59 protein-coding genes, 4 tRNA genes, 1 other RNA gene, 1 pseudogene and 1 other annotated feature (2 of these 66 only partly in view) are annotated in these 57,671 nt (G+C 38.7%); of the genes and pseudogenes, 59 read left to right on the plus strand and 6 right to left on the minus strand.

Annotation, left to right across the window (positions count from 1 at the left end; genetic code table 11):
• Together LKI_RS07210 and nrdF are read left to right on the plus strand one after the other, a co-directional pair.
• Positions 1 to 417 carry the 3' portion of a class Ib ribonucleoside-diphosphate reductase assembly flavoprotein NrdI gene (locus LKI_RS07210; RefSeq protein ID WP_013103479.1) on the plus strand. It extends 24 nt beyond the left edge of the window, so only the last 417 of its 441 coding nucleotides appear in the window; the start codon falls outside the window, past its left edge; its stop codon occupies positions 415 to 417.
• 2 nt (positions 418 to 419) lie between these two features.
• Complete coding sequence (nrdF, locus tag LKI_RS07215) at positions 420 to 1,397, plus strand: class 1b ribonucleoside-diphosphate reductase subunit beta (protein ID WP_013103480.1); 978 nt, start codon at positions 420 to 422, stop codon at positions 1,395 to 1,397.
• A 55-nt stretch (positions 1,398 to 1,452) separates the two neighbouring features.
• On the opposite strand, the gene LKI_RS07220 is transcribed toward nrdF, so the two are convergent.
• On the minus strand, positions 1,453 to 2,121 hold the full coding sequence (locus LKI_RS07220; RefSeq protein ID WP_013103481.1) for a phosphatase PAP2 family protein: 669 nt from the start codon (positions 2,119 to 2,121) through the stop codon (positions 1,453 to 1,455).
• Between the two features lie 169 nt (positions 2,122 to 2,290).
• On the opposite strand from LKI_RS07220, the gene LKI_RS07225 reads away from it, so the two are divergent.
• Together LKI_RS07225 and LKI_RS07230 are read left to right on the plus strand one after the other, a co-directional pair.
• Positions 2,291 to 2,373: transfer RNA gene (locus LKI_RS07225), tRNA-Tyr, on the plus strand.
• 39 nt (positions 2,374 to 2,412) lie between these two features.
• Positions 2,413 to 2,484, plus strand: a tRNA-Gln gene (locus LKI_RS07230).
• Between the two features lie 84 nt (positions 2,485 to 2,568).
• Here the strand turns inward: LKI_RS07230 and gpmA are convergent.
• Positions 2,569 to 3,282 carry a 2,3-diphosphoglycerate-dependent phosphoglycerate mutase gene (gene gpmA / locus LKI_RS07235; RefSeq protein ID WP_013103482.1) on the minus strand — a complete coding sequence of 238 codons (714 nt, stop codon included), beginning with the start codon at positions 3,280 to 3,282 and terminating at the stop codon, positions 2,569 to 2,571.
• Between the two features lie 109 nt (positions 3,283 to 3,391).
• Positions 3,392 to 3,592, minus strand: coding sequence for a cold-shock protein (locus LKI_RS07240; RefSeq protein ID WP_013103483.1), 201 nt, complete (start codon positions 3,590 to 3,592; stop codon positions 3,392 to 3,394).
• A 256-nt stretch (positions 3,593 to 3,848) separates the two neighbouring features.
• Here LKI_RS07240 and LKI_RS07245 point away from each other — a divergent pair.
• Positions 3,849 to 3,933, plus strand: a tRNA-Leu gene (locus LKI_RS07245).
• Positions 3,934 to 3,986: 53 nt separating this feature from the next.
• On the opposite strand, the gene LKI_RS07250 is transcribed toward LKI_RS07245, so the two are convergent.
• Positions 3,987 to 4,289: a bacteriocin immunity protein gene (locus LKI_RS07250; RefSeq protein ID WP_013103484.1), complete on the minus strand. Its 303-nt coding sequence runs from the start codon at positions 4,287 to 4,289 to the stop codon at positions 3,987 to 3,989.
• A 319-nt stretch (positions 4,290 to 4,608) separates the two neighbouring features.
• On the opposite strand from LKI_RS07250, the gene LKI_RS07255 reads away from it, so the two are divergent.
• The 12 genes from LKI_RS07255 to LKI_RS07310 all read left to right on the plus strand — a co-directional run bounded on the left by LKI_RS07255 (position 4,609) and on the right by LKI_RS07310 (position 22,369).
• Positions 4,609 to 4,956 carry a hypothetical protein gene (locus tag LKI_RS07255; protein WP_013103485.1) on the plus strand — a complete coding sequence of 116 codons (348 nt, stop codon included), beginning with the start codon at positions 4,609 to 4,611 and terminating at the stop codon, positions 4,954 to 4,956.
• Positions 4,956 to 5,768 (plus strand): triose-phosphate isomerase, encoded by an 813-nt coding sequence (gene tpiA, locus LKI_RS07260; RefSeq protein WP_013103486.1) that lies wholly within the window; start codon positions 4,956 to 4,958, stop codon positions 5,766 to 5,768. The genes LKI_RS07255 and tpiA overlap by 1 nt, the downstream gene beginning before the upstream one ends.
• Positions 5,769 to 6,027: 259 nt before the next feature.
• Positions 6,028 to 9,630: a DNA-directed RNA polymerase subunit beta gene (gene rpoB / locus LKI_RS07265; RefSeq protein WP_013103487.1), complete on the plus strand. Its 3,603-nt coding sequence runs from the start codon at positions 6,028 to 6,030 to the stop codon at positions 9,628 to 9,630.
• Between the two features lie 152 nt (positions 9,631 to 9,782).
• The gene (gene rpoC, locus LKI_RS07270; protein ID WP_013103488.1) at positions 9,783 to 13,445 is read left to right on the plus strand and encodes a DNA-directed RNA polymerase subunit beta'; all 3,663 of its coding nucleotides are present in this window, start codon (positions 9,783 to 9,785) and stop codon (positions 13,443 to 13,445) included.
• Positions 13,446 to 13,755: 310 nt separating this feature from the next.
• Entirely contained in the window at positions 13,756 to 14,163 is a 408-nt protein-coding gene (locus tag LKI_RS07275; RefSeq protein WP_013103489.1) for a Mini-ribonuclease 3, read from the plus strand.
• Positions 14,160 to 14,921, plus strand: a complete 762-nt coding sequence (gene rlmB, locus LKI_RS07280; RefSeq protein WP_013103490.1) for a 23S rRNA (guanosine(2251)-2'-O)-methyltransferase RlmB — start codon at positions 14,160 to 14,162, stop codon at positions 14,919 to 14,921. The genes LKI_RS07275 and rlmB overlap by 4 nt, the downstream gene beginning before the upstream one ends.
• A 63-nt stretch (positions 14,922 to 14,984) precedes the next feature.
• Positions 14,985 to 15,545 carry a sigma-70 RNA polymerase sigma factor region 4 domain-containing protein gene (locus tag LKI_RS07285; RefSeq protein ID WP_041762789.1) on the plus strand — a complete coding sequence of 187 codons (561 nt, stop codon included), beginning with the start codon at positions 14,985 to 14,987 and terminating at the stop codon, positions 15,543 to 15,545.
• 89 nt (positions 15,546 to 15,634) lie between these two features.
• Positions 15,635 to 16,960, plus strand: coding sequence for a phosphopyruvate hydratase (gene eno, locus LKI_RS07290; protein ID WP_013103492.1), 1,326 nt, complete (start codon positions 15,635 to 15,637; stop codon positions 16,958 to 16,960).
• A gap of 103 nt (positions 16,961 to 17,063) precedes the next feature.
• Positions 17,064 to 17,648: a DNA-3-methyladenine glycosylase I gene (locus LKI_RS07295; protein ID WP_013103493.1), complete on the plus strand. Its 585-nt coding sequence runs from the start codon at positions 17,064 to 17,066 to the stop codon at positions 17,646 to 17,648.
• 103 nt (positions 17,649 to 17,751) lie between these two features.
• A complete protein-coding gene (locus tag LKI_RS07300) occupies positions 17,752 to 19,242 on the plus strand; it encodes a Ppx/GppA phosphatase family protein (RefSeq protein ID WP_013103494.1) in 1,491 nt (496 codons plus the stop codon).
• Positions 19,242 to 21,386, plus strand: coding sequence for an RNA degradosome polyphosphate kinase (locus LKI_RS07305; RefSeq protein ID WP_013103495.1), 2,145 nt, complete (start codon positions 19,242 to 19,244; stop codon positions 21,384 to 21,386). The genes LKI_RS07300 and LKI_RS07305 overlap by 1 nt, the downstream gene beginning before the upstream one ends.
• Positions 21,383 to 22,369, plus strand: a complete 987-nt coding sequence (locus LKI_RS07310) for a Ppx/GppA family phosphatase (protein ID WP_013103496.1) — start codon at positions 21,383 to 21,385, stop codon at positions 22,367 to 22,369. The genes LKI_RS07305 and LKI_RS07310 overlap by 4 nt, the downstream gene beginning before the upstream one ends.
• Positions 22,370 to 22,541: 172 nt before the next feature.
• Here the strand turns inward: LKI_RS07310 and LKI_RS07315 are convergent, their stop codons facing one another.
• Positions 22,542 to 23,177, minus strand: coding sequence for a YigZ family protein (locus LKI_RS07315; protein ID WP_013103497.1), 636 nt, complete (start codon positions 23,175 to 23,177; stop codon positions 22,542 to 22,544).
• A 17-nt stretch (positions 23,178 to 23,194) separates the two neighbouring features.
• Here LKI_RS07315 and LKI_RS07320 point away from each other — a divergent pair, with 17 nt between their 5' ends.
• From LKI_RS07320 to proC, 30 genes are all read left to right on the plus strand, one after another.
• Positions 23,195 to 24,472, plus strand: coding sequence for an ATP-dependent helicase ComFA (locus LKI_RS07320; protein WP_013103498.1), 1,278 nt, complete (start codon positions 23,195 to 23,197; stop codon positions 24,470 to 24,472).
• Positions 24,469 to 25,140, plus strand: coding sequence for a ComF family protein (locus tag LKI_RS07325; protein ID WP_013103499.1), 672 nt, complete (start codon positions 24,469 to 24,471; stop codon positions 25,138 to 25,140). Before LKI_RS07320 ends, LKI_RS07325 begins: the two co-directional genes overlap by 4 nt.
• Positions 25,141 to 25,221: 81 nt before the next feature.
• Positions 25,222 to 25,770 carry a ribosome hibernation-promoting factor, HPF/YfiA family gene (gene hpf, locus LKI_RS07330; RefSeq protein WP_013103500.1) on the plus strand — a complete coding sequence of 183 codons (549 nt, stop codon included), beginning with the start codon at positions 25,222 to 25,224 and terminating at the stop codon, positions 25,768 to 25,770.
• A gap of 148 nt (positions 25,771 to 25,918) precedes the next feature.
• Complete coding sequence (locus tag LKI_RS07335; protein WP_013103501.1) at positions 25,919 to 27,466, plus strand: ABC transporter permease; 1,548 nt, start codon at positions 25,919 to 25,921, stop codon at positions 27,464 to 27,466.
• 84 nt (positions 27,467 to 27,550) lie between these two features.
• Positions 27,551 to 28,138 (plus strand): TetR/AcrR family transcriptional regulator, encoded by a 588-nt coding sequence (locus LKI_RS07340; RefSeq protein WP_013103502.1) that lies wholly within the window; start codon positions 27,551 to 27,553, stop codon positions 28,136 to 28,138.
• 53 nt (positions 28,139 to 28,191) lie between these two features.
• On the plus strand, positions 28,192 to 28,341 hold the full coding sequence (gene rpmG / locus LKI_RS10770; protein ID WP_013103503.1) for a 50S ribosomal protein L33: 150 nt from the start codon (positions 28,192 to 28,194) through the stop codon (positions 28,339 to 28,341).
• Positions 28,342 to 28,354: 13 nt separating this feature from the next.
• Positions 28,355 to 28,528 carry a preprotein translocase subunit SecE gene (secE, locus tag LKI_RS07345; protein WP_013103504.1) on the plus strand — a complete coding sequence of 58 codons (174 nt, stop codon included), beginning with the start codon at positions 28,355 to 28,357 and terminating at the stop codon, positions 28,526 to 28,528.
• 110 nt (positions 28,529 to 28,638) lie between these two features.
• Positions 28,639 to 29,265 carry a transcription termination/antitermination protein NusG gene (nusG, locus tag LKI_RS07350; RefSeq protein WP_049762271.1) on the plus strand — a complete coding sequence of 209 codons (627 nt, stop codon included), beginning with the start codon at positions 28,639 to 28,641 and terminating at the stop codon, positions 29,263 to 29,265.
• A 113-nt stretch (positions 29,266 to 29,378) separates the two neighbouring features.
• The gene (gene rplK, locus LKI_RS07355; RefSeq protein ID WP_013103506.1) at positions 29,379 to 29,843 is read left to right on the plus strand and encodes a 50S ribosomal protein L11; all 465 of its coding nucleotides are present in this window, start codon (positions 29,379 to 29,381) and stop codon (positions 29,841 to 29,843) included.
• Entirely contained in the window at positions 29,843 to 30,535 is a 693-nt protein-coding gene (gene rplA / locus LKI_RS07360) for a 50S ribosomal protein L1 (RefSeq protein ID WP_013103507.1), read from the plus strand. The genes rplK and rplA overlap by 1 nt, the downstream gene beginning before the upstream one ends.
• A gap of 38 nt (positions 30,536 to 30,573) precedes the next feature.
• Positions 30,574 to 30,689 (plus strand) — a sequence feature (ribosomal protein L10 leader region).
• Positions 30,690 to 30,716: 27 nt separating this feature from the next.
• Positions 30,717 to 31,253: a 50S ribosomal protein L10 gene (gene rplJ, locus LKI_RS07365; protein WP_013103508.1), complete on the plus strand. Its 537-nt coding sequence runs from the start codon at positions 30,717 to 30,719 to the stop codon at positions 31,251 to 31,253.
• A gap of 56 nt (positions 31,254 to 31,309) precedes the next feature.
• The gene (gene rplL / locus LKI_RS07370; protein WP_013103509.1) at positions 31,310 to 31,675 is read left to right on the plus strand and encodes a 50S ribosomal protein L7/L12; all 366 of its coding nucleotides are present in this window, start codon (positions 31,310 to 31,312) and stop codon (positions 31,673 to 31,675) included.
• A gap of 131 nt (positions 31,676 to 31,806) precedes the next feature.
• The gene (locus LKI_RS07375) at positions 31,807 to 32,448 is read left to right on the plus strand and encodes a class I SAM-dependent methyltransferase (protein WP_013103510.1); all 642 of its coding nucleotides are present in this window, start codon (positions 31,807 to 31,809) and stop codon (positions 32,446 to 32,448) included.
• Positions 32,426 to 32,920, plus strand: coding sequence for a nucleoside deaminase (locus LKI_RS07380; RefSeq protein ID WP_013103511.1), 495 nt, complete (start codon positions 32,426 to 32,428; stop codon positions 32,918 to 32,920). The genes LKI_RS07375 and LKI_RS07380 overlap by 23 nt, the downstream gene beginning before the upstream one ends.
• Positions 32,921 to 32,991: 71 nt before the next feature.
• Entirely contained in the window at positions 32,992 to 33,510 is a 519-nt protein-coding gene (locus tag LKI_RS07385; protein WP_013103512.1) for an HD domain-containing protein, read from the plus strand.
• A 19-nt stretch (positions 33,511 to 33,529) separates the two neighbouring features.
• An RNA gene (ffs, locus tag LKI_RS10775) (signal recognition particle sRNA small type) lies at positions 33,530 to 33,623 on the plus strand.
• Between the two features lie 102 nt (positions 33,624 to 33,725).
• Positions 33,726 to 35,510 carry a DNA polymerase III subunit gamma/tau gene (gene dnaX, locus LKI_RS07390; protein WP_013103513.1) on the plus strand — a complete coding sequence of 595 codons (1,785 nt, stop codon included), beginning with the start codon at positions 33,726 to 33,728 and terminating at the stop codon, positions 35,508 to 35,510.
• A gap of 35 nt (positions 35,511 to 35,545) precedes the next feature.
• Positions 35,546 to 36,151, plus strand: coding sequence for a recombination mediator RecR (recR, locus tag LKI_RS07395; RefSeq protein WP_013103514.1), 606 nt, complete (start codon positions 35,546 to 35,548; stop codon positions 36,149 to 36,151).
• Complete coding sequence (locus LKI_RS07400) at positions 36,148 to 36,414, plus strand: YaaL family protein (RefSeq protein ID WP_013103515.1); 267 nt, start codon at positions 36,148 to 36,150, stop codon at positions 36,412 to 36,414. Before recR ends, LKI_RS07400 begins: the two co-directional genes overlap by 4 nt.
• Before the next feature lie 66 nt (positions 36,415 to 36,480).
• Positions 36,481 to 37,125 (plus strand): dTMP kinase, encoded by a 645-nt coding sequence (gene tmk, locus LKI_RS07405; protein ID WP_013103516.1) that lies wholly within the window; start codon positions 36,481 to 36,483, stop codon positions 37,123 to 37,125.
• Positions 37,126 to 37,130: 5 nt separating this feature from the next.
• Complete coding sequence (locus LKI_RS07410) at positions 37,131 to 37,460, plus strand: cyclic-di-AMP receptor (protein WP_013103517.1); 330 nt, start codon at positions 37,131 to 37,133, stop codon at positions 37,458 to 37,460.
• Entirely contained in the window at positions 37,460 to 38,386 is a 927-nt protein-coding gene (locus LKI_RS07415; RefSeq protein ID WP_013103518.1) for a DNA polymerase III subunit delta, read from the plus strand. The genes LKI_RS07410 and LKI_RS07415 overlap by 1 nt, the downstream gene beginning before the upstream one ends.
• Positions 38,387 to 38,388: 2 nt before the next feature.
• A complete protein-coding gene (gene rsmI, locus LKI_RS07420) occupies positions 38,389 to 39,270 on the plus strand; it encodes a 16S rRNA (cytidine(1402)-2'-O)-methyltransferase (RefSeq protein ID WP_013103519.1) in 882 nt (293 codons plus the stop codon).
• 51 nt (positions 39,271 to 39,321) lie between these two features.
• Positions 39,322 to 40,059 (plus strand): acyl-[acyl-carrier-protein] thioesterase, encoded by a 738-nt coding sequence (locus LKI_RS07425; RefSeq protein ID WP_013103520.1) that lies wholly within the window; start codon positions 39,322 to 39,324, stop codon positions 40,057 to 40,059.
• A 40-nt stretch (positions 40,060 to 40,099) separates the two neighbouring features.
• The gene (gene galE, locus LKI_RS07430) at positions 40,100 to 41,092 is read left to right on the plus strand and encodes a UDP-glucose 4-epimerase GalE (RefSeq protein ID WP_013103521.1); all 993 of its coding nucleotides are present in this window, start codon (positions 40,100 to 40,102) and stop codon (positions 41,090 to 41,092) included.
• A 199-nt stretch (positions 41,093 to 41,291) separates the two neighbouring features.
• Positions 41,292 to 41,364, plus strand: a tRNA-Lys gene (locus tag LKI_RS07435).
• 118 nt (positions 41,365 to 41,482) lie between these two features.
• Positions 41,483 to 42,106 carry an NAD(P)H-binding protein gene (locus LKI_RS07440; protein ID WP_013103522.1) on the plus strand — a complete coding sequence of 208 codons (624 nt, stop codon included), beginning with the start codon at positions 41,483 to 41,485 and terminating at the stop codon, positions 42,104 to 42,106.
• Positions 42,107 to 42,187: 81 nt separating this feature from the next.
• Complete coding sequence (locus LKI_RS07445; protein ID WP_013103523.1) at positions 42,188 to 42,949, plus strand: M15 family metallopeptidase; 762 nt, start codon at positions 42,188 to 42,190, stop codon at positions 42,947 to 42,949.
• Between the two features lie 70 nt (positions 42,950 to 43,019).
• A complete protein-coding gene (locus tag LKI_RS07450; RefSeq protein ID WP_013103524.1) occupies positions 43,020 to 43,661 on the plus strand; it encodes a deoxynucleoside kinase in 642 nt (213 codons plus the stop codon).
• 59 nt (positions 43,662 to 43,720) lie between these two features.
• Complete coding sequence (proC, locus tag LKI_RS07455; protein WP_013103525.1) at positions 43,721 to 44,488, plus strand: pyrroline-5-carboxylate reductase; 768 nt, start codon at positions 43,721 to 43,723, stop codon at positions 44,486 to 44,488.
• 55 nt (positions 44,489 to 44,543) lie between these two features.
• Here the strand turns inward: proC and LKI_RS07460 are convergent, their stop codons facing one another.
• Positions 44,544 to 45,773, minus strand: a complete 1,230-nt coding sequence (locus tag LKI_RS07460; RefSeq protein WP_013103526.1) for an aminopeptidase — start codon at positions 45,771 to 45,773, stop codon at positions 44,544 to 44,546.
• Positions 45,774 to 45,958: 185 nt separating this feature from the next.
• Between LKI_RS07460 and LKI_RS07465 the strand changes: the two genes are divergently transcribed.
• From LKI_RS07465 to leuB, 12 genes and pseudogenes are all read left to right on the plus strand, one after another.
• Positions 45,959 to 46,696 carry a GH25 family lysozyme gene (locus tag LKI_RS07465; RefSeq protein WP_041762787.1) on the plus strand — a complete coding sequence of 246 codons (738 nt, stop codon included), beginning with the start codon at positions 45,959 to 45,961 and terminating at the stop codon, positions 46,694 to 46,696.
• Positions 46,693 to 47,694 carry a Gfo/Idh/MocA family protein gene (locus LKI_RS07470; RefSeq protein WP_013103528.1) on the plus strand — a complete coding sequence of 334 codons (1,002 nt, stop codon included), beginning with the start codon at positions 46,693 to 46,695 and terminating at the stop codon, positions 47,692 to 47,694. The genes LKI_RS07465 and LKI_RS07470 overlap by 4 nt, the downstream gene beginning before the upstream one ends.
• Positions 47,695 to 47,697: 3 nt before the next feature.
• Positions 47,698 to 49,026 (plus strand): DEAD/DEAH box helicase, encoded by a 1,329-nt coding sequence (locus LKI_RS07475; protein ID WP_013103529.1) that lies wholly within the window; start codon positions 47,698 to 47,700, stop codon positions 49,024 to 49,026.
• A gap of 297 nt (positions 49,027 to 49,323) precedes the next feature.
• Positions 49,324 to 50,184 (plus strand): helix-turn-helix domain-containing protein, encoded by an 861-nt coding sequence (locus LKI_RS07480; RefSeq protein ID WP_013103530.1) that lies wholly within the window; start codon positions 49,324 to 49,326, stop codon positions 50,182 to 50,184.
• Positions 50,162 to 50,962 carry a Fe-S cluster assembly ATPase SufC gene (sufC, locus tag LKI_RS07485; RefSeq protein ID WP_013103531.1) on the plus strand — a complete coding sequence of 267 codons (801 nt, stop codon included), beginning with the start codon at positions 50,162 to 50,164 and terminating at the stop codon, positions 50,960 to 50,962. The genes LKI_RS07480 and sufC overlap by 23 nt, the downstream gene beginning before the upstream one ends.
• 1 nt (position 50,963) lies before the next feature.
• Entirely contained in the window at positions 50,964 to 52,145 is a 1,182-nt protein-coding gene (gene sufD / locus LKI_RS07490) for a Fe-S cluster assembly protein SufD (protein ID WP_013103532.1), read from the plus strand.
• Positions 52,132 to 53,358, plus strand: coding sequence for an aminotransferase class V-fold PLP-dependent enzyme (locus tag LKI_RS07495; RefSeq protein ID WP_013103533.1), 1,227 nt, complete (start codon positions 52,132 to 52,134; stop codon positions 53,356 to 53,358). The genes sufD and LKI_RS07495 overlap by 14 nt, the downstream gene beginning before the upstream one ends.
• Positions 53,345 to 53,779 carry a Fe-S cluster assembly sulfur transfer protein SufU gene (gene sufU / locus LKI_RS07500; RefSeq protein WP_013103534.1) on the plus strand — a complete coding sequence of 145 codons (435 nt, stop codon included), beginning with the start codon at positions 53,345 to 53,347 and terminating at the stop codon, positions 53,777 to 53,779. The genes LKI_RS07495 and sufU overlap by 14 nt, the downstream gene beginning before the upstream one ends.
• Before the next feature lie 14 nt (positions 53,780 to 53,793).
• On the plus strand, positions 53,794 to 55,224 hold the full coding sequence (sufB, locus tag LKI_RS07505) for a Fe-S cluster assembly protein SufB (RefSeq protein WP_013103535.1): 1,431 nt from the start codon (positions 53,794 to 53,796) through the stop codon (positions 55,222 to 55,224).
• Between the two features lie 2 nt (positions 55,225 to 55,226).
• Positions 55,227 to 55,532: a metal-sulfur cluster assembly factor gene (locus tag LKI_RS07510; protein WP_041762637.1), complete on the plus strand. Its 306-nt coding sequence runs from the start codon at positions 55,227 to 55,229 to the stop codon at positions 55,530 to 55,532.
• A gap of 303 nt (positions 55,533 to 55,835) precedes the next feature.
• The gene (locus tag LKI_RS07515) at positions 55,836 to 57,008 is read left to right on the plus strand and encodes a 2-isopropylmalate synthase (RefSeq protein ID WP_013103537.1); all 1,173 of its coding nucleotides are present in this window, start codon (positions 55,836 to 55,838) and stop codon (positions 57,006 to 57,008) included.
• Positions 57,008 to 57,671, plus strand: a pseudogene (leuB, locus tag LKI_RS07525) (3-isopropylmalate dehydrogenase); it runs 410 nt beyond the window's last position. The gene LKI_RS07515 and the pseudogene leuB overlap by 1 nt, the downstream one beginning before the upstream one ends.

Consider the following 57,671-nt stretch of genomic DNA (forward strand, 5'->3'; position numbering starts at 1 on the left):
GCGTCGACAGAAGGTAATACACAATCTTTTGTTGACAAACTAAAGACAATCGCTGAAAGCAACGGAGATCAGCTTGAAGCACGCATGATAGGTGATGAAACAGAATATGCCAATGAAACAACACCTTATGTTGCTATCGTACCAACGTATTTGACAGGTGGTACTGGGACAGGGCCGGATGTGGTTGAAAATTTTACCAATGCTTTGGGTGAATATATTGAATTTGGGCGTAATAGCCACTATTTAAAAGGTGTTATTGGTTCAGGTAATCGTAATTTTAATGTACAATTTAACTTAACTGCGTTAAGATATGCAGATAAGTTTAAAGTACCAATGTTGTTTGCATACGAATTACGCGGTAGCCAATTTGATGCAGTAAAAGCTTATAATATTATGAAACCTTTATTTGGAGGATAATTGTGGAACATTTAAAAGACAACTCATATACGGCAATTAATTGGAATACGATCGAAGATGAACTTGATAAGGCGACTTGGGAAAAGTTGACTCAACAGTTTTGGCTTGATACACGGATTCCAATTTCAAATGATTTAAAGAATTGGCGTGGTAACATGTCAGATCAAGAGCGTCAAACAATGAACCTAGTTTTTGGCGGTTTGACAACGTTAGATACTTTGCAATCACAAGATGGTATGGCACAATTGAAACTGGATGTTGTTAATCAAAAAGAAGAAGCTGTTCTAAATAACATTCAGTTTATGGAATCAGTTCACGCTAAATCTTATTCATCCATTTTTGAAACATTAAATGAAAAATCAGAAATTGAAGCCATTTTTGATTGGGCAGATACTAACGAGTTTTTGCAATACAAGGCCAATCGTATTAATGATATTTATCAAACAGGGACGTCGTTACAGAAAAAAATTGCATCGGTATTTTTAGAAACATTCTTGTTTTATTCTGGATTTTATACACCATTATATTTTCTAGGGCATAATAAAATGTTAAATGTTGCTGAAATTATTAAACTTATTATTCGCGATGAATCAGTTCATGGTACTTACATTGGTTATAAATTTCAAATTGGCTTTAATAAGCTACCATTAGCAGAGCAAGAAAGCTTACAAAGTTGGATGTATGATTTGCTATACGAATTATACGAAAATGAAGAAAAGTATACACATGAGTTATATGATGATCTCGGCTGGTCAGAGCAAGTATTAACGTTTTTAAGATACAATGCTAATAAAGCGTTGATGAATTTAGGTCAAGAGCCTATGTTTCCCGATGGGGCAGAAGATGTTAATCCTGTCGTTATGAATGGTATTTCAACATCGACAGCTAACCATGACTTTTTCTCAGGTGTAGGGAATGGCTACTTGTTGGGCGCCGTTGAAGCTATGGAAGAAGACGATTACAATATCGGTAATGATTAGTTTATACCAAACTAAAAAGTCTAAAGTTATCATTTAAATGATAACTTTAGACTTTTTAAATTTCATCATGTTTAAATATTGAAATGTGTGTTTGTAAGAAAATCGCTAGTTTAGGATAAAGAGTTGCTGATAAAATAACCCAAGCATAGGCGAATAGAACTGCAGCGATAGTGTCGCTTAAGAAGTGTGCATTGAAGTAAACACGGCTCATAATTGTCATTAAACCAATCAATAAGCTAAGCCAATTAATAATGATTTGAGTGTAGAGGGAGTTAATGTTTGGTGTCACAAGAATTGCAAGGATAAAAATAATCACAAACAGCCCGAATACATGCGTACTTGGAAATGATGAGGAACTGTCCGCAAGTAAATGTCCAACTGGTCTTGGACGATTGATTAAAAATCTAACAACCGTCAGAAAGATATCGCCAAGTAATATTGTTACGACTGTCCAAATTGCTGGGACATGAAGTTTGGCAATAACTAAAACACCAGCCAAAATTAGCGCATACGTAACATCGACGACGGGATTACCCAAGAAAGTAGCGATAGCCATGATGACGTCACCAAAATTAGTTTGGATATGCGCGAACCAACCATGAACGATGTTATCAATGGCAATTGGGAATATGACATTAAATTTAATAAGTACACCTAGTAGAATGGCAATAATAAAACTAATAATTGCTTGCCGGCGTTGTTTGTTCTTAACAGATACAATCATTGATATACGACTCCAAATACGGATTTTTACCTTACTCTAGTATAATGAAAGACGGCAATATACACAAGACTATTAAGACAGTAAAATACAATTATTTAGAAAAAGATTATGCGACAGGGGTTGTCAACCATTCATAAATTTGATATGATGATATAGTTGTTTGAGATATGGGAGTGTAGCGAAGTCTGGCTAAACGCGACGGACTGTAACTCCGTTCCTTCGGGTTCGTAGGTTCGAATCCTACCGCTCCCATAGCCGATCTAATAGTTAACGGCTAAATAAATTAACTATTGCCCCTTCGCCAAGTGGTAAGGCATCGGTTTTTGGTACCGACATGCGCTGGTTCGAATCCAGCAGGGGCAATACTAGAGGAATCGAAAGGTTCCTCTTTTTATTTGAAAACAATTTAAAAAAAGTTGTCAGCACTGTGCTGACAACTTTTTTTAATTACTTACTCAATGTTTTTTTAGAAATAACTTCTAACGAGTCATCTAAATCGTAAACTAGAGGCTGTCCATTAGCAATTTCGAGATTTAAAATATCATCATCTGAAATATGTTCAAGGTGCTTAGCAAGCGCACGTAATGAATTACCATGTGCGGCAATCACAACATTTTTGCCAGCTTTTAATTGGGGAGCAATATCTGATTCCCAGAAAGGCAAAACACGTTCCAGAGTGATCTTAAGGTTTTCACCTAATGGCAGTTCACCTTCAGGAACATCAGCGTAACGACGGTCGAATGCAGGATATGATTTGCCTTGCACTTCAACGGTTTCTTCATAACTGTCCAACAATGGTGGTAAAACATCATATGAGCGACGCCAGATATGGACCTGTTCATCTCCCCACTTTTCGGCAGCTTCGGCCTTATTTTGCCCTTGTAAAGCACCATAGTGACGTTCGTTTAAACGCCATGACTTAGCCTCTGGGATGAATAATTGACCAGCTTCTTCTAATGCTAGATGAAGTGTTGTGATGGCACGTGTCAAAACAGATGTATAGGCTTGATCAAATTGGATACCCTCAGTAGCCAAGAGTTCGCCCGCTTCTTTTGCTTGTGCGATACCTTTATCTGATAACTTTGTGTCAACCCAACCGTTGAACAAGTTTAATGCGTTCCATTCACTTTGACCGTGACGGATTAATACTAACTTAGCCATGTTTGCTAAACTCCTTAGTTTGTGTTTAATTTAACGATTATATTATACCACGAAAAGAGGTCACAAAAAAACTCGCCTAAGCGAGTTTTCAAAGTATCAGAACCTAATCTTACAACTTTGTGATGTTAGCAGCTTGCAATCCGCGGTCTGAAGTTTCAACTTCGAATTCAACAGCTTGACCTTCTTCAAGAGTCTTGAAGCCGTCACCTTGAATAGCTGAGAAATGTGCAAAAACATCTTCTCCATTTTCACGAGTTACGAAACCGTAACCCTTTTCGCCGTTAAACCACTTTACTGTGCCTTTTTCCATGATATGTTTCTCCTTTGGTGTGCTCCACCAATGATTTTATTTTGTAACTTAAATAATTGGTACTTGAGCGCCTTCCGAGAAAAACAAATCAAAATCAAAAACTTTTATTACAAACCTAGTGTACCATATTGATAAAAATAAGCAAGTAAAATGTATAATAACTATAAAAAAGTCTCCAGTCCAGCGTTCATAATATGTCGTGTCTTGACAAGTAGCACTATTAACGATAAAATTATAGAGTTGTCATGAAGGTTATGCAGCTGTGGCGGAATTGGCAGACGCGCAGGATTAAGGATCCTGTGCCCGTTAAGGGCGTGCGGGTTCGACTCCCGCTAGCTGCATTATTTGATATAAAAGCGGTATATTGGATTTAGTCCAATATACCGCTTTTTGGCTAAAACCAAGTTGGTAACAGCATTGTTGATATGGCGATACCGTCATATCGTGTTGCGTATGGTTTCACTTGATTATGTAATCTGATGGCTGCAGGAGGCAATTCTTTGTTTGTTTCCCAGTAATACATGACAAATCTTTTAACGAGTTTAGAAGCGATTAAATGGTAGTCTCGCTTGCTATCCAGTTCTTTAGCATAATTAAAAATGATATCACGTAATTCAGGACTAGCTTTGATATCCGAATCTGAAAATGCGACACTCATATCATCTAACATTTGTTCAACTTTTTGTTCACTTGTCATATTTAGCAACGCTTTCTGACAAAACTATTTGTCTATTATCAATATGGTATATATTTTGATTTTATCATAACACTAAATTGATCATCAGTCCGAGCAGGCAAGGGGACGATAGTGCTTTTTAAAGGCCAATAATTGTAAATCAACTGCTGTTGAGTATTTGGTATAATTGTTATACAGAAAAAATACAGTAACTATCTTGCTTGAATAGCAGGTAACTCTGACTTTATTCGTTGTAAGTTAGTTTATGATGTTAAGAAGCGATTGACATTAAATTTCTAACTCAGTGGGTTGTGGTAAAATAAAGATAATGGAGAATAAAATGTTACGTTTTAAACGATCAAAAAAAACAAATGAACCACAACTCGATGACACTGTGCCACGTGTTGTGTTTAATACAATGCAACAAGAAAATGACCAATTGCTAGATGAGCTAGAAACATTAAAATTAGATGTATCCGAACTAACCGAAAAAAATCGCCATTTAACAGAACAGTTGACCCGTAGTAAATATTATCAATCACTAGTTAAAACGAGTATAGGGCTGGGTGTTTTAATTGTTAGTTTTGCGGTGCTCCATCTACTGGATGAAGCGCCAGAGTATACTGCAATTTTGTTGCTAATTGAAGCAGCGTTTATTTTTATGATGCTAAGGAGCAGTGATAAATAATGTCTAAAATGCATAAAGAACAGCGCGTCCCTTTTGTCGTGGCTAATTGGAAAATTAATAAATTACAGGCTGATGTGGTTGATTTTTTAAAGAAAGTCGACGGTAAAGTGCCAGATCAAGCGGTTGTTGAGACTGGAATTGCGGCACAAGATTTGTTTTTGGCTGATTTAGTGCGTGCAACCGCAGCTTCGCCAATACATGTTGTTGCGGAAAATGTACACTGGGAAGACAGTGGCGCATATACGGGGGAGACCTCTCCCAAAGCGTTGCGAGATATTGGCGCAAAATATGTCTTAATTGGTCATTTCGAACGTCGCAAATTTTTTAATGAAACTGATTCAACCGTAAACTTAAAGGTTACTGCTGCATTGCGCAACGGGTTACGGCCAATTATTGATGTTGATGAGGACATGAGTACTTATGCACAATTTATGGATGCTGAACCCTCAGTGGCTCAAGTCGCTGCGGCATTAGCAGGTGTTTCTGTCGATCAAATTCGTAATGTGACAATTGCCTATGAGCCAACATGGGCAATTGGATCTGGTGAAGCGGCAAGTGCTGATCAAGCACAAAAGGCAGCACATCTCATTCGCCAAACCCTAGCCAAGCTGTATTCTCCTGTTATTGCAGAACAAGTGCGTATTTTATATGGTGGTTCAGTGACGCCAGACAATGCGAGAGAAATTATGGCTCAAAGTGACATAGACGGCGTATTAGTTGGGACGGCAGCATTAGATCCCGACAAATTTCTAAAATTAGTCGCAATTGCACATGATCCAAATGTGCCAGAATTTGACGTAGATCACGTTTGAAATAGGCAAATTAAACTCGGGTAATGGACTTGCAAAAATGTGTTAAAAGCGTATAATTAGTAATAGTAATACTGTGAATAAATACGGCATTTTGCGAAATATTGTCCGCAATACCTTTATATTGAAGCAAACGTTGTCTGCGGAAACAGCGGCGATTGCTTTTTTTGTGCCTAGGCGGCAGTGGAATTGGTTCAAAAATCGTTTTTGTAACCAAATTGTAATAAACAAAACACAGTGATAAACAAGCGAGGTGATAAATGTGGCAGGACATTTAGTAAAGTATGGTAAGCATCGTACTCGTCGTTCGTATGCTAGTATCAAAGAAGTTCTTGATGTACCGAATTTGATTGAAATTCAAACGGCATCATATCAATGGTTTTTAGACGCTGGTATTAAAGAAATGTTTGGCGACATTATGCCAATTGATGATTTCCAAGACACGCTTTCTTTGGAATACGTTGATTATCAGTTAATGGAACCAAAGTACAATATTGATGAGGCACGTGAACACGATGCCAACTATTCAGCACCATTACACGTAACTTTGCGTTTGACTAACCACGAAACTGGTGAAATCAAGTCGCAAGATGTGTTCTTTGGCGACTTTCCATTAATGACAGAACAAGGTACGTTTATCATTAATGGTGCGGAACGTGTTATTGTTTCACAGTTGGTACGTTCTCCTGGTATCTACTATAACCAAGAAAATGACAAAAATGGTCGTCCACGTTATGGGACAACAGTCATTCCGAACCGTGGCGCATGGTTAGAATATGAGACTGATGCTAAGGGCATTGCTAACGTGCGTATTGATCGCACACGTAAGTTGCTGATGACTGAGTTGGTTCGTGCACTTGGTTTCGGTTCTGATTCTGATATTCTTGATATCTTTTCTGATCAATACGACGCATTAAATATGACTTTGGAAAAAGATGTTCATAAAGATATGTCTGATTCGCGTGTTGAAGAAGCTTTGAAAGATGTCTATGAGAGACTACGTCCAGGTGAACCAAAGACTGCAGATTCATCACGTGCGCTTTTGGTGGCTCGGTTCTTTGATCCAAAACGTTATGATTTAGCGTCAGTTGGTCGTTATAAGATTAATAAAAAGCTGTCATTGAAGACACGTTTACTTAACCAAACATTGGCTGAAACACTGGCTGATCCTGATTCAGGTGAAGTGCTTGCTGAAAAGGGCACAATAGTTGATAAGACAGTCATGTCAAAGTTGAGTCCGTTTTTGGAACGCGATGACTTTAAGACGACAACTTATACACCTTCAGGCGATGCAGTGCTTGAAGAGCCTATCATGCTTCAAAAAATCAAAATAGAATCACCTGAAAATCCTGAAAAAACGTTATTATTGATTGGCAATGGTCATATTGATGAAAATGATCGTACGGTTCGTCCAGCCGATATATTGGCTGGTATGAACTACTTTTTGAACCTACAAGAAGGTATTGGTAACGTTGATGATATTGATCATTTAGGAAATCGTCGTATTCGTTCAGTTGGTGAGTTGTTACAAAATCAATTCCGTATTGGTTTGACACGTATGGAACGTGTTGTACGTGAACGTATGTCTATTCAGGACGCAAATACGGTGACACCACAACAGTTAATCAACATTCGACCTGTTGTGGCGGCCGTTAAGGAATTCTTCGGTTCATCACAGTTGTCACAGTTCATGGACCAAACGAACCCATTAGGTGAAATGAACCATAAGCGTCGTTTGTCAGCTCTTGGACCTGGTGGATTGACACGTGATCGTGCTGGTGTTGAAGTACGAGATGTGCATTACACACATTATGGTCGAATCGATCCAATTGAAACACCAGAAGGCCCTAACATTGGTTTGATCAACTCACTAGCAACGTATGGTCGAATTAATAAATATGGTTTCATTGAGACACCATACCGTCGTGTTGATTGGACAACACATATGGTTACCAATAAAATTGACTATTTAACAGCCGATGAAGAAGATAATTATATCGTTGCGCAAGCAAACTCACCTTTGAATGAAGATGGTAGTTTTGTTAAGGACACAGTTATGGCACGTTTTGGTGAAGAGAACATCGAAACACCAATCGATCGTATTGATTATATGGACGTTTCGCCTAAACAAGTTGTTTCCGTTGGAACTGCTGCAATTCCTTTCTTGGAAAATGATGATTCAAACCGTGCTTTGATGGGTGCCAACATGCAACGTCAGGCTGTACCGCTACTTGATCCTCATTCACCATTAGTTGGGACAGGTATTGAATATAAAGCTGCGCATGATTCAGGTGTTGCTATGATTTCTCGTGCAGCAGGTGTTGTTGAATATGTTGATGGACATGAAATTCGTGTTCGCCGCGAGGACGGTCAATTAGACAACTACGAGTTGATGAAGTTCCGTCGTTCAAATGGCGGTAAAAACTATAACCAAAAGCCAATTGTTCACGAGGGTGAATATGTCGCAGCTGATGAAGTTTTGGCTGATGGTCCTTCAATGGAGCAGGGCGAGTTAGCCTTAGGGCAAAATCCATTAATTGCCTTTATGACTTGGCAAGGTTATAACTTCGAGGATGCGATTGTATTAAACGAACGTCTGGTTCGTGAAGACGTTTATACTTCCATTCATATCGAAGAATATGATTCAGAAGCACGTGATACAAAACTCGGACCGGAAGAAATGACACGTGAAATCCCTAATACTGGTGAAGATCAGTTAAAGGATTTAGATGCTGATGGTATTATTCGCGTTGGTGCTGAAGTGCATGACGGTGATATCTTGGTTGGTAAAGTGACGCCTAAGGGTGTGACAGAATTGTCAGCTGAAGAACGTTTGTTGCATGCCATATTCGGTGAAAAGGCGCGTGAAGTACGTGATACATCATTACGTGTTCCTCACGGTGGTGGCGGTGTTGTTCAAAACGTCCGTATTTATACACCTGAAAATGGGGATGAACTTGCGCCTGGTGTGAATATGATGGTTCGTGTTTATATTGCACAAAAGCGTAAGATTCAAGTCGGTGACAAGATGGCTGGTCGTCATGGTAACAAGGGAACTGTTTCCGTTGTTGTGCCTGAAGAGGATATGCCATATATGCCAGATGGTACGCCAATTGATATTTTGTTGTCGCCCATGGGTGTGCCTTCACGTATGAATATTGGTCAAGTACTTGAACTACATCTTGGATTTGCTGCCAAAAAGCTAGGTATTCATGTCGCTTCACCGGTCTTTGATGGTGCTAGTGATGATGAGATTGAGGCTGCTTTACGTGAAGCTGGATTGCCACAAGATGGTAAATCAGTGGTTTACGACGGTCGCACTGGTGAAGCATTTGATAAGCGTGTTGGTGTTGGTGTTATGCACTATATGAAGTTGGCCCACATGGTTGATGATAAAATTCATGCACGTTCAATCGGACCTTACTCACTTGTTACCCAACAACCTTTGGGTGGTAAAGCGCAATTTGGTGGTCAGCGTTTCGGTGAAATGGAAGTTTGGGCACTGGAAGCTTATGGTGCCGCTTATACGTTGCAAGAAATTTTGACATATAAGTCAGATGATGTTGCAGGTCGTGTAAAGGTTTATGAATCAATCATTAAGGGTGAGCCAATTCCACGTCCAGGTGTCCCTGAATCATTCCGTGTGCTTGTTAAGGAGTTACAGGCACTTGGGTTGGATATGCAAGTGTTGGACGGTGCAGGTAGTGAAGTTGAATTACGTCAAATGGACGAAGATGATTCAATTTTGCCAGTTGATGCACTTGAAAAGCTTGTACGTTCGAACCCTGATTTGTTAAACAAAGAAGATGATGAAGTTGCAGCCGCTTTCTCAAAGGTTGAAGCTCAAAATAATACTGAAGACTAAACTTAATATAAGACAAAACGTGTCATGCAGATGCAACACGTTTGTTGTCAGGTGTTTTTAATTAAAAATAATTAAAAACAGCTTATAGCAAACGTGAAGTCATCTGTTATTGGGCGTTTACGTCATAAATAACGAAAGGGAACAGCAAATAGATGGCAATCGATGTTAATAAGTTCGAAAGCATGCAAATCGGTTTGGCTTCTCCTGATAAGATCCGTTCATGGTCTTATGGTGAAGTAAAGAAGCCGGAAACGATTAACTATCGCACACTCAAACCTGAAAAAGATGGTTTGTTTGATGAACGTATTTTTGGACCCACAAAAGATTATGAGTGCGCTTGTGGTAAGTATAAGCGTATCCGATATAAAGGGATTGTTTGTGATCGCTGTGGTGTTGAAGTAACATCATCAAAAGTTCGTCGAGAACGTATGGGGCACATCGAGTTAGCTGCGCCTGTTACACATATCTGGTATTTTAAGGGTATTCCATCACGAATGGGTCTTGTCCTCGATATGTCACCACGTTCACTTGAAGAAATTATCTATTTTGCTTCGTATGTTGTCATTGAACCTGGTGACGCACCTGTCGAAAAAAAGCAGTTAATGACAGAACGTGAGTATCGCGAGCTAAAACGCGAACATGGTGCTAGTTTCAAGGCAGGCATGGGTGCTGAAGCAATTAAAGATTTGTTAGCCAATGTTGACTTAGAGGCTGAAGCAGATCAACTCAAGCGTGAATTACAAGAAGCAACTGGTCAAAAGCGTGTTCGTGCGGTGCGCCGTTTAGATATTATAGAAGCTTTTTTCCAATCTGATAATAAGCCACAATGGATGGTAATGGATGTTATTCCAGTTATTCCACCAGACTTACGTCCAATGGTTCAATTGGAAGGTGGGCGTTTTGCCACATCCGATTTAAATGATTTGTACCGTCGTGTCATTAACCGTAATAATCGTTTGAAACGTTTGCTCGATTTGAATGCACCAGGTATTATTGTTCAGAACGAAAAACGTATGTTACAAGAAGCTGTTGATGCCTTGATTGATAACGGTCGTCGGGGTCGTCCAGTGGCTGGTCCAGGAAATCGTCCTTTGAAGTCCCTTTCTCATATGCTGAAGGGTAAGCAGGGGCGTTTCCGTCAAAACTTGTTAGGTAAGCGTGTCGACTATTCAGGTCGTTCAGTTATTGACGTCGGCCCATTCTTAAAGATGAATCAAATGGGATTGCCACGTCCAATGGCAATTGAATTGTTCCGACCATTTATCATGAAAGAACTGACAACACGTAAGTTAGCTGGAAACGTTAAATCTGCTAAACGTAAGATTGACAAGGCTGATGAAGACGTGATGGATGTTTTGGAAGATGTGATCAAAGAACATCCTGTTCTTTTGAACAGAGCACCTACATTGCATCGTTTGGGAATTCAAGCCTTTGAACCTGTTTTGGTTTCAGGTAAAGCAATGCGTTTGCATCCATTGGTTACAGAAGCCTATAACGCTGATTTCGATGGTGATCAGATGGCTATTCACGTGCCTTTATCTGATGAAGCGCAAGCAGAAGCACGTTTGTTAATGCTCGCTGCTGGTCATATTTTGGCACCTAAAGATGGTAAGCCAATCGTGGCACCATCTCAGGACATGGTTATTGGAAACTATTACTTAACAGCTGAAGAAGTTGGCCGTGAAGGTGAAGGAATGATTTTCTCTTCTGTAGAAGAAGCAAAAATAGCCTTTGCAAGTAAAGTTGTTCATTATCATACACGAATCGGTATACAAACTGCTTCATTCCCATCTGAAAAGCCATTTACAGATGAACAACGCTCAAAAATTATGATTACGTCAGTTGGTAAGTTGATTTTCAACGAAATATTACCAGTTAATTTTCCATATATTAATGAACCATCTGAAGATAACTTTAAGGGTATCAGTGATAATTTCTTTATTGAATCTGGCGAAAATATACATGATTATTTGGCTGATACAGCTATTGTAAGCGCCTTTAAAAAAGGCTTCTTATCTGATATTATTGCCGAAGTTTATAAGCGATATAAGGTGACAGAAACGTCGCTATTACTAGATCGTATGAAGGATCTTGGGTATGAAAAGTCAACTGAGTCTGGTTTGACAGTTTCAATGAATGATGTAACAGAATTGACTGAGAAGCCTGCAATTTTGGAAGACGCTCATAAGCAAGTTGCTACTGTTACAAAACAATTCCGTCGTGGTTTGATCACTGATGATGAACGTTATCAACGTGTGACTGAAATTTGGACAAAAGCAAAAGATATTATTCAAGATAAATTGATTGATTTATTTGAGCCAACAAACCCCATTTTCATGATGCAGGATTCAGGGGCTCGTGGTAACATTTCAAACTTCGTTCAATTAGCAGGTATGCGTGGCTTGATGGCTGGACCTGGTGGTAAAATCATTGAATTGCCTGTTACTGCTAACTTCCGTGAAGGTTTGACCGTGATGGAGATGTTTATTTCTACTCACGGAGCCCGTAAAGGTATGTCTGATACGGCCTTGAAAACTGCTAACTCAGGTTACTTAACACGTCGATTAGTTGATGTTGCGCAAGATGTTATTGTACGTGAATGGAACAATGATTCTGACCGTGGTGTCGCTGTTAAGGCTATCATGGATGGTACGTCAGTTGTTGAACCATTGTACGATCGTATCTTGGGACGTTATGCTATGAAGTCTGTCTTTGATCCAGAAACTGGTGAAAAGATTGTTTCACGTAATGAAATGATTGATGAAGACGTTGCCAAAACAATTGTTGCTGCAGGTATTGAAGAAGTGACGATTCGCTCAGTCTTTACATCAACAACAGAACATGGTGTGTCTGTGCTCGATTATGGTCGTAATTTGGCTACTGGTGAAGAGGTTGAAGTTGGTGAAGCTGTTGGAACAGTTGCCGCACAATCAATTGGTGAACCAGGTACACAATTGACAATGCGTAACTTCCATACGGGTGGTGTTGCTGGTGGAAACGATATCACACAAGGTTTGCCTCGTGTCCAAGAAATTGTTGAAGCCCGTATTCCTAAGGGACGTGCAGAAATTTCTGAAGTCACAGGCACCGTTGTTGCGATTGAAGAAAATCCAGCCGAACGTACAAAAGCTGTAACCATTGAAGGTGAAACAGATACACGTACGTATACGTTACCATTAGCAGCGCGCATGCGTTTTGCTGAAGGTGATGATATCCAGCGTGGTGAAGCAATTAGCGAGGGACCCGTAGATCCTAAGGAATTGCTTGCTGTAACTGATACATTAACGACAGAATCATACATGTTAACGGAAATTCAAAAAGTTTATCGTTTGCAAGGTATTGAAGTTTCTGATAAGCATATCGAAGTTATGATTCGTCAAATGTTACGTAAAATTCGTGTGATGGATCCAGGCGAAACGAACCTATTACCAGGTATGTTGATGGACATTGCTGACTTTAAACGTGCTAATGAATCAGCTTTGTTTGCTGGACAAGTGCCAGCGACCGCTCGTCCAGTGTTGCTTGGTATTACTAAAGCGGCCTTGGAAACAAATTCATTCTTGTCAGCCGCATCATTCCAAGAAACGACGCGTGTCTTAACGGACGCAGCTATTCGTGGAAAGAATGATCCGTTGGTAGGTTTGAAAGAGAACGTTATCATTGGTAAAATCATTCCCGCTGGAACTGGTATGGCAGAATATCGTAAAATCAAGAGCAAGGTTGTTGGCGATGTTATTGCACAACCTGATGTTGATCATGTTGCAACGCCTGATATTCCAAAATTGGATGATGTTGCAAAAACATTTGAAGAATAAACATGTTATTAGTATCATTGCTTGTAGTTAATTGATAGATTTATTATCAAGTGAAAGTCTCTCTAAATCAAAATTTAGAGAGACTTTTTACGTTAGATGACAAATAATATATACTAATAAATATGTCAATTCTGCACCGGAGATACTGACATGACCACTAAATAAAATAAGTGAACCAGTTATGCCAAAAATGATACCAATTATGCCAAAACTATAGGTATAATTGGTTTTTTGATTTACACTAAAATAGTTGTTCTGCAGAACGCACAAAACTTATACGCAATACTAGAATCTCGCGTATAATAGAAATATGAAGAATTTACAATATGAACAAATGAATGGATTATCGTTGGCTTATATCGGTGATGCAATTTATGAACTTGAAGTGCGTCAGCACTTGCTCTCTTTAGGATTAACGAAAGTTAATGATCTTCAAAAGCGCAGTAAACAGTATGTTTCGGCTAAAGCACACGCGACACTTTTTGAGTGGATGATGACAGATAATATCCTAACTGAAGGTGAATTTATTTATTTTAAACGTGGCCGAAATGCTAAGTCGCATACTAAGGCGAAAAATACAGATGTCGTTACCTATCGCATTTCAACAGGTATTGAAGCACTATTTGGATTTTTGTACCTCTCGGGGCAAACAAAACGTTTAAGTGAATTAATGAGTTGGATATTTTTACAGGTAGAATCAGGGAGAGCAAGCAAATGAAAAGTGAACATCAAGCACCTAATGAGACGGGATTTATTTACGGCCACTATGCAAGTGTTGAAGCCCTCAAAGGCACGCAAGAAATCAATAAAGTTTGGTTACAAACAGGCCTACAAGATAAAATACGTCATTCAGTGACACAACTAGCTAAGAAAAAGGGCTTAGTCATACAGCAGGCACCAAAATCAAAACTAGATGAATTGACAGATGGTGGTAACCATCAAGGTGTCGTACTGAGTGTGGCTTCATTTAATTATGCCACGATTGATGATTTATTTGAAAATGCCAAAAAACATCAGGCTGAACCATTTTTCCTTATTTTGGATGGTATTGAAGATCCACATAATTTAGGATCTATTTTACGAACGGCTGATGCTGCAGGTGTTCATGGTATCATCATTCCAAAACGTCGTGCAGTACAGTTGACAGCAACAGTTGCTAAAATATCCACAGGTGCAATTGAACATGTACCTGTCACGCGAGTGACCAACTTGGTCAACACAGTGAGTGAATTAAAGGATCGTGGTCTTTGGGTATTTGGCACTGACATGGCTGGTGAGGACTATCGTCATTGGGATGCTACAGGTGCAACGGCACTGATTATTGGTAATGAGGGGAAAGGCATATCGCCATTACTTAAGAAAAAAGTGGATAGTATGCTGACCATTCCAATGATTGGTCATGTTCAAAGTCTAAATGCTAGTGTCGCAGCAAGTTTATTAATTTATCAAGGATTTAGTTCACGAAATCCATTATAATTGGCGATTGAAGTGTTAATTATTTTTTTTCACTTTGATCACATTTATGGTGGGAGAATAGAAGTGGTGAAAGATAATTTACTCGCAACGGTTCGTGCTGCACAAAAAGGGCATGACTTTGCTTATGATGTTTTAATTAAACATCTTCGAGGTGCAATTTATGATGTGCATCGTCGAAAAATTAGTAGTCGAATTACGGCTGATGACTGGTATTCAGATGGTTTAGCCATTCTAATCAAGTGCGTTACGAAGTATGATACACGACAACCACGTGCTAAGTTTTCAACTTATTATATTACGGCACTATCCAATCATGCGACAGACATAGTTCGATCTTACTATACAGCTAAAGCTGAATTTGAAAAAACAATGGTGTCAGAAAGCAGTGATGACGCAGGAACGTTGTTTAATTTAGGAACAGATACTTATAATCCGGAACAGTTATGTTTACTGCGTGATATGTTAAGTACGACAGAAGTCGCTAAAACACCAGAATTTAAGCAAGCAGTTTTGCAAATCATTGGTGTAGGTGATCAGAACAAAAACGATAAAACGAGGCGTTTAGAGCAGATGCAATATCGTTTAAAGAAAGCCATGCAAGTTGCGATGACAACGCCATCGTGAAATAATTAAAATACAAACTGTGTTTCAATCATCTCTCTGTGATATAATATACATGGTATAGAACCATAAACCAAAGGAGAATTATACACATGTCTTTAATTACTGATATTATCGCACGCGAAGTCCTTGACTCACGTGGAAATCCTACGCTTGAAGCTGAAGTTATTACAGAATTAGGTGGTTTCGGTCGCGGTATGGTGCCTTCAGGTGCCTCAACTGGAGAACACGAAGCTGTTGAATTGCGTGATGGTGATAAGTCACGTTTTGGCGGTAAGGGAACAACAAAGGCTGTTGCCAATGTTAACGATGCTATCGCTAAGGCTTTGGTTGGTAAGTTTGATGTTACTGACCAACGTGCAATTGATCAAGCTATGATTGCACTTGATGGTACAGAAAACAAGGGTAAGTTGGGTGCAAACGCTATTTTGGCCGTTTCTATCGCTGCTGCCCGTGCCGCTGCTGACGAATTAGGCGTACCATTGTTCTCATATTTAGGTGGTGCAAATTCTTACGTATTGCCAACACCAATGATGAATGTTATCAATGGTGGTGCGCATTCAGCTAATAAGGTTGACTTTCAAGAGTTCATGATTATGCCTGTTGGTGCGCCAACAGTTAAGGAAGCTATTCGTTATGGTGCAGAAACATTCCACGCTTTGAAGAAGTTGTTGGAAGCTGACGGTAAAGCAACTTCAGTTGGTGACGAAGGTGGCTTTGCACCTGATTTTGCTGATAATGAAGAGCCATTACAATACTTGATTCGTGCTATTGAATCTGCAGGTTACAAGCCTGGTAAAGATATTGCTATTGCTGTTGATGTTGCCTCATCAGAATTATATGATGCTGCTACAAAGACATATAAGTTACGTTGGTCAACTGGTGAAGAATTCACAACACCTGAATTCATTAAGTACCTTGAAGATTTGGCAGATCGTTACCCAATTATTTCAATTGAAGATCCTATTGATGAAAATGAGTGGGAAGATTGGGCAACAATCACCGCTGAATTAGGTAAGAAAGTCCAATTAGTTGGTGATGATTTCTTCGTTACTAATACACAATATCTTGAAAAAGGTATTAACATGGGCGCTGCTAACTCAATCTTGATCAAAGTTAACCAAATTGGTACTTTGACAGAGACTTTCGAAGCTATTGAAATGGCTAAGGAAGCTGGTTACACAGCTATTGTGTCACACCGTTCAGGTGAAACAGAAGACACAACAATTTCTGACTTGGTTGTGGCTACTAATGCTGGACAAATCAAGACAGGTTCATTGTCACGTACTGATCGTATTGCAAAGTATAATCAATTAATCCGTATCGAAGAATTGCTAGACACAACTGCTAAGTATAAGGGTATTCATTCATTCTATAACTTATCAGCTGCTGCACGTGAAACAATTCAAAGCAAGTAATAAGCTCTATTTTAAAGTCATACCTTTTTGGGGTGACTTTTTTAGTACATAAATTTAGAAATATCGTCGTAAAGCGACTATTTGACGTGAAATGGGGATCAAAATGGCTGTAACAAATGTAAAACGTTGCCAGTGGGTATCTAAATATCGAGAAACAGATATCATGGTGGCTTATCATGATCAAGAATGGGGACATCCTTTACGTGATGATGATCGTCTGTTATTTGAATTACTCACATTAGAAATTTTTCAAGCAGGTTTAAGTTGGGAAATTTCACTAAAAAAACGACCAGGGTTGAAGTCCGTGTTTTATGATTTTAATATTGAAAAAGTGAGTCATATGGGTGAGTCAGAAGTTCAAAAATTGAAAGAGAATCCGAATATTATTCGCAATCGTATGAAAATTTCAGCAACAATTACTAATGCAAATGCGATACAAAATGTTAAAAATGAATTCGGTAGTTTCTCTAAGTATATGTGGCACTTTACTGATAACCGGGTGATTGATCATCACGTTGTGGCCTATCAAGATGTTGTTAATCAAAATGAGTTATCTCAAACCATTTCAAAAGATATGAAAAAAAGAGGATTCAAATTTACTGGACCGGTAACAATTTACTCGTATCTACAAGCTATGGGTGTCATTAATGATCATGAAATGACATGTAATTGGAAATATCATGACTAACGCAATGTTATGTTTACAAAACATGTAACCTTTCTATATGTTTATCATCAAAAACATTAACTTCATATGATAAACTGAGTATAAATAGATAATTGAGGTCGATATGGCGAAATTAAAGGGAATTATATTATTAAGTTCTAGTGTGGCAGCATTACAAATTATAGATACAAGAACTGATAAAAAGTTTGAGAATGTTCATCGTGAGTTCAATGAAAGTGATATTAATGCATCAGTATTTACTAGTGAAATCATGCGCCGTGCGTTGGAACAAATTCACCGATTTCAACAATTATTGCGAGACTATGCTGTAATAGATGTGCAATTATTTGGCAGTGAAGCATTGTCGCAGGTTAAAAATGCTGTATACTTTGCTGATCAAATTGAAAGTACCACGGGTCTGAAAATTAATTGGTTGAATGGCAATCAAGAAAGTTATTATCGCCAATTAGCTGTTCGACAATCAGATAAATTACAACAAAATTTGTCTCTTAAAAATACTTTTGTGCTTGGTATGAGTTCGAATCGGATTGATTTAGGTTACTTTGAAAAAAATCGTTTCGAGTTCTCACAACATTCTGCAATTGGTCCAGTGAGATTAGCACAATCGATTAATGAGATGTCAGTTGAAGTCGCACAAGTAACTGAGCTTGCTGAAGAGTTTATTAATAGTAAATTGGCTGATTTTTGGCATATGTTACCGCCGTTTAAACCAACTGAAACGCTTGTTCTACTAGGTGGTACTGCTGCGCAAAATATATTTTTATCCGAACAAAAACATTGGGAAAATATCTCAAAAAAACAGATTAAAAATGTCATTAGTGATTTATCTGGTATGAATGACCAAGCTATTATCGATAAATATGCGATTGATTTGAATGATGTGCCCTTTGCATTAACGGAAATGTTGCTGTTAATGAATGTGATGACTGCCATAGCAGTTGATGAGGTTAAAATTAGCGATTTAACGATGTTAGATGGTCTGTCGATGAAGGACATTCACGATGAGGATGACATTATTACGGCTGCTCGTGGTATTGCAGACAGATACATGGTTGAAGAAAAACACCGTGAAGTCGTGTTAAAGTATGCGCAACAATTATTTGATCGGTTGAAAAAAGTGCATCATTTAGATAAGCGTGATCGTTTACTGCTTGGGGTCAGCGCCTTAGTGCATGATGTTGGCAGCTTTATTAATTCGCAGAGGCATTATCAATATTCAGAGGAGATTTTATCAGGCATTGACTTTCATGGCTTGTCAACAGTGGAACAGCGTATGATCGCTTCTATAGCGCGCTACCATAGTGCTGAAACCCCCGATAGCGCTTTACGTACAGTGCAAGATTTTTCACCGCAACAGCGTTTAAGAATTGCTAAACTTGCAGCGTTATTAAGACTAGCTGATGCACTAGATGATAGCCGATTACAAAAAATTGATAAATTAACGGTGTCAGTGACGGATAAAAGTATTAAAATTACTGGTCAATCAGTCACTGATCTGCAACTAGAAATTTATACTTTCGATCAAAAAGCTGTTTTTTTTGAAGCTGTATTTGGTTTGCCGATTAGCTTAAAGAGGAAAGGAAGAAGAGTGTAATGGTTGATTTTAAGCAGTCAAAATATTATGTTAACCGTGAAATCAGCTGGTTAGCATTTAATGATCGTGTGTTAGAAGAAGCAAGAGATGTCTATAACCCGCTACTAGAACGCGCTAATTTTTTAGCTATCACGCAAAAAAACATGGATGAATGGTTCATGGTACGCGTTGCAAGTTTGCAGCAACAAGTAATGATAGGACTTGATAAGGTAGATGCATCGGGATTAACGCCTAAACAGCAATTGGATCAAATATCACTTGTCGCAGGTCAACAGATTAAAAATCAATATCAGGTGTTAACGCGTAGTATACTGCCTGCTTTAAAACGTGAGGGCTTTGAGCTGTTACGTGCTGCTGACTTGTCTACCACGCAGTATCATTTTTTGAAACAATTTTTTGAGCAAGAATTGCTTCCTGTATTGACGCCCATGGCCATTGATTCAACACGGCCGTTTCCTTTTTTAGCAAACGATACTTTAAATATTGGGGTTCGGCTTAAAAAAGAAAATGAAAAGTCAGAAAAATACATTGCTGTTTTACAGGTACCAGAGACATCAGGGCGTGTTATTGCGCTACCAGAAGAAAATCAATATATTCTGATTGAAGATATTGTTCAACTATTTTTGGGATCACTTTTTCCAGGATACACGATTAAAGAATCTATGGTATTCCATGTCCTAAGAGATATGGAATTAGATATTGCCGACGATGAGGATACTCCTAATATCTTACAAGACGTTCAGTCGAAGTTACAGGAGCGTGAGCGTGGTCGCATTATTCGTGTTATCTTATCACACACAACCAGCAAATCTTTGATGACGAAATTGATTAAATTGTTGCATGTTGATGAGGAACGAACCTATCGTGTGAATGGGCCGATTGATTTAACGTTTTTGAGTGCATGGCTCAAGTTAATAACGGCACCAGAGTTACATTTTCCGTCTTTTACAGGATATACTGATTCGGATTTAGTACCAGATCAATTGTTTGCCAGTGTTCGGCAACAAGATTATTTATTACACCATCCCTATGATTCTTTCAAGTCAGTCGTGTCATTTATTCAAACGGCAGCTCAAGATGATCAGGTTTTGGCAATTAAAATGACATTATATCGTGTTTCTGGTAAATCACCAATTATTAAAGCACTTGGGGATGCGGCACGACGTGGTAAACAAGTGACAGTTTTAGTAGAAATCAAAGCACGTTTTGACGAAGAAAATAATGTGCATTGGGCGCGTGAATTGGAGCAGCAGGGTGTTCACGTAGTCTATGGTTTGCGTGGTTTGAAGACACATGCCAAAGTTGTTTTGGTCGTTCGCCGTGAGGACGATGCCATTAGACGATATGTACACTTAGGAACAGGGAATTATAACGATGTTACGGCTAATTTTTACACAGATTTAGGCCTTTTAACGAGCGATTCAGAATTGGGAGCAGATGTTGCGTCAGTTTTTAATATACTAACGGGCTATTCTGATCCGGGTTACTTCCATCAGTTGCATATGTCGCCTGATGGTATTCGCGAATTTATTTACGAACAAATTGATAATGAGATTACCAATGCTAAGGCTGGTCGACCGGCAGCAATCAAAATGAAGTTTAATTCGTTATCAGATGAACAAATGATTCGTCGCTTGTATCAGGCCAGTTACGCTGGTGTGAAGGTGCAATTAATAATCCGTGGTATTACAATGTTAAAGGTTGGCCTACCAGAAGTGAGTGACACAATAGAAGTACATTCAATCGTTGGTCGTTTTTTGGAACATAGTCGTATATATAGCTTTGAAAACGACGGAAACCCCAAAGTTTATTTATCATCAGCAGATTTAATGACCCGTAATTTAAATCGACGCGTTGAATTGTTATTCCCACTTAAAAATGAGCTCATTAGAGATAAAGTGTTGGCTATTTTTCAAACAATGTGGGATGATAATGTTAAAACACGTGTTTTACAAGCTGATGGTGGTTTTGTTAAGAAAGATCGTCGGGGTGTGGTAGCATTAAATTCACAAGAAAAATTTATTAGTGATAGTTTAATACAACAAAATAAGCAGACCAAACTGGAAAGTTTAGCGGCAGCAACACAACAATTTGAACCATTAAATAATCCATTCTTAAATGAAGAGCAGGGAAATGAATCATGACAGTGATTGCAGTAGTTGATTTAGGATCTAATTCAGTACGAATGACAGTTAGCCGTTATCATAGAGACGGATCTTACGAAGTATTAGCCAGATTTCAAGAAATGGCACGTTTATCAGAAGGTATGGGATCAAATAAGGTGTTGCAGCCGGAAGCAATTGCCCGTACGATGGTTGTTTTGAACAAATTTAAACAAGCACTTTCTATTTACCAAGTTAATAATTTAGAAGTCTATGCGGTGGCTACAGCTGCCGTTCGTCAAGCAAGTAATCAAGAGGAATTTTTAGCTGCTTTTAAAGAAACAATGGGATTTGATTTGCGTGTTTTAACTGGTGAAGAAGAGGCGCACTTTGACTATGTTGGTGTGATTAATACCTTACCAATCAACGACGCGTTAATTTTAGACACCGGTGGTGCATCATCAGAAATTATTTTAGTTAGAAATCAGCAAGCAGTACACGCTGTGAGTCTGCCTGTAGGAGCCGTTAATATTTCTGAAGCCTATTTAGGGAAGAATAATATATTAGCTAGTGAGTTATTTGAAGCCATTGTTGCATTGCGCCAGCTTTTTGGTGATATTGCGTGGTTACATGAATCAAAGAATATGCCAGTTATTGCCCTTGGTGGCAGTAATCGTACATTGGCTAAGATAAGCCGTAAGAAGGAAAAAATTCAAGATATGGCTGTTCATGGCTATCATCTGAATATCCGAGAGGTTGCATCAATTTATGGTGACATCTTAAAAAAAGATTTGGATGGTCGTAAAAAAATGCCTGGCCTCGCCAAAGAACGAGGAGACATCATTGTTGGTGGTTTGTTACCATTAGTTGAGTTACTCCTGTTTACCGAAGGGCAACAAGTTATCTTTTCGCAAAGTGGTTTGCGAGAAGGTGTGCTTTTTGAACAAATCTCATCCAATACAGGTCATGATGTTGTCTCGCCAGAGCCGGCAGCAATGACAATGGATGCAGAGGATTTACCATGATAACAGCGCTTTATAGGATAATCGTGTCATTTGACTCGAAATAAAAAACAAGCCTTAACGTTAAAGGCTTGTTTTTTTATATGATCTACCCGGGAGTCGAACCCGGATTTCAAGAACCGGAATCTTGCGTGCGATCCATTACACTAGCAGATCATAACTATTTAATTATAGCTTATTTTACCGGAATTTCAAAGAAAGTTTCTTCACCAATTTCAAAAGTGACTTGGCCGGCTAATACATTTGTGACGTCATTCTGAAATTCATCTAGTTTATCAGCAGATACGGGGATGATAAGATGTACCGCAGTATCGTATGTTGTCGCTGTAATTTGATAATTGTGGTTTGAAAGCCAGTAAGTGACCATGTCGGAATTTTTGTAGTCTACTGTAACCGCTATTTTTTGTTGGGTGACACGCATAACGAAGCCAGCTATTTTGACACCTTCCGCTACTGTACCAGCATAAGCACGTATTAAGCCACCAGCGCCTAGTTTAATACCGCCAAAATAACGTGTGACAACGGCAACAACATCATGCAAATTGTTTTTTTGTAATACTTCTAGTATGGGAACCCCAGCTGTACCACTGGGTTCGCCATTATCAGAATAACGTTTAATTTGATGATTATCACCTAAAACGTAAGCAAACACGTGATGAGCTGCTTTAGGGTGCGCTTTACGGATTTCGTCAACAAAAGACTGGGCAGATGTCTCAGAATCAATGCGTGATATATTTAAAATAAATCGTGATTTTTTAATGTCTTGTGTCCAAGAAAAAGTATGGGGTGCAATTGTGAGATAGTCTGACATATATCGTATTATACAGTATGAAATTATATTATGGTCGTCAAATTGTTCAATCTAAGATAACTTTGTCATCAGAACAACAGCATGCCTCACCAGCGTTCATCGATCAAGTTTGTCAGCGCTGTGGTCAAAAAAATAATGAAAAATTACCTAACAACCATTTCTATTGCCAAGTATGTTTATCTCTAGGACGCGTTAGTTCTCATGATGTGTTGTTATCATATCCTGAGCCAAATGATTTTACAGGAGAGGTGATATTATCGTGGCAAGGACGTTTGACTACGCAACAGCAAGTTGTCAGTGAGGAACTTATTGAAACCCTTGCACGACAACGTGAGCATCTCATTTGGGCTGTTACGGGTGCTGGTAAAACAGAAATGTTATTTCCGGTCATTTATCAAGCATTGAAACAAAAGTTGCGTGTGGCAATTGTATCACCAAGGATTGATGTGATTGTTGAACTTGCACCACGCCTACAACAAGCTTTTTCACAGACGGATATGGTTGTACTGCATGGAGCACAGACAGAAGCTTATCGTTACACGCAGTTAGTGTTAGCCACAACGCACCAAATGTTACGTTTTAAGTCGGCATTTGATTTATTAATTGTGGATGAGGTCGATAGTTTTCCTTATGCGGGAGATAAAATGTTAGAACATGCTGTTCAGAATGCGCGAAAAAGCCATAGTGCGCTCATTTACCTCAGTGCAACACCGACAAAAGCACTTCAAAAACGTGTCAAGAATCACGAGCTATTGGCATCGTATTTACCATTGCGATTCCATCAACACTTATTGCCAATGTTGACAACCAAAATTGTTAGTAATTGGCGAAAAAAGTTGCCTACCACATTTTTAAAACAAATACGACAATTGACGCAATATGACAGGCGTTTTTTAATTTTTGTGCCAAAAGTCTCAGATTTGAAATCTGTGTTTGAGATGATTGAAAAACACTTTCCAGATATCAACGGTGCTTATGTTCACGCTACTGATCCACAGCGACAAGAAAAAGTGCAAAAAATGAGAGATGAAAAGTATCAATACCTTGTTACGACCACTATTTTAGAACGTGGTGTGACATTTCCAGGAATTGATGTTTTCATTTTAGGTGCAGATGAAGCTATATTTAGTGAGAATGCACTGGTTCAAATTGCTGGTAGAGTTGGCCGTAGCAAGGACCGACCAACTGGCCTTGTTTTGGCCTATATTCAACATACAACGTTTAAATTAAAAGCAGCACAACGTCAAATAAAGCAAATGAATCGGCGAGGAAAGCTTTTAGGAGGTAGGTTATGACTTGTCGTTTATGTCAAGCATTTTTTGATGATCATGTATCATTATTGCAAACATTTGGATTTATAAAATGGTCGAACAGAAAAATGTGCCATGCTTGTGAAGCAACATTTTCATTAATTAAAACAGGGTGTATAGGTTGTGGTCGTAGCCAAGATACGAAACAATTATGTTATGATTGCCAGCGCTGGCAAAATCAAGGGAAACAACTGCTCAATCATCAAGCGCTCTATCAATACAATGATGCGATGCGTCAGTTTATGCAGCGGTATAAATTCAATGGTGATTACGTTTTGCGTGAGATTTTTAATCATGAGTTAATCCAAAAAGCACATACTATAGTTGCTGATATAGTTGTACCTATTCCAGTAAGCAGCCATACGATGTCTACGCGAGGATTTAACCAAACTACTGGTTTAATATCAGGAATTAAGTATCAACCAATCCTGCAAGTCAGGGCAACACAAAAGACGCATCAATCTCAATTTAATCGACAAGAACGTTTGACACGAGAGCAGCCTTTTACTGTTAAAGAACACGTATCGCTGCATGGTAAACAAATATTATTGATTGACGATGTTTATACGACAGGAAATACTTTATTTCATGCCGCCGATTTATTATACGAACTAGGTGCTAAAAATGTGAAAAGTTTATCTTTGGCTCGATAAATATGAAAAAATGAAGATTTTTACAGAAAACGCTTACACCTGTGGTATAATTAATGTAGTAACTCAATGGAGGAATTAATTATGTTAGATTATAATGTACGTGGCGAAAATATCGCAGTGACTGACGCACTTCGTGAGTATGTGGAGAAGCGTCTGACAAAGTTGAATCGTTACATCGAGGAAAAGTCTCGTGCCAACGTTAACTTGCGCACCTATAAATCAGATAATTCTGGTAAAGCTGAAGTAACAATCGTATTGCCTTATGTTGTGTTACGCGCAGAAGATACAAATCCAGATCTGTATGCAGCTGTGGATGCTGTGTCTGAAAAGTTGGAGCGCCAGATTCGTAAGTATAAGACTAAAATCAACCGTAAATCACGTGAAACCGGGTTTAAAGGTATCGATTCTAACGATGAAATCCCAGCTGCAGAGGTTGATGATGATGCGTTGCAAATTGTTCGTACAAAGCAAGTTGATTTGAAACCAATGTCACCAGAAGAAGCTGCGTTACAAATGGATTTACTCGAACATGACTTTTTCATCTTTCAAGATGCTGAAACAAATACTGATTCAGTGATTTACAAGCGCCAAGATGGTAAGTATGGTTTGCTTGAAACTGCAGAACGTTAAATTAAAATGATAAATCCAAACATGCGTTTGGATTTTTATTATGACCAAAATTTGTGTTAAAAGTCATAAAAATTTATAAAGATGTCCCTAAAATTCTCTTTTATCGTTATGCTAGTAAAGTATATCTAGTAAATTAAAGAGGTTTTTTATGTCAAGTTGGTTATATTTATTTAAAAATAAAAGGCAATTAGTTAAATGGCTAGTTGCAACAATGCTTCCGATTTTATTTGTTGTTGGTTTTTTAAGTGTGACGAACCACACGTCACAACAAGTTAATCAACTTCGAGTTGCAGTTGTTAACTTGGATAAGGGGGCGCGCTACCGCGATAAAAAACGTCATATTGGTGATGATTTTTCACGTACATTACACCAAGCTAAATCGTTTAAAACGATTAACTATACCACACAGAAGCAAGCAGAATCAGCTTTGCGTCACGGTAATGTTAGTGCTGTTGTTGTTATGCCAACTAATTTTACCAGTCAGCTAGCATCTGCTCAAAAATCTGGTAAAAGTGTTAGCATTAAACAACTGATTGCTAGTGGGCAGAGTCAATTTGCATCACAGTATATCCAGCGTGAACTAATCAGCATGTTAAATCGCGAAAATACATTATTGTCAGTTGGTATGGCTAATAGTTCAGTATTAAAAAATCTGACTAATCAAAGCCAAAATTTATCGAAGCAAGCCAATGATTTACAAGTTAACTTGCAGGCTGTAGGTAACGGCATAAATGAACAAACGACAAATGACCTTCAAGAAAAAGCTAATGATGAAGCCACTAAATTGGCAACTTACTCCGCGCAACTTAATGATGCTGTGAATGCAGGAGATACCACTAAAATTCAAGAGATGGCTGTAGCGATTAATGATGTTTCTTACGCGATGCAAACAACCGTTGTTGGCGGAATTAGTAATATTTCAGCAAATCTCAGTCAGACAAAAGCATTGAGTGATCGCACAGGTATTATTCAATCAAGTGCTAAAGATATCCAAAATAGGCAATCACGAATTGCCTCCCAACTTAAAAATATGCTTGGTGAGCAGACAGCTAACCAAAATATCTCACCGTTATCACAAATCTTATCTTTTGATACGACAGATATTCAACCGATTAAACAAGGTGGACAAACGATATTGCCTAATGTCTTAGTCGTTGGGGTCACAATGTTAGCCATGTTATTTGGTCTGATGTTACCCCTAAAACCTGCTAAAAAAGAAGCTTTAGCGTTAGAACAATGGTGGGGAACTTTTCAAATTGCTGGTGTATTAAACACTTTGGCCATCATGTTAATGTTGTTTGGCACGATGGTTTTAAATATCTCAATTGGAAATTATTGGTCTGTCACTGGTGTGACGTTGTTAGCATCTTTGGCAATGATGAGTATTGTTTTGTATTTGAAACAAGTGATGGGTCAAACTGGTTGGTGGCTTGCGTTGGCGGTTATGTTGCTGCAGGCAATTTTTACGATAACGACAACACCAATCGCTATGTCAACAGGTATCCTTAAATTCGTCCATAATATTTTACCGTTGACAGCCTTAAATAATGCGATTAAACGACTAGTATTTGGTGGTAATGTGCAACAAGAGGTGATGATATTAATTTTGTGGTTATTGGTATTTGTTATATTGTTAGTCACTTATTACCGTGTTCAGCAACGTCAAATTTTAAAAAATGAACTGAGTGAGTCATAAGTGAGATAACCCCATTACGAGTAACTTAAGAGGTATGGCGAAAGTCATACTTTTTTCAAACTGAAAAGGGTGTAAAATAATTGTATGGTCACAAGAACAACAAGTGAAGCAACGCGCGAAAAAATTTTACTAGCGGCAACGACGCTTTTTTTGGCGCGAGGTTATGCGCAAACAACGACGCGGGATATAACCAAAGCGCTTAACATGACACAACCAGCTCTATATCATTATTTTGGTGATAAGGAGGCATTATTTGTTGAGGTGATTAAGCGTGTGGGTCAGCAGATTGCCACTGATATGCAATTGGTATTGGCTAAGACATATGAGCAGCCTATTACGCAGCTTGTTGATATGACACAGGTGATTGTCACTCGTCATCCGCGGGACGTCTTTACATTAATTCACGGCAGCTTTTCGGATCTATCTTCAGCAAGTCAACGTGAGTTGGGCGCTGTATTTGGGCGTGACTATGTTGCGCCCATTGCGCAATTTTTTGGTCAGGAAGCCATTAAATTACGTCATCACATTGATCCTAAAATTGCGAGTTCGTTTTATATTACTAGTTTGGCACCCTTATTCAGTGAGTTTCATGCAATTAACAATGAACAAACAATGACAGAACGAATTCAACAATTACTTGATTTGATACTTTATGGTGTCGCGCAACGTTGAGTTTTAGAGTACTAAATGTTATGCTAGAAGAAGAATTTAACGGAGAATCAGATATGGCTAGTCAAAGAGTATCACTCGCGTGTACAGTTTGTGGATCACGTAACTACACATTAACATTATCAAAAGATCGTACAGAACGACTTGCAGTTAAGAAGTTTTGTCCATTCTGTGGTAAACACACATTGCACCAACAAACAAAGTAAAGGTTAACGACTAATGTTGAAATATTTTAGAAATGTTGCTACTGAAATGAAAAATGTGACTTGGCTGTCACAAGATCAAGCTTCAAAAGAAACGGTGACGGTAATTACTGTTTCTGTTATCTTTGCACTTTTCTTAGGTGGCGTTGATTGGCTTTTGCAAAGCGGTTTTAGTTTCATCATGAATTGATAGCATAACGATTAGAATTATAGTATACTGGTGTTAACGGCAAAAGAGCTTCTTTAAACGGGAGTTCTTTTTTATATCAAAAAATGAAGGGACGCTTTGCGCTTAATATCATGTCAGAAAATAACGATTTACCACAAGAAAATAACGAGATACCAGTCCATAATACGGACGATATTGAAAAATCATGGTTTGTTGTTCATACCTATTCTGGTTATGAACACAAGGTTAAGGCTAACTTAGAATCACGTACACAAACGATGCGGATGACGGAACAAATTTTCCGTATTCTAGTGCCTGAACAAGAAGTCACCACCATTCAGGATGGTGAAGCGAAAACTTCTGTCGAAAATGACTTCCCAGGGTATGTGTTGGTTGAAATGGCCACACCTCAAGATTACAACATGACTGATGAGGCTTGGTATGTGGTTCGTAACACGCCGGGTGTTACAGGTTTCTTGGGATCGCACGGTGCTGGTTCAAAACCAAATTCACTTATGCCTGAAGAAGTTGATCTTTTAATGAAACGTATGGGGATGTCTACGCGTGAAGTTGTTACGCTAGATGTTGAAGCAGGTCAAATTGTCAAAATTATTGCAGGGCCTTTCTCGGGCATGGAGGGGACAGTGACAGCTGTTGACCCAGAAAAGCAGACATTAGAAGCAACAGTAGAAGTCTTTGGACGTGAAACACCCACAGAATTAGATTTTGCTGACGTGGATACTGTTTTAGATAATTAATGATTAAATGTTGCAAAAATGTGCTTATTTTTGTATAATTAACAGGTATGTCATCGACATGCGTGGGAGCAGCACTTAAGCTGCGTCTACCACAACACGAGGAGGAAAAAATCGTGGCTAAAAAAGTTACAACAGTTGTTAAATTACAAATTGCCGCTGCTAAAGCAACGCCGGCACCACCAGTTGGTCCAGCGTTGGGACAGGCCGGTATTAATATCGCGCAATTCACAAAAGAATTTAATGCGCGTACTGCAGACCAAGCAGGTTCAATCGTTCCGGTTGAAATCTCTGTATTCGATGATCGTTCATTCGAATTCGTTACAAAGACACCACCTGCTGCTGATCAATTACGTAAGATCGTAGGAAAGGGTTCTGGAGAACCCAACACTAAGAAGGTCGGAAACGTTACTTTGGATCAAATTCGTGCAATTGCTGAAAACAAGATGGATGATTTAAATGCCAACGATGTGACAGCAGCTATGCGTATGATTGAAGGTACAGCGCGTTCAATGGGTGTTACTGTTGAAGGTGTTGACTTGACTGTTGAAGGTACAGCAATCAAGGAGGACGCAGAATAATGACTCAAAAACATGGTAAGAAATATACTGCAGCGTTGGAAAAAGTTGAAACTGAAAAGAACTATGCTTTGAACGATGCTGTAACACTAGTTAAAGAACTTGATTACGCTAACTATGACGCTTCTGTTGAAATTGTTTTCAATTTGAACGTTGACACACGTCAAGCAGATCAACAATTACGTGGTGCTGTTGTGTTGCCAAATGGTACAGGTAAGGATAAGAAAGTTATCGTCTTTGCCCAAGGTGACAAGGCTAAAGAAGCCGAAGCTGCTGGCGCTGATGTTGTTGGCGCAGCTGATTTAGTTGCACAAATCCAAAGTGGTTGGATGGATTTCGACACAGCTATCGCAACACCTGATATGATGGCTCAAGTGGGACGTGTTGCTCGTATCTTAGGACCTAAAGGATTGATGCCTAATCCAAAGACTGGTACAGTGACAATGGATGTTACCAAGGCTGTTTCAGATGCTAAGGGTGGTCAAGTAACGTATCGTACAGATCGTGACGGTAACGTTGCTGTTCCTGTTGGACGCGTGTCATTTGATGAAGCTAAACTGGCTGAAAATATCAAAACAATTGCGACAACTGTTTTGAAGTCACGTCCTGCTGCTGTTAAGGGAACATACGTACAACACGTATCAATTTCATCAACAGTTAGCCCATCTGTTACATTGGATGTCAATTCATTGTAATATTTGACGATATCAATTTCATTTGATATACTCATTAAGTAAATTAAATCATTTTGCCTAAGACTCAGGAGGTACTTGTACCTTAATATCCTGCCGAGGAAGTTTAAAAACTTTTCCTGTGTGTCTTTTGGTACGCAGGATTTCTTTTGCAAAATAATATTATGAAAGGAGAATATATATCATGAGTGAAAAAGCTATTGCAGTTAAAGCACAAAAAGTTGAAGAAGTTGCTGATCAATTCAAAAATTCAGCATCAGCTGTTGTTGTTGATGCACGTGGGTTGACTGTTGCACAATCAACAGACTTACGTCACCAATTGCGTCAAGAAGGCGTTGTTCTTGAAGTGATCAAAAACAAAATTTTGACACGTGCCGCTGAAAAAGCTGGTTATGCTGAATTGAACGACGTTTTTGCCGGTCCTTCAGCTGTCGCATTCTCAACAGAAGATGCTATTGCACCATCACGTATTTTGAAGAAGTTTGCTGACGCCAACGAAAAGTTAGAAATCAAGGGTGGTGTTGTCGATGGCAACATTGCTAACTTGGAAGACATTAGCAAGTACGCATCTTTGCCATCACGCGAAGGTTTGCTTGGTCAATTGATGGCAGAATTCCAATTCTCAATTCGTTCATTTGCATATGCTGTTAAGGCAGTGCAAGAGAAGTTAGAAGAAGATGGTACTGCTACACCTGTAGAAGAAGCTCCTGCTGCTGAATAAGTTGTTAGGTACGCTTGAAAATTAAAATACACATAAAAAAATTGGAGGATTTAATCATGGCTTTTGATAAAGACGCGATTATCGCATCATTGAAAGATGCAACTATCTTGGATTTGGCTGACTTGGTTTCAGCAATCGAAGAAGAATTTAATGTTTCAGCAGCAGCTCCTGTAGCCGCAGCTGGTGGTGCCGAAGGCGGAGCTGCTGAAAAGACAGAATTCGATGTAGAATTGACTTCAGCAGGAACTGCTAAAGTTAAGGTTATCAAGGCAGTTCGTGAAGCAACTGGTCTTGGATTGAAGGAAGCTAAAGACTTAGTTGATAACGCACCTTCAATTGTTAAAGAAGGTCTTGACGAAGCAGCCGCTAATGAATTGAAGGCAGCTTTGGAAGAAACAGGCGCAGCAGTAACAGTAAAGTAATTTTTTCTGTTATGACTGATGAATCAGATTTTATTGTTAGGCTTATCGAAAGCACATACGATAAATGGTTCGCCATACTAAAAGGGGTACCTCGGTGCTTCTTTTTTTGTACATAAACGTAAGGAGTCATTATGGTCAAATCTAATGAAAAAATTGCTGGGGAAATGTATTTCACAGCTAATCCCAATTCAGAACATCATTATCAAACATTTGATTTTAAACTTTTAAGTCATACATTACATTTTAAAACAGATAGTGGTGTTTTTTCAAAATCAACTGTTGACTTTGGTACGCGAACGATGTTGACGGCCCTTACTAAAACAACTATCGAATCAGGTAAAATTTTGGACTTGGGTACTGGTTATGGTCCAGTTGGTGTTGCGATTGCCAAAGCGCTGAATAGACGGGTAGATATGTCTGACGTGAACGAACGTGCATTAGACTTAGCTCGTCAAAATGCTGATAATAATGGTGTGGGTGATCAAGTTAAGATATTCCAGTCAGACATGTATGATAATATTTCGGATAAATATGCTTTAATCTTAGTAAACCCACCTATTCGAGCAGGCAAAGCGGTTGTTACCGCAATGCTGCAAGAAGGGGTTAATCATTTAATACCAGGTGGTAAACTTATTGCGGTATTACAAAAAAAACAAGGCGCACCTTCAGCGCAAAAGAATATGTTATCTGCATTTGGTAATGTGACAATTATTCATAAAGATAAAGGTTATTATATTTTGGAGAGTACCTATGACCCAAATTCCGATATTTAGTGCAGAGCAAATCGATTATTTTATGCAGGTCGCGTTAAATGAGGCGCAATTAGCTGATGAGGCAGGAGAAGTGCCTATTGGGGCTGTCATCGTTAAAGATAATGAAATTATTGCGCGTGCTCACAACCATCGTGAGGCTCACCAATTAGCGACAGCGCATGCCGAATTGGTAGCAATTGAGTCTGCTAATCACATACTAAATTCATGGCGTTTAGAAAACACCGCACTATTTGTGACACTTGAGCCATGTATTATGTGTGCCGGTGCAATTATTAACGCACGAATTCCGACTGTTTATTTTGGTGCGGCAGATAGTAAAGGTGGTGGGACACGCTCATTGTATCATTTGCTGGAAGATGATCGTCTGAATCACCGAGTTGAAGTACACCCTGATATTAGAGCCTCAGAGGGTGGTCGTTTATTACAAGACTTCTTTGGAAAAATTCGAAAAAAACGGCAATCTAAAAAATAATAAGCAAATATTACACTATTACGGTCATGTCGTATTATAATGTAAGCAGACTTATAAAAAGGACAAATTACATGCAAAATCCAAATGCTTGGCGTCATGACCAAGATTATTTAAATATTGTTGATGATTTATTGCAACATGATGAGGTGCAACAACTTGCACAATATACACAACATCACTTTTCTAATCGCTTGCGGCATTCCATTTCAGTATCCTATCAATCATATATAATTGCAAAAAAAATTGGTGCGGATGCGACAGCAACAGCTCGAGCAGGCTTGCTACATGATTTATTTTATTACGATTGGCGTGTGACGAAGTTTGAAGAGGGATCGCATGCTTATGTTCATCCTCGTATTGCGCTAAGAAACGCGAAAAAAATCACACCTATCAGTCAAAAAGAAGCAGACATTATTCTAAAGCATATGTTTGGTGCAACAATTGCGTTACCTAAATATCGTGAGAGTTGGATTGTGTCAATTGTAGATGATTTTGCAGCAGTTAATGAATATTTAGTTCCAAAAGCCTATTTAACATATTTTAAATGGCATACGATGTGGGTTAAAAAAGTGGCAGAAGTATTTGCGTAAATCTTGAAAATTAGATATAATAGTAAAGCAGGCAAGCATCGACTCTCGAACTGGGTCAGGACAGGAATGTAGCAGCTCTAAGGTTGTTCGGTGCTGTGCTTGTGTACATATTTGGCCGCATAGCGGTCTTTTTTTGTAAGTAACAAGTGAGGATAATACCATCACGCTAGCTAGCAAACGACATAGTAGTTTAATTATTATTGGAGGTGATAACATTGGCATATCAAGCATTATATCGGGTTTATCGGCCGCGAACATTTGATGATATGGTTGGGCAAGATGTTATCACTCAGACACTTAAAAATGCCATTGAAACGCATCAAACAGGACATGCTTATCTATTTTCAGGACCACGTGGTACAGGAAAAACTTCCGCCGCTAAAATCTTTGCTCGTGAGATTAATGGTATTGCACCTGAGACATCAGACGCACAAATACCAGACATTGTTGAATTTGATGCGGCATCTAATAGTCGTGTTGAAGATATGCGAGATATCTTAGCCAATGTAGATTATGCACCGATTGAATCGGAATATAAGGTTTATATCATTGATGAGGTTCACATGCTATCAAATAGTGCATTCAACGCATTATTGAAGACTTTAGAAGAACCACCAGCCAATGTTAAGTTCATTTTAGCCACGACTGAACCACAAAAAGTACCAGTGACGATTTTGTCGAGGACACAGCGCTTTGAATTCAAGCGAATTGATAATTTGGTTATTCAAGCACAATTAGCGGACATTCTACATCAACAAAGTATTGGTTATGAAGATGATGCTTTGCGGATTATTGCAAATGTAGCGGAAGGTGGCATGCGAGATGCGTTGTCAATTTTAGACCAAGTTATTGCTTTTGGTACTGACAAAGTGACGATTAACAATGCATTACAAGTAACAGGGTCAACCACTACAACCCAACTACTAGCCTATATCAAAGCAATTAGTTTGGGTGATACACCAACAAGTTTGCAGGTGCTACATGATATTTTACGTGAAGGTAAGGATGCGCAACGATTGGTGGTGGACATTCTCGGACTATTACGTGATATCATGCTCGTTGATGTTGCGCCCGACTTAATTAAGTCTACTGTGCCTTTTGATGAATTAAAAGCCTTGGTAGAAGACCTGGCAATGCCACGAATTGAAGCTATGATGGTTATTCTGGATGATATTCAAAAACAGTTAATGCAAACGACCCAGAGTGATATTTATTTAGAATTATTAACCGTCAAATTAAGCATGGCTAGCTCGCTGCATTCTAAACAAACAGTTACCCCGCAAAAGGCGGGTACCAATCATTCATCTACAAACGTACAATTGTCAGAAAAACATGCGAACGAACCTGAACCGGTAAGGGTATCGCCAGTCGAAGAAACAGCAACGGTTAAATTAGACACTGAAGCTGAACAAGTTGAAGTCACATCAAATGGCTCTTCAACAATGTCACAAAATTTATCAAAACACAATGACAATCATGCGGATGATTCATTATTGGCACGTACGGGACAAGAGGCGGTATTTGCTATCTTAACAAGAGCTAAAAGAGAGGCATTGAGTCATCTTAAAAGTACTTGGTCGACGTTAATTGGCCAATTTGATGTTGCACAGCAAGCATTCTTAACGATTGCTGAACCTGTTGCAGCTAGCGATGAAGGGGTTGTATTAGCTTTTGACTATCCGGCCTTACTCGAACAAGCCTTGTATGATAGCCATCTTCAAAATAAACTATCAGCAGCATTTTTAGCACAGAAAATACCAATAGAAATGGTCTTTATTTCTCAAGATGATTGGCGACAACAGCGTGCAGCATACGTCCAAGAATTGAAATCTGGGGTGACCAGAAGTATAGCATTAACCGATTTACCACGCGTGAAGCGTCAACAAACGAGTGAAAAATCTGAAAACACGATTGATACTCATGCGGCACCTGCAGAAGCACCTGTTGTTACTGAGGCTAAAAAAATATTCGGTGATGATATTGTGACCGTTATTGACTGATATAGAAAGGAACGGCCAGTGCCGCTATTTACACTATGGAATATCCAGAACCAATTGCAAAATTAATAGATAGCTATACAAAGTTGCCGGGGATTGGATCAAAAACAGCAACACGATTAGCATTTTACACACTGGGCATGAATGAGGATGATGTGGTAGATTTTTCGAAATCACTACTTTCTGCTAAAAATGACCTGACATTTTGTTCAATATGTGGTAATATTACAGAAAATTCTATGAACCCATGTGTTATTTGCCAGGATACATCACGCGACCAATCTACGGTATTTGTTGTTGAGAATTCTCGGGATGTCATGGCAATGGAAAATACCCGGGATTATCATGGATTGTATCACGTTTTAAATGGCGTCATATCACCGCTTGCAGGTACTGGTCCCGAAGATATTAATTTACCTAGCTTAATCAGGCGGTTATCCCAGCATCAGGAAATTGATGAAGTTATCGTAGGCACAAACGTTAATGCCGAGGGAGAAGCTACTGCCATGTACTTGGCAAGATTGTTGAAGCCCGCCGGTATTAAAGTGACACGATTAGCGCATGGCTTGGCAGTTGGCTCTGATATTGATTATGCCGATCAATTGACACTTATTAAAGCCGTACAAGGACGAACAGAACTATGATGTTTGGTAAAAAAAAGAAAAATTTGCGTCGTGAATATGATGAATTACTTGTATTTCAAATTGATAAAGCGAAAATTGATTGGGATACAGCAAAAAATTCTGAAGAGGCGTTGTTGGACGGACAAGTTAATGTTCGTCTCATTCAATCTCAAACAGCGTTAACTAAGGCCAAATTTAATTATTTATATCGAGAAGCGAGACGCCGAAAAACAGTTGGTCATATGCAAACGCATGTTTTAAAAACAGATCGCAACCAATTTTAGTCATCATATTTGGAAAATGTTACAATCAAGTTAGTCATTAAATGACAAGAAAAGGTGACAATAATAATGACGAAGCCGTTATTTATTACATTTGAAGGGCCAGAAGGCGCCGGAAAAACAAGCGTTTTAAATCAATTAGTTGCTGAATTTCAGCAGACATTGGGTGATGATTTAATTTCGACGCGTGAGCCAGGTGGTAATCCAATATCAGAAGCGATACGTGCGATTCTTCAACCGGAAGAAGATAATGGGATGGATGACAGAACCGAAGCGTTGCTATACACAGCAGCACGACGTCAACACTTAGTGGAAACAGTGTTACCTGCATTAAAAGCTGGTAAGGTTGTCATATCCGATCGTTATGTTGATAGTTCGTTAGCTTATCAAGGCGGCGGCCGTGGGTTAGGTGTTGATCATATTTGGCAAATCAATCAATTTGCTATTGATGGGTTGTTACCTGATTTAACAATATATTTTGACCTCCCTTCAGAATTAGGTTTGGCTCGTGTTAAAGCTAATCGTCAAGGGAAAATTGATCGGTTAGATAAAGAAAGCCTCGCTTTCCATCAAAAAGTGCGAAAAACATATTTAGAACTACAGGTTAAGTTTTCTGATAGAATTAAAATAGTGGATGCGACACAGTCACTAGACAACGTAGTGGATGCAACACGTCAACTCATATTAGAACGCATGAAATATCGAGAGGTATAAATTTTATGAAATTAGTGACAGCTATTGTTCAAGATAAAGATACAACAAAATTAAGCAATGCCTTTGTCAAAGCAGATATACGCGCAACACGTTTGACAACATCAGGTGGCTTTTTACGTTCTGGAAATACGACTTTTTTGATTGCTATTGAGGATGAACGTGTGCAAACCGTTTTGGATACAATTCAAACCGTTTCAAAAAAGCGGAAGCAATATATGGTTCCCCCTGTCGGATTAGATGCTGGTGGTGAACATGGTGGCATTTATCCTGTTGAAGTTGAAGTTGGCGGTGCAACAGTATATACGCAAAGCATTGAATCATTTCATCAATTCTAATGGCTTCTAATTTTGTTACAATTGCGGAGACCGTTTATCCTACACAAGTTGCGCATTTTATGACGTTGCTGAAAGATAAACAACTGAGCCATTTATATTTATTTATTGGACCAAGTCAACCTCAAAAGTTGGCTTTTTCGCAGTATTTAGCATGGAAAATTATTGGTGCTAATGAACGAAATGCGATCCGACTAGCTGAACATGATCATCCTGATGTTAATATCGCACAGCCTAGTTTACCTAAAAGTGGGATCGGAACAAATCGCACTTGGAAAGTTGATCAAATTCGTGCTTTAAAACCAGAATTTGCGACGGTTGCTCAGGAAAGCGCACGAAAAGTTTTTATTTTTGATGCAGTGGAGTCGTTACATGCGGAATCGGGTAATGCACTGTTAAAGTTCATTGAGGAACCGACTGGGCCACAAGTGATTTTTATGTTAGCCGAAAATATCAATGAGGTGTTACCAACAATTCGGTCACGTGCACAAATTGTGAACTTAGCGCCCGAATTTCAGTTGGATGAGGTTGCAGATGATGCCATTAATGATATATGGCAGAAAAATACACAACTTATCTTATTTAAGTGGTTTGAACTGATGATGCAACGTCGTATTGAGGCTTTTGCCTATGTCCAATTACAAGTGATTAATCAGCTGAAAGATAGTCAGCAGCAGACGTTATTTTTCAATTGGTTGCACGACTTATCGCGTGATACGATCGTTTTTGGTCAACTGTCAGATGACTTGCTAAAGTTTCCGACACTTGTTGGTTTATATAAAACGTTGACACAACATTATACAAAATTACAGTTGTTGGCGGCTAGCGATGCTTTATTAACAGATGACAAATTACGGCATACGAACTTATCATTACAAACGCGGTTGGAAAAAATTGTGTTGGATGTAACAATTGCGCTAGGAGAATGATTATGCAACAACAAAAAAGCTTTGATAAACTGACAAAAACAGGCACGTTGTTTTTGGTTCCGACACCAATCGGTAATCTACAAGATATGACGCCACGTGCGGTAACTATTTTAAAGCAAGTGGATCTCATTGCTGCAGAAGATACCCGGCATACACAACAATTACTCAATCATTTTGAGATTGATACCAAACAAACGAGTTTTCATGAACATAATTGGCAGGCTAAAATGCCAAGCCTCCTCACGGCTTTGTTGCAGGGGAAAAATATTGCTCAAGTGAGTGATGCTGGCATGCCATCTATTTCTGATCCTGGAAAAGAATTGGTAGCAGCAGCTGTAGAGCAGAATGTGACTGTTGTGCCGATTCCTGGCGCTACAGCAGGTGTGACAGCCCTGATTGCTAGTGGATTAGTACCACAGCCTTTTTATTTTTATGGGTTTTTAAAACGTAAAAATAATGAACAATTAGCTGAATTACAGCAGTTATCAACCATACGTGACACGATTATTTTTTATGAATCACCACATCGTATTCGAAAAACATTGGCAAACATACAAGAAGTAATGGGTAGTGATCGCAAGGTTGTTTTGGCGCGTGAGTTAACGAAACGCTATGAAGAATTTTTGCGTGGCACGGCGCAGGAATTATTGGCTTGGGCCACAGAAAATGACATTCGGGGTGAATTTGTTATATTGATTGATGGTTATCATGGTGAGGTCAAAGTAGATAATCGTTTAGCTGACGATGAAAATTTGTCTGTGCACGATGCTGTTGAAAACCTTATTAGTAAGGGTTTAAAACCAAATGCTGCCATTAAGCAAATTGCTAAAACACGCGCATTGGATCGACAGGCAGTTTATTCTGATTATCATGGATTGGCATAGTGCAGGGTGTGTTGGTCAAATGCTTAACATAATGAGGTAAGGAAATGGATCATGAAGACATTTGAAATTAAGCGACATGTTGAATACTATGAAGCTGATACAACAGGAAAACTCACGCTACCCATGATTTTAAATTGGGCAGTATTGGCATCAAAAAAACAAAGCGATGCGCTTGATGTTGGACAAGCTACATACATGGGCCGTGGCTTAGGTTGGGTTATTTTACAGTATGAAGTTGAAATTACACGCAGACCAAATATCAATGAAGAAATTACAATTCGGACATTTGCTGCGAAGTATAATCCTTTCTTTGTGAATCGGCGTTTTGCCTTTTTTGATACACAGGGATATGAAATTATTCGTGTGAATTCTATTTGGACAATGATTGATATTGAAAATCGGCGTATGGCGCGGTTACCACAAGATATTGTTGATAAGTACCAACCAGAACGGGTTAAGCAAGTGCCAAGAATTGCTAAGCCTATGCAAATTACGAGTGATGACGTCGTAGAAGAAAATACCTATCATGTGAGATATCTTGATATAGATGCCAATAAACATGTGAATAATTCAAAATATTTTGAATGGATGCAAGATGTTGTAGCGTCTGACTATTTAACAGCACATGAAGTAACCTATGTTAATCTGAAATTTGAGAATGAAATTCGTTTAGGACATATGATTCAATCACAAATTGTTTTAAAGCATAACTTTAGTAAACATCGTATTATGATGGGAGATACCATCAGTGCAGAAGCAGAATTTAAGTGGCGAGATGCGTCCAACTAGTGTACACTAAAAGTATCAATTTAAAGTAAAGAGGCCTGTTATGTCAGTATTAGTATTAGGTGGCGCCGGATATATCGGCTCCCATATGGTTAAAACACTCGTTGAAGCTGGACGTGACGTTGTTGTTGTTGACGCATTGTTCACTGGGCATCGTGAAGCTGTTAATCCAGCAGCTAAGTTTTACGAAGTTGATATTCGTGATAAAGCTGCATTATCAGAGGTGTTTGAAAAAGAAGCTATTGAACAAGTCGTTCATTTTGCTGCCTTTTCGATTGTACCAGAATCAGTCGCTAATCCATTGAAGTATTTTGATAACAATACTAGCGGCATGATTACATTACTTGAAGTTATGAAGGTACATGACGTTAAGCAAATTGTCTTTTCTTCAACCGCTGCAACTTATGGCAATCCAATTAATATTCCAATTAAAGAAACTGATCCGCAGAACCCAATCAATCCCTATGGTGAGTCGAAATTGATGATGGAAAAAATTATGGCTTGGTCTGACCAATCGGATGGTGTAAAATGGGTCGCATTGAGGTATTTCAATGTCGCGGGTGCTGCTGAAGATGGTTCAATTGGGGAGGACCACACACCGGAAACTCATTTGGTTCCTATTATTTTACAAGCGGGTCTAGGGCAACGAGAATACATTGAGATGTTTGGTGATGATTATCAAACACCAGATGGTTTTAATGTCCGTGACTATGTTCACGTGTTAGATTTAGCTGATGCGCATATCAGGGCGTTAAAGTACTTAGCTGATGGGCATGATTCAAATCAATTTAACCTCGGATCAGCAACAGGATTTTCAGTTAAAGAGATGGTTGAAGCAGCACGTGAGGCGACCGGTGTTAATATACCATCAAAAATTGGCCCACGTCGTGCTGGCGATCCTGATATTTTGATTGCTAATTCTGATAAAGCACGTGATGTGTTAGGATGGCAACCAAAGTATGATAATGTCCAAGATATTATTAAAACAGCATGGAATTGGCATAAAAACCATCCAAAAGGCTACAATGATAAATAAAACCTAGTGAGAAAATTACGACGATCTGTCGTAATTTTTTTGTTGGATATTAATAACGATAGTATGACATTTACAACACGAATAATTATTAGGTGTGTTATGTGATATTTTGTCAGGTGGGCTGATTCAAAAAATTAAACACATGTTGCAAGAAATAAAAATACATGGTATACTACATCTTGTTGTGAAAGTGACGAATGGACAGCTAGCTCAGTTGGTAGAGCAACGGACTCTTAATCCGTGGGTCCAGGGTTCGAGCCCCTGGCTGTCCACTAAATAAAAAACCAATACAATTTGTATTGGTTTTTTTATTTTGGATTAATACCGCTTGTTTATGATGATAGTTAATGATTGTGTATCATGGTAAAATAAAAAGAAAAGGGGCTTATTATGAAAATTGCAGTTATTGGTGCAACAGGAAATGCGGGTAGTGCGATTACGATTGAGGCAGTTAAGCGTGGTCATCAGGTGACTGCTTTTGTTCGCAAAACGGTTGAAATTAAAGATGTTAATATAGTAGTCAAAGATGTCTTTGATTTAACAACTGATGATATTAAAGGATTTGATGTTGTTGTTAATACATTTGCAAATCATCAAAAACCAGAATTGATTTTAGATGCTGCGACGCATCTCATTCATCTCTTACGTGGTACAAAGGTACGTGGTGTTTTCATGTTAGGAGCCGCTTCACTTGAAAATGTGACGGGTAACCTGCTACTTGAAGATTTAAAATCTATTCCAGGTAGTGATGAATGGATTAATGAGCCACAGCATGGTTTTTATGAACTGACATTTTTGCGTTGGATAAAGGATGTGGACTGGGTTGGTTTTTCACCGCAAAGTAACTTTATCGTTGGCGAAGCCACGAAGTATGAACTGACCCATGATAAAATTGTACTGGATAGTGAAGGTAACTCCCATGTGACGACAGGTAACATGGCGTTGGCTGTGCTTGACGAACTTGAAACACCAACAATACATCAAAACCGTTTATCGGTCACAGATGCTGTTTAATAACTGTCAAATAATCGTTCACCGAAATAACATTCTAATGGTACAATAATTGTTAGGGTACATGAAGGGTGACGGTTATTTATGACTAAGGGACAGAAAACTATTGGGGCATTCATTTTAATTGGTGTGATTGGGGCTGTTATCGTCTATTTACCGATGCACAAACATCAGCAAAGCAAAGTACAACAATCGGTTAGACAGTCTCAGGTGGCACGAGCAAGTGATAAGCTACCAAAAGGTGTGAGGGCATCAGATTGGCAGTTACTTTTAGTTAACAAGCAGCATATACATCAAAATGAGATCAATTTCAAAAAAGTCACGGTTGATACAAAACAATTGGATCAACGTATTGAACAACCGCTAGCTGACTTTCGTGCGGGTTCAAAACAGGCAGGTTATACAACAACGCTCGTTTCGGCTTATCGATCTGTTGCCTATCAAACACAAATTTACAACCAATCGATTGCGCAACATGAGGCAGATGGGCTCAGTCAATCAGAGGCAACTAAATTAACGCAGAGTGTGATTCAGACGCCTGGTTCTTCAGAGCATCAAACAGGACTAGCAGTTGATTTAGCAGGTAGCGATGCTGTGGCTAAATATCCTATGTTAATGGCACAGATGGATGAATTTGCTTCACAAAAATGGTTAATTCAACATGCACCAGATTATGGTTTTGTGCTACGGTATATGAATGATAAAAAGTCGGTTGCACAAACAGGTATTGATTATGAATCGTGGCATTTTCGTTACGTTGGTGTCGCAAATGCTAAGTATATGACAAAACATCATCTCACTTTAGAAGCATATGTTGATGAATTAACAAAATCCGGGAAAATTTAGAACAGAAAATCGGCAAAAATTTTGATATACTGAGTATGTATCATAATTAATAGAAATTAGGAGAATAGGTATGATTGTATTATCAGGAACCATTGGCGCTGGCAAAACAAGTTTAACCGAAATGTTGGCGGATCATTTAGAGTCAAAGGCATTTTATGAAAGTGTCGAGGATAATCCAATTTTGCCTTTGTTTTATGATAACCCTAAAAAATATGGCTTTTTATTGCAAATTTATTTTTTAAATAAGCGATTGGCACAAATAAAAGTTGCCCAATCATCTGGAAAGAATAATATTTTAGATCGGTCAATTTATGAAGATGCGCTACTATTTCAATTAACAGCAGATCTTGATCGTGCAACACAAACAGAAGTAGACATCTATAAATCACTTGTTGATAATATGATGGCGGATATCGCTGGCGTGGCAGATATTAAAAATCCTGATCTGCTCATTCATGTTCGTGTTAGCTTTGAAACCATGCTTGATCGCATTGAAAAGCGTGGTCGTTCGTTTGAACAAATTGCTGGTAATCCGGGATTGTATGATTATTATAAGGAACTAAATAAGCGTTACGATGCTTGGTTTGAAGCATATGATCGATCACCTAAGGTACAAATTGATGGCGATCAATTTGATTTTGTCATGGATGATCATGCACGCGACCAAGTTCTAAATATGATTGATGCAAAATTGTTAGAAGTTAATGCTTAACAAAAGACGATGAGTCATGACTCATCGTCTTTTGTTAAAATATACATTGGAGGTTAGATATGATTAAGTATGGTTTTATTGGTACAGGCAATATGGCACAGGCCATCATTACTGGGTTACTAAACAAGAATGTGCCAGCGAGTGATATTGGCGTTACCTCGCCACGTTCAGCTGACAAGTTAGCTGAACGATTCGGGATAGTAGCTTTGCCGGCACAAAATCTTATTGATGACAGTGATATCATTATTTTAGCTTTTTTGCCTAATCAATTAGAAAATGTGACGGCACAATTAGATTTTAAAAATAAGCTTGTTGTGTCTGTTTTGGCTGGTGTGACAGTTGCTCAATTAACGTCAGCGACACACACCACACAGGTCGTGCGTACGTTGCCGAATGTCAATGTTGCCATTAATCTTGGTGTGACAGCTTTTTCTCAGACAAAATTAACGGCGGAAAATAATCATGTTTTTCAAACATTTTCATCTTACCTGGGCGAACGTGTTGCTGTAGATGAATCACAATTTGCAGTCTTCTCGGCCATTGCTGGATCAGGGCCAGCCTATGTGTTTAAATTTATTGATGCATTAGCACAAGCAGGTGTTGAAAATGGATTAGAACCGACATTGGCGACAAAAATTGCGACACAAACTGTATTGGGATCTGCTAAAACATTATCATTAAGTAAACAAACAGCACAAGAACTACAAGACACAGTTGCATCACCTGGCGGATCAACACGTGCAGGATTAGATGATTTTAAGGCACAAAATTTTGATGAGACGATATTACATGCTATAAATGCTACCATTTCACATAAGCATTTGTGAGTCTTGGTATCTTATAATGAAATTGTAAGCTAACAGGGCGTACAGTTTCATTTTTTTATGCCCAATCACCAGAACGAAAAACAGGAACTACTGTACCATCATGTGTAACACCATCAATCATCATATCAGATGAGCCAATCATGAAATCAACGTGAACATCTGAAATATTCCAACCGCGTTTTGCTAGATCTTCTGGTTTATCAGTTTTGCCACCAGTGATATTGGAAGCATATGCTGCACCAATTGCCAAGTGATCAGAAGCATTTTCATCAAACAGTGTGTTATAAAATAAAACACCACCCTGAGCAATGGGTGAGGGATCTGGGACAAGAGAAACTTCACCAAGTGATTTTGAGCCATCGTCAGTAGCAATTAACTTTTCTAAAACATCACGGCCTTTTGTGGCTGTTGCTTTGACAATGCGGCCATTTTCAAAATCTAGCGTGATATTTTCAATTAAGTTCCCCTGATAAGATAGTGGTAAAGTTGCTGCGACATGGCCATTAATATGGCGGTTGTCTGGTGCAGTAAAGACTTCTTCAGTGGGCATGTTTGGAATAAAAATATGACCAGCTTTGTCATGCGAAAAAGCCGCTTCCCAAATATGTCCTGTCGCTAATCCAATCGTAAAATCTGATTTGTCGTTTTTGTAGTGTAATTCTTTGAAATTCTGCTCATTTAGCCAATCGGCTTTTTCTTTCAGATGTTCGATATGAGTCGTCCAGTTTTCAAGTGCGTCTGACGTTTCATCTACGCGGACATCTTTTAAAATTTCTTCCCATAAACGTTCAACTGCATCGGTGCCATCCAAATTGGGAAATACTTTTTCCGCCCATTTCTGACCAGCAGCAGCGACAACTAACCATGAAATATCATCTTTCATGGTTGCTTCTCTTACTCGACCTAGGGCTTTTTGTTTAGATTTAGTGAAAGTATCAAGCCGTATAGGATCGACGTTGGACAAACCATCAGGATCTTGCGATACAAGAGAAATGCGTGATGCGTAATTATCCATTAGTTCATTCGCCTTTGCAACTTCATAGGCGGGAATATTTTCTAAACGGTCAGCAGGTGCATACGTTAGAAAGTCTTTTGTTATCTGTTGATCAGACCATTCTAAGACAACTTCTCGTGCACCAGCTTGATAAGCTGCACGAACAATTTTACGAGCAAAGTATGCTTCATCAACGGCTGCGTACAAAATAATTGTTTGACCAGGTTGAACATTGACGCCACGTTTGATGATGAGATCAGCATATTTATCTAATTTTGTTTCTAATGACATGTTATCTATTATGTTAGATATATTTATAAATCTAACATATTCCTCCGTAAAATTTTAATGATGCATTAATTATCTCATGAAAAGTTAACGCCTTCAAGTTGTCAATCATGCAAATTATTGATTTGTGATATAAGATTAATGTAATAAGCGCGCGAATGAGCTATAAATTTTGTATAATGGATATTATGATGAATAACTCTGTAATAACACAAAAAAACAACACAAAAAAATCATTATCATTTTTGACTTGGCTTCTGATTATCGGTGGTATGATTGCTACTGGTGGGGTATGGTTCTTTGCTAAACCGGTGTTACCAGTAGCGGATACGACACCGCCCGGTTTCTCGGTACAGGGCGTGGCAATTAACCAAACGTCTGGCTATGTTGATTATCATAATTTAACATCCAACGGTATTGATTTTACTTACTTGCGTGCGACAACGGGCGCATCTTTTTCTGATGATGATTATCAATCGAATTACGATCGTGCATCCGCAGCTAAGCTAAAAGTCGGTAGTATACAGGTTTATGATTCAAGTACCAATGCCGATACACAAGCACAATATTTTATTGATAAAGTTGGCGATAAAATAGGACAGTTACCGATTGCTATTTATGTCACGCAAGATCAAGTGTCTGCGCAAGATAGTAAAGAACGTTTAGCTACCTTAATTCAGACATTGACCGCACATTATGAGAAGGCGGTTGTCATATATACTACTCCTGATGTTAAGAAGCAACTTGCATCAACCATTTCGCAAACAAAGTATTGGTTGATCAGTAGTCACGCTAATGATAAAAAGGTGACCAATCAATTTATTCAGTACAGTGAAGATCATACAATAGGAACGGGTTTGAAGGCGATAAAGATGCCAACTAGTGTCTTTAATGGCACAGAAAAAGAATTTGAGGAGATAAAATGATTAAATTCGGTGTTATTGGTACCAATTGGATTACAAAAATGTTTATTGAAGCGGCATATAAAACTGGCGAATATGAGCTTACAAAAATTTATTCTCGTACAGAGGCACGGGGTGAAGCATTTTTAAACACCTTGGCAGTTGATGATGTGGATATTGTGACAACGTTGAGTGACTTATACACAAATATCGATGTTGTTTATATTGCTTCGCCTAATGCGTTTCACTTTGAACAATCAAAAGTAGCCATTGAATCCGGTGTACATGTGATTGTTGAAAAACCAACAACAAGTAATCCAACAGAATTTAGTGAAATTGAACGCGTGTTAGCCCAACATCCTGAGGTGCGCTATTTTGAAGCTGCGCGCCATATACATCAACCTAATTTTAAGCTCATTCAACAAACAATGGGTGAATTGACACAATTACAGGGTGCAACGCTTGTTTATCAAAAATATTCTTCACGTTATGATGCCTATTTGGCAGGTGAAGAGCCTAATGTATTGACACGTACCTATAGTGGTGGCGCGTTATATGATCTTGGTGTTTATCCAATCTATGCTGCTATTGCGCTGTTTGGCGCACCACGTGCTGTACAGTATTTACCAACGTTACTGACTAATGGTGCGGATGGCAAAGGTACGGCCAACCTGTTTTATGATGACTTTAATGTTACGGTATTATTTGGTAAAAGTGCTAACTCTTATCTACCAAGTGAAATTTATGGACTAAAAGAAACCCTCTCAATATCAAACATTGCTGAATTAGAGACAGTAACTTATTATGATGGTGATGGGCAACAGGATAACATTGGTCAAGTCATTGATGATAACCCAATGATTCACGAAGCACAAGATTTTGCGGATGTGATTAATGATCCTGTAGGTAATCATGTGCGTTATAGTCAATGGTTTCAGCTTGCTAAACAAGTCAACCAAACCTTGTTTGACCTACGTTCGTCGGCAAATATTGTATTTCCGGCTGATCAGAAAGAATATTAATTAATGACAATCAAACAAGAATTACAAGACAAGTTTAAAACAGACTTTGAAAAGCCAACACCCATACAAGATGCTGTATGGGAAAGATTTTCAGATGGTGAGAGTGTATTTGGTCTAGCACCAACTGGCACAGGAAAAACACTGGCATTTATCTTACCTTTATTGTCGCGTATTGATACGCATGCCAAGCGAACACAAGTGTTGATTTTAGCACCGAGTCAAGAGTTAGCGATGCAAACAACAGCTGTCGCGCGCGAATGGGGCGCACAGGTTGGCGTGTCAGTGGCGAGCTTAATTGGTGGCGCTAATGGTCGACGTCAGGCAGATAAATTAAAAAAAGAAAAGCCACACATCGTCATTGGTACGCTTGGTCGTGTATTAACAATGTCTGAAGGCGGTGTATTAAAATTAAATACCCTCCAAACAGTTGTTTTTGATGAAGCAGACGAGATGCTGACAGATGAACGCCATGATAGTTTGCAAGCACTTGCTGACCAACTCCCAACAAGTGTACAACTTGGCTTATTTTCTGCTACATCAGGTGTTGATTTGAAATATGTTTTTGATACGTTTCATCAAGAAGTACGACCAATTTCAGTAGGGACAGATGCGCCTGCAGCAATTAAGCATGAATTCCAATATGTTGATCAAAAAGCTAAATCAAATATACTGATTCAATTAGCGCGACATAACCAGCAAGCCTTAGTTTTTTTCAATACAATTAGTGCTTTGGTGAGTATGCAAGCGACCTTACAACATGCACATGTGAGTGTCATGAGTATTGGTAGTAATGATAAGCGTCAAGTTCAGCGTGCTGATGCGTTACGTCTTTTTAAAAAAGGTGAGGTTGCGCTGTTATTAGTAACCGATGTTGCTGCCCGTGGGCTAGATATCGAGGACTTGCCATTAGTTATTAATGCACAAATACCACAAAGTAAAAAAACTTATGTCCATCGTACGGGTCGTACAGGCCGTATGGGTAAAGCTGGTCAGGTGTTAAATCTTGGCAATGATCATGATATTAGAAATCTGAAGCGGGAATTAGGGGATGATTTTGAATTAGTTAAGGCAGTTAATCTGCATGATGAAAAGCCAAAACAGGCTCGTAGTGTGACGAAAGATTTGAAATATACGCTTGATGACCAGGTTACTGCTGAGAGTACAGTTAACAAGACGATTGCTAAACAACATCAACATGTTTCAAACCAAAAATCAACGATAGTTGAATCGAAGCGTTTGTCGTCTGTTATTGATAAACCTAAAAAGAAGAAACGCTTGAAAGCATCAAAAGATAAAGGAAAGCCGAAATGGGCAAATAAACGTGAAGAATAAATGCTTTAGTCATTTCCAGTAAAGCAGAAAAGGTTTGACTTTTGCTTGTGAGAGAACTATAATCAATTCAAAATAGTTTGATAGGAAATACACAAATATGCGTAATATGTACCAAGACAATATTAATGATAATACTATTTCTGCCCGACTTCTCATGAAAGACTAAGTGGGCATTTTTGCAACTGCCTACTGTTCTTACTTGTAGACGTAGACAGTTGGGTATATTTAATGGCAGCACCCTAACTGATATTTAAGTTAGGGTGCTTTTTTGTAGGTTAACAAGGAGTCGTGGTAAATATGATAAATATTGAAAAATTTATTGATGCTAGAAAGCAATTAAAATTATCACAAGCTACCTTATCTGATGGTATTTGTACACAAGCAACGTTATCAAAATTTGAAAATCATCAACAAATACCTGCTTTTGATATCATGATGGCGTTATGTGAGCGTTTAGATATTACTTTAAATGATATTTTTCCGATAAAAGTGAGTAAACGGCAAAACGAGACAGTATTGTGTCATGCGATGACGTCACTTGGTTATCAAAATCTGACGAATTTTGATAAATACATGTATAATTTGGATGGACGGCTTTTAGGTATATTCGAGGTCGGAAAGTATCAAATCATGCAATATTTTGCAACTGTAATTTGGCGAAAAGACGATGGGCAAGCAAAACAATTAATCAAACAAATTGACATTGTGAGTTTATCATCAGCGCAGCAATATGCATTTTACGCCATTACCTTACACTATTATTATCACTCGGGTAGATTAGATGCGGCACGAAAAATATTTGAGGATCTCAAAAAATACAAACAGCTGATTTTTTTGGATCAGTATTCAATATTTCATGCGATCACAATGTATTTATTGTCACAATATCAGCTGTTAGTTAAAAATTATAAGTGTGCGATGACGTTTGCTACTGAAGCAATTGAACAAACTACCAAAAATAATAGTACCTATTTTTTGGATAATTTATTTTGGTTAATGATTGAAGTTAGTGATACATGGGAAAGTCAGTCGTTTGTGGTCAATGAAATGATTAAAAGCGCGCGTGTGATTGCTAAAATGCACGGTAATGAAGAACTCTTAAATAAAATCGAACAACGAAAAAGGGAAAATGGCAATGACAACATTAAAAATAGTTGATTTACACGTTTCAGTTGCAGAAAAAGAAATTTTAAAGGGTGTTAACTTAACCGTTAACACAGGGGAAATTCATGCGATTATGGGACCAAATGGCACAGGAAAATCGACTTTATCACAAACAATTATGGGACATCCTGCATATCAAGTGACGTCAGGTCATATTTATATAGACGATCAAAACTTGTCAGAAATGACAGTTGATCAGCGTGCACGTGCTGGGTTATTTTTAGCCATGCAATATCCGTCAGAAATTCAAGGTGTGACTAATGCTGAATTTATGCGTGCTGCGATTAATGCACGACGTGCTGACGATGATCAAATTAATATTATGACCTTTATTCAACAACTAGATGAGAAACGTGAATTTTTATCAATGACAGAAGAAATGGCAGAACGTTATTTAAATGAAGGCTTTTCTGGTGGCGAAAAAAAGCGAAATGAAATTTTACAAATGATGATGATTGCGCCCAAGATTGCTATTTTGGATGAAATTGATTCAGGCTTAGATATTGATGCTTTAAAAGTTGTTTCTCGCGGTGTTAATCATATGCGCTCAAATGATTTTGGAGCATTAATGATTACCCACTACCAACGTCTATTAGATTACATCATTCCTGATTTTGTTCATGTGATGATGGGTGGTAAAATTGTGAAAACTGGCGGTGCCGAACTCGCTAAAAAACTTGAAGCAGAAGGATATAAAGGATTAAGAGATGAGCTTGGCTTGGACATCACGTTGACAGATGAAGACGCCGATAGTGGCGTTTTGGGGAAATAGCATGATTGATAATAAAAGCATAAAAGATCTACCAATGCCAATTTTTGCTAAAGTGAGGTATCATGCCTGGCTATTAGATGATATGCAACCGGCTCTAGAGTTTACGGATCAAGGTTATTTCAATCAGGAAGAATTGGGTATTGAAGTTAGTGGACAATCAACAACATACAGCAAGTTAACAGATGACCTGATTAGACAGGGTGTTATCTTGATGAGTATGCAAGATGCACAGCAACGGCATCAGCAACTGGTAAAAAAGTTAATTGGCAGCGTGATACCGAATAATTTGGACCGCTTGGCGGCTCAGAATTTCAATGCTTTTAACACTGGTATTTTTCTTTATATTCCTGACAACACGCAAATCAAGCATGTGTTACATCTGACGCTCAATCATCTATCGGTGACAGGAAAAGATTTCATCGCGCGAATTTTTGTGTATGTTGGTCAAAATGTGACAGTAGATATGATGCAACTAATTCATAGTGCCGATTTAGAAAAATCTAAAGCATCAGTAGTAATTGAAGTCCTGGCAGCAACAGGTGCTCAAGTAAATTACGCTAATGTCGATGCTTTTTCACAGAAAACTACTGGCTATATTAATAGACAAGCCAATGTAGGGGACCATGCCACAGTTGACTGGTCTAATGTATCATTCAACGATGGCAATGTGATTACAAAGTTAGAGAGCCGATTAAATGGTGAGGGGGCAACGTCACATGTCGGCGTCATTGCACTAACACATAAAAAGCAGACACAGGGACTAGTGACAGAAGTTCGCAATACAGGTCGGCATTCTGTGGGACATATTTTTCAACGTGGCGTTATCTTGAATCATTCTGCTTTGATTTTTAATGGCATCGGCCGCATTATTAAGGGCGCAAAAGGATCTGATGCCCAACAAGAATCACGCGTATTGATGCTATCGCATCATGCACGTGGTGAAGCAAATCCGTTACTTTTAATTGACGAAAATGATGTGACGGCTGGTCACGCAGCCTCTGTTGGTCGCGTAGACGAGCAACAGATGTATTATCTAATGAGCCGTGGACTAACTGAAAAAGTAGCTAGAAAATTAGTTATTCGTGGTTTTATGGGACAAATTTTGGCAAAGATGCCTACCAAAGCAGCGCGGCAAGCGGTAATTGATGAGATAGAGAGGAAATTACAATATGAGGGAAATTAGGCATGACTTTCCAGTATTGGATCAAGTGATTAATCAAAAGCCAATGATTTATTTAGATAGTGCGGCAACTGCTCAGAAACCACAGCAGGTGATTGATACCATTGTAAATTATTATGAACAAGATAATGCGAATGTCCATCGTGGCATTTATGAATTATCTCAACGTGCGACGCAATTGTATGAAGCATCGAGAGATAAAGTACAGCACTTTATTCATGCGAGTCAACGTGAGGAAATTTTGTTTACCCGTGGTACAACTGAGTCAATCAATTGGATCGCCAGCACATATGGCATTGACAATATTCATCAGGGAGATGAAATTGTTATTTCTTACATGGAACATCATTCAAACATCGTTCCTTGGCAACAGTTGGCTAAGCGAGTTGGGGCCACTTTAAAATATATTGGACTGAACGCTGACGGCACATTAAATATGACAGATGCTGCAACTCAGATTACGAACAAAACAAAGATTGTATCAATTGCGCATGCATCCAATGTGCTAGGCGTTATTAATCCCATTAAAGATTTAGCGGATTTGGCACATCAACATGGCGCTATAATTGTTGTGGATGGCGCGCAATCGACGCCACATATGGCGATTGATGTACAGGCACTATCAGCTGATTTTTTCGCGTTTTCTGGACACAAGATGATGGGACCGATGGGTATTGGCATTTTGTATGGTAAAAAATCAATCTTAGACAATATGAAGCCTGCGCAATTTGGTGGTGAAATGATTGAATCTGTTTCATTACATGACGCCATTTTTCAACCCTTACCTTGGCGTTTTGAGGCAGGCACACCCAATGTAGCTGGGGCAATTGGGCTGGGTGCAGCCATTGATTATTTGACGACAATCGGTATGTCAAATGTGAACCAATATGAACATGATTTAGTATCTTATGCATTACCAAAGTTAAAAAGTATTGTGGGTGTGACGATTTATGGGCCGCAAAATATTAAAGAGCATACGGCTGTGATTGCATTCAACGTGGATGGTATACATGCGCATGACATGGCTACGGCATTGGATCAAGAGGGTATTGAAGTTAGAGCTGGACATCATTGTGCACAACCACTGATGAATTATTTAGATCTGACGGCAACCGTACGTGTAAGTCTTTATCTTTATAACACCACTGCAGAAATTGATCGATTAGTCGCAACAATAAAAAAGATAAAGGAATATTTTCAAAATGGCTTTACATAACTTAGACAATTTATACCGGCAAGCCATTATGGGCTATGCTCAAAATCCTCATCATTATCATCCAGTTACAGTAGCAGATCAATATACTGTCAGAAAATATAACCCAACTTGTGGTGATGTTATTGAAATAGCGATAACAACCCATGATCAAGTGATTTCTGACATACATTTTGATGGTGACGGTTGTGCTATTTCTAAGGCATCTGCGTCAATGATGACTGATTTGGTCTTAAACAGGACACTGTCTGCAGCGCAAAAGATGATCTCTGAGTTTTCTAGCATGACAATGGGAGAATCCCATGATCAGGTGCTATTAGGTGAGGCGGAATTGTTGGCTGGTGTGACAAAATTCCCAGCACGTATCAAATGTGCAACATTAGCATGGCATGCATTAGACGAACTTTTGACCAGTAAGAATTAAAAGGGGAATAGGCGATGGAAATTGAACGACAAGCAGCACTTGAGCGTACAAAAGCAGCGATTAATGTTAACAAAGCCGACGAATTAGGATTCCAAGATAACTATCAGGCTGTATTTTCAACAGGCAAAGGCATCAATGAAACAATTATTCGCCAAATATCAGCTAAGAAAAAAGAACCACAATGGATGTTAGATTATCGCTTGCAAGCCTATCAGACGTATTTAGATATGCCGATGCAAACATGGGGACCAGACTTAAGTGATATTAATTTTGACGACATTTATTATTATAATAAACCAACGAATGATAAATACCGTGATTGGGATGATGTGCCAGCCGAACTTAAGGCAACTTTTGAGCGCCTAGGTGTACCAGAAGCTGAGCGTAAATGGCTGGCAGGATCATCAGCGCAATATGAGTCCGAGGTTGTTTACCATAAAATGAAGGCAGAATTTGAAAAAACTGGTATTATCTTTACAGATACGGATACGGCAGTTCAAGAATATCCAGAATTAGTTCAAGCGTACTTTGGATCTTTAGTAAAGCCAACAAACAATAAAATGGCGGCGTTGAATTCAGCAGCGTGGTCAGGTGGCACCTTTATTTATGTGCCGAAGGGTGTTCGCGTGACAACACCTATTCAATCATATTTTAGAATTAACACTGAAAACGAGGGTCAGTTTGAACGTACATTAATTATTGTTGATGAAGGGGCACATGTTGATTATGTGGAGGGCTGTTCAGCGCCAATGTATTCAGGGGATGCATTACATGCAGCAGTTGTTGAAGTGATTGTTAAAAAAGATGCTTATTGCCGTTATACAACGATACAAAACTGGTCGAATAACGTGTATTCATTGGAAACAAAGCGTGCAGCAGCGCATGAGAATGCCACAATGGAATGGGTTGATGGCAATTTTGGCTCCAAAACAACGATGAAGTATCCATCGGTTTATTTAGAAGGGGAAGGCGCACGGGGGACCATGTTATCTATTGCGGTTGCCGGTTCAGGTGTTCATTTGGATTCGGGTGCACAAATGATTCATCACGCAAAAAATACCTCTTCTTCAATTATTTCAAAATCTATTGCTCATGATGGTGGCGTAACAGATTATCGGGGTACCGTTAAATTTGGTCGTGAATCCGATGGGTCTTTTGCACATGTTGAGTGTGACACAATTCTAGTGGATGATCAGTCTTCTGCAGATACCATACCTTACAACACGATATTAAATGGTAATGTGTCAATGGAGCATGAGGCTAAAGTATCACGAGTGTCAGAAGAACAATTGTATTATTTGATGACACGAGGCATTTCGGCAGAAAAGGCAACTGAAATGATTGTGATGGGCTTTATTGAACCATTTACTAAGGAGCTACCAATGGAATATGCTGTAGAATTGAATCGCTTAATGAAGTTTGAAATGGTTGGATCGGTAGGATAATTATGCAGTCGGAATTAGAAGATAGAATAATGGCAACTTTAACAAATGTGATTGATCCAGAGTTACAAATTGATATTGTTAATTTAGGTTTGATCAATTATATTGATATGGCAACAAATGGTGATGTCACCATAAACATGACATTAACTACGATGGGTTGTCCACTAACAGGCGTTTTAGAAGAAATGATTATAAAAGCATTGAAAATTATACCAGAAGTCAAAACAACCAAAGTTGAACTTACATGGGAACCTGCTTGGGGAATTGATAGAATGTCACGATACGCAAAAATGGCATTAGGATTATAAAAGGATTGAATTATATAAAATTGGAATAAAATATGCCTTGCAATTGACGATAAATTATAAAGTAGTTATGATTAGATTATTAAATTAAAAGGAAGTTTTTCACATGAGAAATCAGGTTATAGCACAAATTAATAAAATAAACTCAGCCCTTCTCCTCAGCTTGCTCAGACTATCCTAGCAAGTTGAGCTTTTAAGCTGGTTGTTAGGTATTTATCTAATGGCTAGTGAATTAAAGGATGTGAGTGCATGATCCCGGACTAGTCAAATTGACTGGTCCGGGATTTTTAATTTAAGGAGAAAAACATGATAAATAAAGTAACTTTTTATGATACAACAATGCGTGATGGTGAACAAACAATCGGAGTAAATTTTTCAATTGATGAAAAGATTGAAATCGCAAAAGGATTGGATGATTATGGTGTTGCAGCAATTGAAGCAGGATTTCCTGCAGCTTCTCAGAAAGATTTTGAAGAAGTGAAAAGAATCGCAGAAGTTGTGGATAACGCAAAAATTGTCGGTTTGGCACGAATGGTCAGAAATGATATTAATGCGGTTATTGAGGCAACAAAGGATGCAAAACATCCAATGATTCATGTGTTTATTGCAACTTCGCCGATCCATCGCGAATTTAAATTGCATATGACTAAACAAGAAATATTAGACAAAATTAAATCAGATGTTACTTTCACGAAACAATATATCCAAGATATTGTATTTTCACCTGAAGATGCCACACGAACTGAACCTGAGTTTTTGGTAGCCAGCGTACAAACAGCTATTGATGCTGGTGCGACAATGATTAACATACCAGACACGGTTGGTTATGATACGCCAGAAGAATACGGTGAAGTTTTTGAAAACTTGCGTCAAAATATTGTTGGTTTTGACGCAGTTGGTTGGTCAACACATACACATAATGATTTGGGTATGGCAACGGCCAATGCTTTGGCAGGCATTGCGCATGGTGCGACAGAAATTCAAGGGACAATTAATGGCATTGGTGAACGTGCTGGAAACGTCGACATGATTGAAGTAGCTGCCGCCATACATGTTCGACATGAAAAATTCAATGTTGAAACGGCTATTATGTTGCCTCAATCAAAAGCACTATCAGACATGGTGGCACGCGCAACACGTATGCCTGTTGCCGGCAATAAACCAATTATGGGACGAAACGCGTTTGCACATGAGTCTGGCATTCATCAAGATGGTTATTTAAAAAATCCAGAAACGTATGAAATCTTGAAGCCAGAAATGGTTGGGGTTACGGCATCTTTGCCTCTGGGTAAACTCTCAGGGTCACATGCTGTCATGTCAAAACTAAACCACTTAGGATATGATATAACACGTGATGATATGGCAGTCGTTTTCCCAATTTTTAAGTCAATTGCTGAAGAATCTGATTTGATTACAGATGAGCAATTAAAGCGGATTATGCAAAGTGTTGCAGAAAAAGAAACGGTGGGAAATCAATAATGACTGCAGTTAAAAAAATAGTCGTATTGAAAGGCGATTATATTGGTCCTGAAATTATGACAGCTGGGTTAACAGTATTAGATGCTGCAACCAGAAATGAGCCGTTCTCTTATGAACTAATAGAGGCACCGTTTGGCGGTGACGGGATTGACCGTGCTGGAGACCCACTACCACAATCAACGATTGATGTTTCAAAACAGGCTGATGCGGTGCTACTTAGTGCAATTGGTGGGCCGAAATGAGATAATGCGCCACGCCGCCCAGAGCAAGGGTTACTAGAAATGAGATCAAACCTCAACCTGTTTGCTAACATCAGGCCAACTAGAGTGACAGCAGCGCAAATTGACCGCTCACCACTGAAGCCAGAATATGTTGAAAATACAAATTTTGTCATCGTTCGTGAGTTGACCTCTGGTGCTTATTTTGGAAAGCCGCGCAAACTGGAAGCGCATCAAGCGATTGATACGATGTATTACAGTGAAGAAGAAGTAACTCGTATTATGCACCAAGGTTTTAAAATGGCACAAAAACGGAACAAGCATGTCACCATTGTTGATAAATCAAATGTATTGGCTACATCAAAGTTTTGGCGGCAGATTGCTCATGAAGTTGGCAAAAGTTATCCGGAGGTGACAATCGACGATTACTATGTTGACGCGATGA

It is taken from the genome of Leuconostoc kimchii IMSNU 11154 (assembly GCF_000092505.1).
Lineage (GTDB): Bacteria > Bacillota > Bacilli > Lactobacillales > Lactobacillaceae > Leuconostoc > Leuconostoc kimchii.

Excerpts from the sequence above, each read along its gene's own strand:
- rlmB (WP_013103490.1), top strand. The coding sequence starts at position 14,160 with ATGAAAAGTGAACATCAAGCACCTAATGAGACGGGATTTATTTACGGC.
- sufC (WP_013103531.1), top strand. The coding sequence starts at position 50,162 with ATGACAACATTAAAAATAGTTGATTTACACGTTTCAGTTGCAGAAAAA.
- LKI_RS07400 (WP_013103515.1), top strand. The coding sequence starts at position 36,148 with ATGATGTTTGGTAAAAAAAAGAAAAATTTGCGTCGTGAATATGATGAA.
- LKI_RS07255 (WP_013103485.1), top strand. The coding sequence starts at position 4,609 with ATGTTACGTTTTAAACGATCAAAAAAAACAAATGAACCACAACTCGAT.
- LKI_RS07480 (WP_013103530.1), top strand. The coding sequence starts at position 49,324 with ATGATAAATATTGAAAAATTTATTGATGCTAGAAAGCAATTAAAATTA.
- LKI_RS07410 (WP_013103517.1), top strand. The coding sequence starts at position 37,131 with ATGAAATTAGTGACAGCTATTGTTCAAGATAAAGATACAACAAAATTA.
- LKI_RS07325 (WP_013103499.1), top strand. The coding sequence starts at position 24,469 with ATGACTTGTCGTTTATGTCAAGCATTTTTTGATGATCATGTATCATTA.
- rplJ (WP_013103508.1), top strand. The coding sequence starts at position 30,717 with ATGAGTGAAAAAGCTATTGCAGTTAAAGCACAAAAAGTTGAAGAAGTT.
- proC (WP_013103525.1), top strand. The coding sequence starts at position 43,721 with ATGATTAAGTATGGTTTTATTGGTACAGGCAATATGGCACAGGCCATC.
- LKI_RS07495 (WP_013103533.1), top strand. The coding sequence starts at position 52,132 with ATGAGGGAAATTAGGCATGACTTTCCAGTATTGGATCAAGTGATTAAT.
- sufB (WP_013103535.1), top strand. The coding sequence starts at position 53,794 with ATGGAAATTGAACGACAAGCAGCACTTGAGCGTACAAAAGCAGCGATT.
- LKI_RS07295 (WP_013103493.1), top strand. The coding sequence starts at position 17,064 with ATGGCTGTAACAAATGTAAAACGTTGCCAGTGGGTATCTAAATATCGA.
- galE (WP_013103521.1), top strand. The coding sequence starts at position 40,100 with ATGTCAGTATTAGTATTAGGTGGCGCCGGATATATCGGCTCCCATATG.
- LKI_RS07305 (WP_013103495.1), top strand. The coding sequence starts at position 19,242 with ATGGTTGATTTTAAGCAGTCAAAATATTATGTTAACCGTGAAATCAGC.
- rplA (WP_013103507.1), top strand. The coding sequence starts at position 29,843 with ATGACTCAAAAACATGGTAAGAAATATACTGCAGCGTTGGAAAAAGTT.
- LKI_RS07275 (WP_013103489.1), top strand. The coding sequence starts at position 13,756 with ATGAAGAATTTACAATATGAACAAATGAATGGATTATCGTTGGCTTAT.
- secE (WP_013103504.1), top strand. The coding sequence starts at position 28,355 with ATGTTGAAATATTTTAGAAATGTTGCTACTGAAATGAAAAATGTGACT.
- LKI_RS07310 (WP_013103496.1), top strand. The coding sequence starts at position 21,383 with ATGACAGTGATTGCAGTAGTTGATTTAGGATCTAATTCAGTACGAATG.
- LKI_RS07385 (WP_013103512.1), top strand. The coding sequence starts at position 32,992 with ATGCAAAATCCAAATGCTTGGCGTCATGACCAAGATTATTTAAATATT.
- rplL (WP_013103509.1), top strand. The coding sequence starts at position 31,310 with ATGGCTTTTGATAAAGACGCGATTATCGCATCATTGAAAGATGCAACT.
- rsmI (WP_013103519.1), top strand. The coding sequence starts at position 38,389 with ATGCAACAACAAAAAAGCTTTGATAAACTGACAAAAACAGGCACGTTG.
- rpmG (WP_013103503.1), top strand. The coding sequence starts at position 28,192 with ATGGCTAGTCAAAGAGTATCACTCGCGTGTACAGTTTGTGGATCACGT.
- hpf (WP_013103500.1), top strand. The coding sequence starts at position 25,222 with ATGTTAGATTATAATGTACGTGGCGAAAATATCGCAGTGACTGACGCA.
- LKI_RS07415 (WP_013103518.1), top strand. The coding sequence starts at position 37,460 with ATGGCTTCTAATTTTGTTACAATTGCGGAGACCGTTTATCCTACACAA.
- tmk (WP_013103516.1), top strand. The coding sequence starts at position 36,481 with ATGACGAAGCCGTTATTTATTACATTTGAAGGGCCAGAAGGCGCCGGA.
- gpmA (WP_013103482.1), bottom strand. The coding sequence starts at position 3,282 with ATGGCTAAGTTAGTATTAATCCGTCACGGTCAAAGTGAATGGAACGCA.
- LKI_RS07470 (WP_013103528.1), top strand. The coding sequence starts at position 46,693 with ATGATTAAATTCGGTGTTATTGGTACCAATTGGATTACAAAAATGTTT.
- LKI_RS07240 (WP_013103483.1), bottom strand. The coding sequence starts at position 3,592 with ATGGAAAAAGGCACAGTAAAGTGGTTTAACGGCGAAAAGGGTTACGGT.
- LKI_RS07375 (WP_013103510.1), top strand. The coding sequence starts at position 31,807 with ATGGTCAAATCTAATGAAAAAATTGCTGGGGAAATGTATTTCACAGCT.
- LKI_RS07465 (WP_041762787.1), top strand. The coding sequence starts at position 45,959 with ATGATGAATAACTCTGTAATAACACAAAAAAACAACACAAAAAAATCA.
- LKI_RS07315 (WP_013103497.1), bottom strand. The coding sequence starts at position 23,177 with ATGTCAGACTATCTCACAATTGCACCCCATACTTTTTCTTGGACACAA.
- LKI_RS07460 (WP_013103526.1), bottom strand. The coding sequence starts at position 45,773 with ATGTCATTAGAAACAAAATTAGATAAATATGCTGATCTCATCATCAAA.
- LKI_RS07515 (WP_013103537.1), top strand. The coding sequence starts at position 55,836 with ATGATAAATAAAGTAACTTTTTATGATACAACAATGCGTGATGGTGAA.
- LKI_RS07475 (WP_013103529.1), top strand. The coding sequence starts at position 47,698 with ATGACAATCAAACAAGAATTACAAGACAAGTTTAAAACAGACTTTGAA.
- sufD (WP_013103532.1), top strand. The coding sequence starts at position 50,964 with ATGATTGATAATAAAAGCATAAAAGATCTACCAATGCCAATTTTTGCT.
- LKI_RS07335 (WP_013103501.1), top strand. The coding sequence starts at position 25,919 with ATGTCAAGTTGGTTATATTTATTTAAAAATAAAAGGCAATTAGTTAAA.
- recR (WP_013103514.1), top strand. The coding sequence starts at position 35,546 with ATGGAATATCCAGAACCAATTGCAAAATTAATAGATAGCTATACAAAG.
- tpiA (WP_013103486.1), top strand. The coding sequence starts at position 4,956 with ATGTCTAAAATGCATAAAGAACAGCGCGTCCCTTTTGTCGTGGCTAAT.
- LKI_RS07445 (WP_013103523.1), top strand. The coding sequence starts at position 42,188 with ATGACTAAGGGACAGAAAACTATTGGGGCATTCATTTTAATTGGTGTG.
- LKI_RS07425 (WP_013103520.1), top strand. The coding sequence starts at position 39,322 with ATGAAGACATTTGAAATTAAGCGACATGTTGAATACTATGAAGCTGAT.
- LKI_RS07450 (WP_013103524.1), top strand. The coding sequence starts at position 43,020 with ATGATTGTATTATCAGGAACCATTGGCGCTGGCAAAACAAGTTTAACC.
- LKI_RS07220 (WP_013103481.1), bottom strand. The coding sequence starts at position 2,121 with ATGATTGTATCTGTTAAGAACAAACAACGCCGGCAAGCAATTATTAGT.
- LKI_RS07340 (WP_013103502.1), top strand. The coding sequence starts at position 27,551 with ATGGTCACAAGAACAACAAGTGAAGCAACGCGCGAAAAAATTTTACTA.
- sufU (WP_013103534.1), top strand. The coding sequence starts at position 53,345 with ATGGCTTTACATAACTTAGACAATTTATACCGGCAAGCCATTATGGGC.
- LKI_RS07380 (WP_013103511.1), top strand. The coding sequence starts at position 32,426 with ATGACCCAAATTCCGATATTTAGTGCAGAGCAAATCGATTATTTTATG.
- LKI_RS07320 (WP_013103498.1), top strand. The coding sequence starts at position 23,195 with ATGAAATTATATTATGGTCGTCAAATTGTTCAATCTAAGATAACTTTG.
- LKI_RS07300 (WP_013103494.1), top strand. The coding sequence starts at position 17,752 with ATGGCGAAATTAAAGGGAATTATATTATTAAGTTCTAGTGTGGCAGCA.
- LKI_RS07510 (WP_041762637.1), top strand. The coding sequence starts at position 55,227 with ATGCAGTCGGAATTAGAAGATAGAATAATGGCAACTTTAACAAATGTG.
- LKI_RS07250 (WP_013103484.1), bottom strand. The coding sequence starts at position 4,289 with ATGACAAGTGAACAAAAAGTTGAACAAATGTTAGATGATATGAGTGTC.
- eno (WP_013103492.1), top strand. The coding sequence starts at position 15,635 with ATGTCTTTAATTACTGATATTATCGCACGCGAAGTCCTTGACTCACGT.
- LKI_RS07440 (WP_013103522.1), top strand. The coding sequence starts at position 41,483 with ATGAAAATTGCAGTTATTGGTGCAACAGGAAATGCGGGTAGTGCGATT.
- rpoC (WP_013103488.1), top strand. The coding sequence starts at position 9,783 with ATGGCAATCGATGTTAATAAGTTCGAAAGCATGCAAATCGGTTTGGCT.
- nusG (WP_049762271.1), top strand. The coding sequence starts at position 28,639 with ATGTCAGAAAATAACGATTTACCACAAGAAAATAACGAGATACCAGTC.